Below are 41952 nucleotides of genomic sequence, written 5' to 3'. Positions count from 1 at the left end.
GCGGGTGGTCGCACCTTCGAGAACTTGCAACTGGGTAACGAGGCGTCGGTCAAAGTCACCGACACCATCGACGAAGTAGTCGCGAAACTGACTGCGACCGACTCCGTGGCCGAAGGCGGTCAGATCACCTACACCGTGACCCTGACCAACAAGGACGGCCTGCCAATCGACAAGCACGGCGCGCTGACCTTCACCCTGGACGATGGCAAAACCACCATCACCATCCCGGCCAATGGTACGACCGGCTCGGTCACCGTCATCGCACCTGACAACGTCTACATCGGCGCCAACGACCCGGTCGTCAAGTCGATCGCGGCGGTCAGCGGTCCGGATGTCTGGAAATTCGAGCAGCTGACCTTGGACAAGACCCCGGTCAGCACCGCAGTCACCGACGAGCCAGGCTCGGGTACGCCAGGCAATGACAACCAGGGTGATCTGGTTCTGGTTAACATCGTGGCCAATCAGGTCTCGGTCAACGAGGCCACGCCACCCCTGTTCACCCTGACCCTGAACCGCGTGCTGGACAAGGATCTCACCGTCACCCTGAGCAACAACGCCACTGTTGTGTTCAAGGCCGGCGAGACCAGCAAGTCCTATGTCGCACCTGCCCAGGGTGATGACGTCTTCAAGGACGAAGGCAAGATCCAGATCGGCATCGTCAAGGCCGAAGTGCCGAATGCTACCTTCGAGAACCTGGTGCTAGGCGCACCTGCATCGGTCGATGTCACCGACACCATCAGCAAAGTCACGGCTGTGCTGGCTGTGGATAACACCTCGGTCGTCGAAGGCGGGAAGATCACCTACACCGTGACCTTGATCAGCGAAGACAGCGACCTGCCGGTGACTGGCCACGGCGGCGTGACCGTTACCTTGACCGGTGGCACCCAGGTGTTCATCGCCGCTGGCTCTGCCACGGGTACCGTCACCATCAATGCCCCGGATGACGTTTACGTCGGCGGCCAGCCGGCGGTCACCAAGTCGATTACCGACATCACGGTCGCAGGCGCCAAGCAATTCGAAAACCTGGTGGCGGACAAGTCGCCGGTCACCACCACCGTGCACGACGAACCTGCCGGCCAGGGCGACCTGGTGCAGGTCAATATCGTCGCCAACCAGGTGTCGGTGAACGAAGCCACGGCACCGACCTTCACCCTGAGCCTGAACCGTGCACTGGACAAGGACCTGACCGTCACCCTGAGCAACAACGCTACCGTTGTGTTCAAGGCTGGCGAGATGACCAAGACCTACACCGCCGCTGCGCAGGGCGATGACGTGTTCAAGGACGAAGGCAAGATCGAGGTCGGCATCGTCAAGGCAGAGGTGCCGAACGCCACCTTCGAGAACCTGGTGCTGGGCGCCCCTGCCTCGGTCAACATCACCGACACCATCAGCAAGGTCACCGCTGTGCTGGCTGTGGATAACACCACTGTGGCTGAAGGCGGCAAGATCACCTACACCGTGACCTTGGTCAGCGAAGACAACAACCTGCCGGTCACCGGCCATGGTGGCGTGACCGTCACCCTGACCGGCGGCACGCAGGTGTTCATCGCCGCCGGGTCTGCCAGCGGTACCGTCAGCATCAACGCACCGGATGACGTATACGTCGGCGGCCAGCCTGCAATCACCAAGGCCATCACGGATATCAGTGTGGCCGGTGACAAGCAGTTCGAGAACCTGGTGGCCAGCAAGGCGGCAGTCACGACCACCGTCACCGACGAGCCGGCTGGGCAGGGCGACCTGGTGCAGGTGAACATCGCTGCAGACCAAGTGTCGGTCAACGAAGCCACTGCGCCGACCTTCACCCTGAGCCTGAACCGTGCGTTGGACAAGGACCTGACCGTCACCCTGAGCAACAACGCTACCGTTGTGTTCAAGGCTGGCGAGATGACCAAGACCTACACCGCCGCTGCGCAGGGCGATGACGTGTTCAAGGACGAAGGCAAGCTGGAGATCGGCATCGCCAAGGCCGAGGTGCCGAACGCCAAGTTCGAGAACCTGGTGCTGGGCTCCCCTGCCTCGGTCAACATCACCGACACCATCAGCAAGGTCACCGCTGTGCTGGCTGTGGATAACACCACTGTGGCTGAAGGCGGCAAGATCACCTACACCGTGACCTTGGTCAGTGAAGACACCAACCTGCCGGTGACTGGCCATGGTGGCGTGACCGTCACCCTGACCGGCGGCACCCAGGTGTTCATCGCCGCCGGCTCTGCCAGCGGCACCGTCACCATCAATGCGCCGGATGATGTGTATGTCGGTGGCCAGCCTGCAATCACCAAGGCCATCACTGACCTCACCGTCGCCGGTGACAAGCAGTTCGAGAACCTGGTGGCGAGCAAGAACACGGTCACCACGGCGGTGACCGATGAGCCGGCCGGCCAGGGTGACCTGGTACTGGTCAACATCGTGGCCAACCAGGCCTCGGTCAATGAAGCCACGCCGCCTCTGTTCACCCTGACCTTGAACCGCGTGCTGGACAAAGACCTCACCGTGACCCTGAGCAACAACGCCACCGTTGTGTTCAAGGCCGGGGAGACCAGCAAGTCCTACGTCGCGCCAGCTCAGGGTGATGACGTGTTCAAGGACGAGGGCAAGCTGGAGATCGGCATCACCAAGGCCGAAGTACCAAACGCCAAGTTCGAGAACCTGGTGCTGGGCGCGCCTGCCTCGGTCAACATCACTGACACCATCAGCAAGGTCACTGCTGTGCTGGCTGTGGATAACACCACCGTCGTCGAGGGTGGCAAGATCACCTACACCGTGACGCTGGTCAGTGAAGACACCAGCCTGCCTGTGACAGGCCACGGCGGCGTGACCGTGACCCTGACCGGTGGCACGCAAGTGTTCATTGCCGCGGGTTCCGCAAGCGGTACGGTCAGCATCAATGCGCCGGATGACGTGTACGTCGGTGGCCAGCCTGCCATCACCAAGGCCATCACCGACATCAGCGTTGCCGGTGACAAGCAGTTCGAGAGCCTGGTGGGCAGCAAGACTGCCGTGACCACGACCGTGACCGACGAGCCGAGCGGCCAGGGCGACGTGACCACCGTCGGTATCAGTGGCACCACCTCGCTCACCGAAGGCGAGACGGCGCACTACACCCTGACGTTGAGCAACCCGTCCCAGTCCGAAGTCACTGTGACCCTCAGCTACTCGGGCACGGCCAAGAACGGCGAAGACTTCACGGGTGTCACCACCGTGAAAATCCCGGCCAACAGCTCCGGCGTGACCTTCGATGTGCCGACGATCGACGACAAGCTGGTCGAAGGCACCGAGAACTTCACGGTCAAGATCGAAAGCGCCACCGGTGGCAACTTCGAAAACCTGCAGGTAAACGGCAGCAAAGGCAGCGTCACCACCGCCATCCTCGACAACGACAACCTGCCGGTATCACCAGGCGGTGCCGTGTATGGCGTGGAAGACACCGACTACGTATTCGCCTGGGGTGACTTCAAGGTCACCGACCCGGATGGCAATACCGGTCTGGCCGTGACCATCACCTCGCTGCCGGCTGCAGGCAGCCTCAAGTACTTCAACGGCAGCAGCTGGACCAACGTTACTGTCGGCCAAGTGATCAGCCAGGCCGATATCGCCGCCAGCAAACTGAAGTTCGTGCCGCTGCTCAACCAGTCCGGCGCTGATGGCTACGGTGGCACCGGCGTGGGCAACCAGCAGGCTGACTACGCGCAGTTCAAGTACAAGCCCAACGACGGGACCAACCTGGGTACCGAAACGACCATGAAGGTCGACATCAGCCCTGTGGCAGACATGCCGACGCTGGCCATCGGCAGCGCCGATGTAGTGTCCAAAGGCTTGACCAAGGAAGTGTGGACCACCCTGAAGGACTTGGGTACCAACGGCAATGGCATCACCGGTGATGCACTGAAGACGGTCTTTGCTAACTCCGGCAGCGCCACCTCCAGTGCTACCACCACCAACGTCCAGTCCGACGGCAGCGTGAATGGAGGCAGCGGTTCGAAGACCTCCGGCCTGATCTACCTGGAAGCTGGCAAGACCTACACCTTCAGTGGTACTGCCGACGACAGCTTCCTGGTCAATATCGGTGGCAAGACCGTGGTCACGGCCACGTGGGGCGGCGGCGGCCAGGTGACGGGGTCGTTCACGCCTACGGCGACCGGCTACTACCCGATCGAGGTCTACCATGCCAACCAGTCCGGCCCGGGCAGCTATGACCTGAACATTCAGGTCGGCTCTGGCGGCGTGACCGACCTGAGCAGCGCAAACATCCGCATGTACCAGAACGTGACCGAGATGGCCAACGCTGGTCTGAGCGTGTCAGACGCGCACACGGTCAACGGCCAAACCTACTACGATGGCTACAAGCTCAACGAAGGCCCAGAGAACGGTACGGTGAAACTGGTCGGTATCTCGACTGCCCTGACCGATACCGACGGTTCCGAGACGCTGAGTGTCAAGCTATCCGGCATCCCGGCGGGGGCGGTGGTCAGCGATGGTGCTGGCCATACCGCTACCGTTGGCGCCAGCGGCGTCGATGTGACCGGTTGGAAGTTGGGCAGCCTCACCATCAAGCCACCGGCCTACTACCAAGGCCAGTTCGACGTGAAGGTCACCTCTACCTCCACGGAGAGCGTGGGCGGCAGCAAGGCGGTCAACGAAGGCACGATCAAGGTCACGGTGTACCCTGATACCTACTCGGCGACCAACCTCACGGCCGAGAGCGATACGTTCACCGGAACGGGCGCCAACGAGATCATCGTCGCCGACATCAGCGGCCTGCATGTGGTCCCAGGTCAGAACTACAACCTGGCCTTCATCGTGGATACCTCGGGCAGCATGAAGGACTCCGTGGACCCTGCGCAGAAAGCACTGCAGTCGGTCTTCACCACGCTGTCCAACAGCGTCAAAGGGGCAACGTCCGGCACGGTCAACGTGTTGCTGGTGGACTTCGCCACTCAGGTGAAATCCACCGTTGCGGTCAACCTGTCCGACAGCAATGCCCTGCAGACGCTGAAAAATGCCCTGACGGCCATGACGGCCAAAGGTGGCACCAACTACGAGGACGCCTTCAAGACGACGGCCAACTGGTTCCAGAACCTCAAGGATTCTGGCGTTACCGGCAACAATCAGACGTTCTTCATCACCGACGGCGAGCCAACTTACTACCAGACCGGTGAGCGTGGTAACCCGGCGCTGCTCAGCAGCAAGGGCATCATGATGGATGCTTACCTGTCGTCCATTAACTACAAGCTCGGCCAGACCGTGAACGTCAACCTGGACAGCAGCAACGTCCTGAACATTGACAGCTCGGGGTACCTTACGGTTACCAGATACGGCTTCTGGAGCTCGACCCAGACGTTGTCAGGCACATTGCACGCGCAGGGCGACGGCACTTATGAGCTGTCCAGCCTGGCAGGCCAGGGCAGCTACGCCGATGCTGACACGATTACCAACTCCCAGAACGCGTATGCGTTACTCAAAGGGTTGTCGCCCACCATCGAGGCGATCGGCATCGGCAGCGGCGTCAACACCGATGACCTCAAGCCGTACGACTCCGATGGCAAACCGCAGAGCAACATCGATGCCTCCAACCTGGCCAACGCCATTCTGGGCCACACCGAGGCCATCCAGCCTGGTAGTGACACCGTCAATGGTGGCGATGGCAACGACATCCTGTTCGGCGACGTGATCACCATGCCGTCGGTGGCGGGTAACGGTATCGAAGCGCTGCAGAACTATGTGGCGATGAAGACCGGCGTCGATGCCAGCGCGGTGGACAGCAAGGCGATGCACCAGTACATCTCCGAGCACTACACCGAGTTCGATATCTCCGGGCCCAATGGCGGCAACGACATCCTGTCGGGCGGTAACGGTAACGACATCCTGTTCGGTCAGGGCGGCAATGACATCCTCGATGGCGGCAAAGGCAATGACATCCTGTTGGGTGGCTCAGGCAACGACACCCTCATCGGCGGCCCGGGTGACGACATCCTGATCGGCGGCAACGGTGCCGATACCTTCGTCTGGAAGGCCGGCGATTATGGCAATGACGTCATCAAAGACTTCAACCGCTCCGAAGGTGACCGCATCGACCTCAAGGACCTGTTGCAAGGCGAGAAAGGCAGCACCATCGACAACTACCTCAAGCTGTCGACCGTGGAGGGCACCACGACGCTGCAGGTCAGCAGCGAAGGCAAGCTCAACACCGATGGCGGGCTGGCCAACGCTGACGTCACCATCAAGCTCGAAGGTGTGAACTGGTCCAACCAGACGATCAACTCGTTGATCAGCGGTGCCGACCCGACCATCATCATCCACAACAAAGACAGCTGATGGCCCATCACCGGGGCAACCGTAAAAGGTTGCCCCGGTATGTCTTCACCTGGCGCAACTGCCTGGGCAGGCCTTCCCGCCACGCACTCACACAGCGCATACTTTCGCGCCGCATCCACGCGTACGGCGCTTTTTGCCTATGCTGCTGTCTACCCTGAAGGAATCCATGTGACGAGGGACATCGCCATGTTCTACGTGCAACGCGACGCCGCTGGCCAGTTGCAGCGAGTGGAAGCTGCTGCGTTCGACGAATTTACCGAAATGCTTCCGGCCGACCATGCCGACATCCAGGAATGGTTTGCCGATGACGTCGTGGAAAACAGCCTCAATCAGCTCAAGCAAAGCGACCTGGACATGATCCGGGTGCTTGAAGACCTGATCGATGTCCTGACCGCCAAAGGCGTGTTCAAGATCACCGATCTGCCACCTGGCGCCCGGGCCAAACTGCTCAACCGTTCGACGGCGCGCAAGGCGCTGAGCAGCCTCAACAACCTGATAGATGAAGAAGAAGAGAGTGGCCTGATCTGACACCCAGCCCATGCACCGGCCGGACTATGGTTATGCTTTAAAGGTATTTAAAATATATTTCTTATGACCTTATAGTTCACTCACTGCGTACCCGTCGACCAATCGATGCGCCGCACGACTCGAACCCACACGGGAGTCCCCCGTGCGTTTCCGATCGTCGCGCGTCATGAAGTCGCGCACTGCGTGGGAGTGAAACATGCCAGCCGCCTTGAACGCCCTGTCGCTCATCGATAGCGCGCCGTCACAACTTTTTGAAGTCCACCCGTTCGCCGGCGCCGTCGGCGCCGAAGTCATCGGCCTCGACCTATCCAGGCCGCTCAATGCCCAGGACTTCGCGCGTATTCATCGCGCTCACCTCGATCATCATGTTCTGGTTTTTCGCGATCAGTGCATCACGCCTGAACAGCAAATCGCGTTCAGCCGCCGCTTTGGCGAACTGCAGATTCATGTGCTCAAGCAGTTCCTGCTCGAAGGGCACCCTGAAATCCTGATTGTTTCCAACATCATCGAGAACGGCCAGAACATCGGCCTGGGCGATGCGGGCAAGTTCTGGCACTCGGACCTCTCCTACAAGGCACTGCCCAGCTTGGGCTCGATGCTGCATGCCCAAGAGCTCCCCGACGAGGGCGGGGATACGTTGTTCGCCGACATGCACAAGGCCTGGGACGCAGTACCCGCTGCGCTACGCACGCTGGTAGCCGGGCGCAGTGCCGCTCATTCCTACACCGCCCGCTATGCCGAAACCCGATTCGAAGGCAATTGGCGCCCTGCATTGACAGCCGAGCAACTGGCTCAGGTGCAGGAAGTCATCCACCCCGTCGTGCGTACCCACCCCGAAACCGCTCGCCAGGCATTGTTCGTCAGTGAAGGGTTCACCACCCGCATCGTCGGGCTGCCGGAGGACGAAAGCCGGGATGTCCTGCAGCAGCTGTATGCCTTGAGCGTGCTGGAGCACAACGTCTACCGCCATCAATGGCAGCCCCACGACTTGGTGTTCTGGGATAACCGCTCCCTGATCCACCTGGCTGCCGGTTGCCCTGCACACCTGCGGCGCAAGCTCTACCGCACCACCATCCAGGGCGATGCCCCGTTCTGACGACAAGGATTCCATCATGCGCAAATCCATCAGCCGCCTGGCGGCAAGCATCGGGCTGGGCGCAAGCCTCGTCATTGGCAGTCTCGCGGCCCCCGCCGTCGCCCAGGCAGAAGGCAAGATTCGTATCGCCGAACAGTTCGGCATCGTCTACCTGCTGCTCAATGTGGTGCGTGACCAGCACCTGATCGAAAAGCACGGCAAGGCGCAAGGCATCGACATCGACGTCGAGTGGGCACAGCTTTCCGGTGGCTCGGCCATCAACGACGCATTGCTGTCCGGCTCGGTGGATATCGCAGGTGCTGGCGTAGGCCCGCTGCTCACCGTCTGGGATCGAACCCGAGGGCGACAGAACGTCAAGGCCGTGGCTTCGCTGGGCAATTTCCCGTATTACCTGGTCAGCAGCAATCCGGCTGTGAAGACCATTGCGGATCTTTCCGACAAGGACCGCATCGCCGTGCCGGCGGTGGGGGTGTCCGTGCAGTCGCGCTTGCTGCAATACGCCGCGGCGCAGCAATGGGGAGACGAGCAATACAACCGCCTGGACAAGTACACCCTGGCGGTTCCTCATCCTGATGCGACGGCCGCCTTGCTGGCAGGCGGTACCGAACTCAACGGGCACTTCTCAAACCCGCCGTTCCAGGATCAGGCGCTGGCCAACAAGAACGTGCACATCGTGCTCGACAGCTACGACTTGCTTGGGCCGAATTCGCCCACGCTGCTGTTTGCCACCGAAAAATTCCGCAAGGACAACCCCAAGACGTACAGAGCCTTCGTCGATGCCATCGCCGAAGCGGCCACGTTTGCCCAGAACGACAAGGCGGCAGCCGCCGATACCTACATCCGGGTGACCAACGCTAAGATCGACCGCGCAAGCCTCATCAAGCTGATCGACAACCCTCGGTACGAATTTACCGTCACGCCAAAGAACACCTACAAGCTCGCCGAATTTCTCTACAGGGTCGGCGCGATCAAGCACAAGCCAGCGTCGTGGAAGGATTATTTCTTCCAGGATGAACACCCGCTGCAGGGGAGCTGAGCCATGACTGCGCCATTGCCAGGCCACACGGTCAGCACCTTGAGCCATCCCATAGCACCGCCGTTGTTGAACGTGCAGGGCCTTACCCTTGAATACCGGACCCGGCAACGGGTAGTACGCGCTACCCATCAGGTCAGTTTCGAGGTGGATCAGGCTGATCGCTTCGTCCTGCTGGGGCCATCCGGTTGTGGCAAGTCAACCTTGCTCAAAGCCGTGGCCGGCTTCATCGAACCCCGTGAAGGACAGATCCTGCTTCAGGGGCAACCCGTCAGCGGCCCGGGACCGGACCGCATCGTGGTGTTCCAGGAATTCGACCAGTTGCCGCCTTGGAAGACAGTGAAGCACAACGTCATGTTTCCACTGTTGGTATCGGGCCAATTGAAGCGGGCCGATGCTGAAGAGCGGGCGCTTCACTACCTGGAGAAAGTCGGTCTTGCAGCCTTTGCCGATGCCTACCCGCATACGCTATCAGGCGGCATGAAAGCGCGCGTGGCGATTGCCAGGGCCTTGGCCACGCAGCCGAAGATATTGCTGATGGACGAACCGTTCGCCGCACTCGATGCACTTACCCGGCGCAAGATGCAGGAAGAGTTGCTGCTGCTGTGGGAGGAAGTACGCTTCACCTTGCTGTTCGTCACCCACTCCATCGAAGAGGCCTTGGTGGTGGGCAACCGCATCTTGCTGCTCACGCCTCACCCCGGCCGGGTACGCGCCGAGGTGCACAGCCACCAATATCACCTGGGCAGCCTGGGGGGCAGCGATTTCCAGGCCAGTGCCCGGCGCATACACCGTTTGCTGTTCGATGAAGCGGCCGACCCCGCTCAAGTCGATGACATTGGTTTCAACGACATCCGCATTGCCTACTGATCAGGAGCTTGAGCCATGACCACAACCCCTGTGCGCCAGGAATACGAGGTGCAGCTGGAGCCATTGCTCAGCGTGCCTGTGGAACGCGACCTGTCGTTGAGTCAGCGCCTCTGGCAGCACGGTTGGCTGCGCAAGGCCGTCATCCTGATAGTTATCGCATTGCTGTGGGAAGCCGTCGCCCGTTATCAGGACAACGACCTGCTGCTACCGACCTTCCTGCAGACAGCTGCCGCGCTGTGGGAAGGCCTGGTCAGTGGAGAGCTGCCGGCCAAGGTCGGCGTGTCGCTGGTGATCTTGCTCAAGGGCTACCTGCTAGGGATTATCCTGGCCTTTGGTCTCACCAGCCTGGCCGTCTCCACCCAGCTTGGGCGCGACCTGCTGAGTACCTTGACCTCGATGCTCAACCCCCTGCCTGCCATCGCCCTGTTGCCATTGGCCTTGCTGTGGTTCGGGCTAGGCGACAACAGCCTGATCTTCGTCCTGGTGCATTCGGTGCTCTGGGCCCTGGCGCTCAATACCTATGCAGGGTTCCAGGGTGTTTCCGACACCCTGCGCATGGCCGGGCGCAACTATGGCCTCAAAGGGCTACGGCTGGTGATGCACATCCTGGTGCCGGCGGCGTTGCCCTCGATTCTGTCCGGGCTCAAGATCGGCTGGGCGTTCGCCTGGCGCACGCTGATTGCCGCAGAACTGGTCTTTGGTGCCAGCAGCGGCAAAGGTGGCCTGGGTTGGTACATCTTTCAGAACCGCAACGAACTCTATACCGACAAGGTGTTCGCAGGCCTTGCGGTGGTCATCCTGATCGGGCTGCTGGTTGAGGGGCTAGTCTTCAACACCCTGGAGCGCCTGACGGTCAAGCGCTGGGGCATGCAGCGCTGAGCTTGCAAGCGCCGGCGTTGGCCGCTCGCATTGGCCAAGGCCAATGCGAGCGTCCCTGGTCATGGTGTTAGATACTGGGCTGCGGCGTTGCTGAGAATCTTGCCGATCTCTTCGCGCAACTGCGCAGGCTGCTCGACCACCAGTTCGTCCCCACGGCTCAAAAGCCACCAGCGCAACGAGCTCCCGTCGCTCACCGTGGCCCGCAGCCGATGCCCCTGGTCATGGGCGATCAACTGCATGTCGCTGCTCAGTGGAGCCTCTCGGAGCTGGCGCGCCAGTGGGTCACTGATGCGCGCCACCAATTCAATGCCTTCGCCCGGTGGCGCTTGCAGCGCTTCTCCTTTGAGATGCGCCAGCAGATCGGTGGTGCCGCGCAGCTCGCTGACAACGCCCGCGGCCCAGTGCCACCCGTAGGGAATGCTCTTGTCGTTGCGCTCCAGCGGGAAGATCAACGACAGGTCATTGAGGTCGCGCTCTACGGTTCGCTTGCTGACGGTAAAGCCCAGGTCTCGTAGCCGACAAGCCAGCTCGGAACTGGTGAGGCCTGGAGAACGGCCCGGTAGCTGGCGCAGCAGCGCCCACTGACGGCTGAGGGTGGCGCGAGTGGTGGCGAACGGCAAAAGGTAACGTCCTTGTCTAGGCTTGCCGCTCTAGGATGGCGGCACGCGAGGGGCATGGCAATTGGCCACGGACCGCTCAGATCAAGTAAGTGACGTTTGGTTGCCTGCATCCGAATCGTTCGCGACAGGTTTTGACGTCCTGTTGCGCAGAATCACGCCTCATCACAGCCGAAGGTTGAGGTTGTGCGTCGTTCAATGAGGATGAACATGTCTGCTGTCGGCAATATCCATTCGCTGCTCGCCCGCCTGCTTCCGGCACAGGTGATCGTTTCGCCCGCTGTCGCCCGACGCCAGCGGCTGTTTGCAGGTGTCGGCATGCCCAGTCAACGGACGATGCTGGTCAGCCGTCTGGACGAAGCCAGTGACCTGCAAGCGGTCTACCAGGATCTGCGCCTGCAAGCCCTGCAGGGGAATGTGGCAGCGCTGAACGACCTGGGTTGGATCTGGCTCAATGGCAAGTACTGGCGTGCTGATACGGTGTTGGCCGGGCACCTTCTGCGCATGGCGGCATTGCAGGGCAGTGCCGTGGCCTGGTTCAACCTGGGGCAGCAGCACTACTTCGGCAAAGGTGTGGATCGTTCCTACACGCAGGCCGCCGAATGCTACCGCCAGGCGTTCGAGCGAGGCATGTCGCATGCGGCCGCTGCGCTGGGAGACTTGTACGAAGAAGAAGTGTGCGATGGCCCTATGCAATGGCAGGTCGATCCGCAGCTGGCCTACCGATGGTTCCTGCAGGGTGCCGAACAGGGTGAGGCACGCTGTCGTTTCGAGGTTGGCTACCGGCTGATTCACGGCCTGCATGTGCAACCGGAGCTCAAGCCGGCATTGTACTGGCTCGAACTGGCGGCCGCTGCGGGTGTGGTGCAGGCGGCAGAAGAACTGGCCGTGCACTTCAGTCGACGCGATCAGGAGCGCTATCAGCAATGGCGCGATCGCGCCGTGCAGATGGGCAGTACCTTGGCCCTGACCATGAAGCTGGAAGACCAAGTTCAGCCTTGAGGCGCTGGCGTGGGTAGCGGTTGGCCTGGCCGTGTGAACAAGATTTCATGCAGGCGCTTCGTCGCCCCCGGTTGACGGAAGGGGGAGCATCAGGCGTATATTGATAGTTAGCAAACTATGAATATATGTGATTCCCATGTCCCTTGATCTTCTGCGTCTTCAGGTCAGCAGTGGCCTGGTCGTTGCCGCTCGGCACTGGCGCCGCATCTGCCACATGGCACTGACCGGCTACGGCATTTCCGAAGCCTGTGCCGCGCCACTGCTGATGATCGTGCGCCTGGGCGATGGCGTGCACCAGGTGGCGGTCGCCCAGGCGGCCGGGCTGGAAAGCCCGTCCCTGGTGCGCTTGCTCGACCAGCTGTGCAGGGCCGGGTTGGTGTTGCGTAGCGAAGATCCGATGGACAGGCGCGCCAAGGCCCTGAGCCTTACGGCTGAAGGGCGCGTGCTGGCCGAGGCCATCGAGGCGGAGTTGGTGAGGGTGCGCGGTGATGTGCTGAGCCGGCTCGATCCAGAGGACCTGCAGGCCACGCTGCGTGTACTGCGCGCATTCGAAGCAGCCGGGCTGGGCAGCACGGGCGGGGTCGCATGAACGGCTTCTTCAGCTCGGTGCCACCGGCGCGCGATTGGTTCTACGGCGTGCGCACATTCGCCGCCTCCATGATCGCGCTATATATCGCCCTGCTCATGCAGTTGCCGCGCCCGTACTGGGCCATGGCGACCGTCTACATCGTTTCCAGCCCCTTCCTGGGGCCTACCAGCTCCAAGGCGTTGTACCGCGCCCTGGGCACCTTGCTGGGCGCCGCTGGGGCAGTGCTGCTGGTACCGCCCCTGGTGCAGTCGCCGCTGCTGCTGAGCATCGCAGTGGCCCTGTGGACGGGGACGTTGCTGTTCCTCTCGCTGAATGTGCGCACGGCCAACAACTACGTGTTCATGCTGGCCGGGTATACCTTGCCGATGATCGCCCTGGCAGTGGTCGATAACCCATTGGCCGTGTTCGACGTGGCTTCCTCGCGGGCCCAGGAAATCTGCCTGGGGATCGTCTGCGCAGCCGTGGTCGGGGCCATTTTCTGGCCACGACGGCTGGCGCCCGTGGTGGTAGGGGCGACAGGCAACTGGTTCAACGATGCCATTCGCTACAGCGACAGCTATCTTGCCCGGCAGCAGAGCACGGTCGATGTCGGTGGCATGCGCGGGGCGATGGTGGCGACCTTCAACTCACTGGAGTTGATGATCGGCCAGCTCGGCCATGAAGGTACCGGCCCCCATACCTTGAAAAACGCCCGTGAGCTACGTGGGCGCATGATCCACCTGCTGCCGGTCATCGACGCGCTGGACGATGCATTGGCGGCCTTGCAAGGGCGCGCTGCGCAGCAATTTGAACACATCCTGCCTGTGCTCGATGCTGCACGTGAATGGCTCAAGGGCACCGCAGACAGCCCCTCTGTCCAGCGGTGGGCAGCTCTGCATCAAAGGATCGACGATCTGCGCCCGGATGCGGCTGCACTGGACCAACGGGCCGAGCTGTTGCTGTCCAATGCGCTCTATCGGCTCACCGAATGGGTAGACCTGTGGCAGGACTGCTGTACCTTGCAGCATGCCCTGCGTACCGACGACGCCACACCCTGGCGCGCCGTTTACCGGCACTGGCGCCTGGCGCGCTTGCGGCCATTCTTCGACCGGGGCCTGATGCTCTACTCGGTCACCTCCACCGTCCTGGCCATCATCGTTGCCTGCGGCCTGTGGATCGGCCTGGGCTGGAATGATGGCGCCAGTGCGGTGATCCTGGCTGCCGTCTCATGCAGCTTCTTCGCGGCGATGGACGACCCGGCCCCACAGATCTACCGTTTTTTCTTCTGGACCCTGTTGTCGGTCATTTTCTCGAGCCTGTATTTGTTCCTTGTGCTGCCCAACCTGCATGACTTCCCGATGCTGGTACTGGCCTTCGCCGTGCCTTTCATCTGCATCGGCACGTTGACGGTACAGCCACGCTTTTACTTAGGGACATTGCTGACCATCGTCAACACCTCGACCTTCATCAGCATCCAGGGTGCCTACGACGCCGATTTCTTCACCTTCCTCAATTCCAACCTCGCCGGCCCGGTTGGCCTGCTCTTCGCGTTCATCTGGACCCTGGTCATGCGCCCCTTCGGTGTGGAGCTGGCTGCCAAGCGCATGACCCGTTTCGCCTGGCGCGACATCGTCGAGGTGACCGAGCACGCAACCTTGGCCGAGCATCGCAAGGTGGGTGTAAAAATGCTCGATCGCCTGATGCAGCATTTACCTCGCCTGTCGCAAACCGGCCAGGACAGCAGCGTGGCGCTACGGGACTTGCGTGTTGGGCTGAACCTGCTCGACTTGCTGGCGTACATGCCGCGTGCCGGTCAGGTCGCCCGTGAACGACTGGCCTTGGTGGTCGCTGAAGTGGGTGCCCATTACGCGGCCTGCCTGCGCGCCGGTGAGCGGCTGCACGCGCCACCTGCACTCTTGCGCAACATGGAAAGGGCCCGGCTGGCGCTCAGTCTCGATGAGCCCTGCGAACGCCTCGACGCCCGCCCGCATTTGTTGCATGCGCTGGCTGGCCTGCGCCTGGCGCTGCTGCCAGGCGTCGAGGTCATGCTCGAGCCTGCGGAGCAACTGCAACTACCGTCTGGCCTGGATGGAGCACCCCTGTGATCGGTGAACTGGATATCAGTGGGGTATTCCTGCCCACGCTGCTGGTGATGATGATTGGAACCTACCTGCTGTTTCTGGGTGTCCACGCCGTACTGGTGCGTGTGCACTTCTATCGCCTGGTCTGGCACCGGGCATTGTTCAACGTTGCCCTCTACGCCGTGCTGCTCGGTGCGGTGGACCACTTCTGTCGAAGCCTGATGCTGCCATGAAAAAACCTTTGCTGACCCTGGGCCGTGTGGTCCTTACTCTGTTGGTCGTGACATTTGCCGCCGTACTCGTCTGGCAGATGGTTGTGTACTACCTGTTCGCACCCTGGACGCGCGATGGCCACATTCGCGCCGATGTGATCCAGATCGCCCCGGACGTATCCGGGTTGATCCAGAAGGTCGAGGTGCGCGACAACCAGACCGTCAAGCGTGGCGATGTGCTGTTCACCATCGACCAGGACCGTTTCACCCTGGCGCTGCGTCAGGCCAAGGCCACGCTCGGCGAGCGTCAGGAAACTTTGGCCCAGGCCTCGCGGGAGGTGAACCGTAATCGTAAGTTGGGCAACCTGGTCGCGGCCGAACAGCTCGAAGAAAGCCAGTCGCGCCAAGCGCGCGCCCGCTCGGCGGTCAGTGAGGCGCAGGTGGCTGTCGACAGTGCCCAGTTGAACCTGGATCGCTCGGTGGTGCGCAGCCCCGTGGACGGTTATCTCAACGATCGCGCGCCGCGCAACCATGAGTTCGTAACCGCCGGGCGACCGGTGCTGTCGGTGGTCGACAGTGCCTCTTATCACGTCGATGGCTACTTCGAGGAAACCAAGCTGGGGGGCATTCACATCGGGGACGTGGTGGATATTCGTGTGATGGGCGACAACACCCGCCTGCGCGGGCATGTGGAAAGCTTTGCAGCCGGCATCGAGGACCGCGACCGCAGCAGCGGCACCAACCTGCTGCCCAACGTCAACCCTGCCTTCAGCTGGGTGAGGCTGGCCCAGCGGATTCCGGTGCGGATCGCCTTTGACGAAGTCCCGCAGGATTTCCGCATGATTGCCGGGCGAACCGCCACCGTCTCGATCGTCGAGGACATGCACCCATGAAACGGCTGATGCTCGCAGGGCTATGCCTGTCGCTCGGCGCCTGCATGACGGTCGGGCCAGACTACGAGCTGCCCAAAGAAGCGGCAATCCAGCGCACTGACCTCAACGGCCCCCTGCGCCAAGATGCCGACAGCGTGGTGTCGGCACCGGTGCCGGAAGATTGGTGGCAGTTGTATCACGACCCGCGGTTGAACGCGCTGGTACGCCAGGCCCTGAGTGCCAATACCGAGTTGCGCGTGGCTGCGGCGAACATCGCCAAGGCCCGTGCGCAGGTCGACATCGCTGAATCTCAAGGAGGCTTCGACGGTGGGGTGAAGCTAGGTGCCCAGCGCCTGCAAGAGTCTGGGGAAGCTTTCTTGCAGCCCGAGAAGGTGCCTGTGGCGAACATCGGCGAGGCGATCATAAGCGCGTCCTACCAGTTCGACCTGTGGGGCACCTTCAAACGCGGTACGGAAGCTGCCAGGGCCAGTGCCGATGCGGTACAGGCCGCAGCGGACACGGCGCGGATCACGCTGGTGGCGGATGTGGTCAAGGCCTACACCCAGGTGTGCTCGGCCAACGAGGAATACCACATTGCCCGTGAGTCGCTCGATTTACAGGCGCAAAGCGTCAAGCTCAGCCAGCGCCTGCGCGATGCGGGGCGTGGTGATGAAACTCAGGTGACGCGGTCGCAAACCCAGTTTAAGTCTTTGGGCGCCGAGCTGCCGCGATTCAAGGCCGAACGTGAGACAGGCCTGTATACCCTGGCCGCATTGCTGGCGGTCCCCATGCAGAAGCTGCCAGCAGGAACTGCCGATTGCTCTGAACTGCCGCAGCTGACTCAGTTAGTGCCGGTGGGCGATGGCGCCGCGTTGCTCAAACGTCGCCCCGACGTACGCCAGGCAGAGCGCCAATTGGCGGCTGCCACCGCCAATATCGGTGTAGCGACCGGCGCGCTTTATCCACAGATCAGCATCGGCGCGCAGGTCGGGACCATCGGCATCCTGGACAACCTGGGCGAGCCTGCGACCAACCGCTGGGGCTTCGGCCCGCAGATCAGCTGGAGCATCCCCACCAACGGCACGCGGGCCCGCATTCGCATGGCTGAAGCGTCCACCCAGGCGGCCTTGGCGAATTTCGATGGTGTGGTACTCAATGCCATACGCGAAACCCAGACAAGGCTGGCTCAATACAGCGCACTGCTGGACCGGCGCGATGCACTGGCCGAGGCAGAGAAGTCTGCTCGGGAAGCGGCCGACCAGACGCACCGGTACTACCAGGCCGGGCGTGAGTCATTTCTGGCGGACTTGCAGGCGACGCGGACCTATACCGACATGCGTGCGCAGTTGGCGGCTGCGAACAGCCAGGTTGCAATGGGGCAGGTTGGCGTGTTTCTGGCGCTTGGAGGCGGTTGGAAGCGTCCCATGGAGCACTGAGGGGTAAATAGAGTCTGTGTAAAAGTATCGAGACAAGGGTCAGGCAAGGCACGCGCAGCCGAGAAAACAGAGTTTACGGTTTGTGAATGAGTGTTCCGCGGCCAATGTACAGCAGGGGCTGCAGCGCAGCCCCAGTCAATCACAAGGTCAGGCCGGCTGGGGCGCTCTCAGAATGTTCTGCAGCAACTGAACACTTTCGACCGCGTCGTGACCCAGGCTGGTCAGGTAGCCCCCGTCGGGTTGATCGGTCAGGCCTTTTTCGTGCAGCCGCTGCGCGGCGGCGATGAGCGTCGGGGATGCGGTGTTGTGAATCTTGATGCCTTCCTGGCTGCTGTCGAGATTGAACAGTGCAAGCACTTCCAGTTCAGCGATCAGTTCGGGTGAAAAGGACATGGCGACTCCTGACTTCCAGACGAGGATAGCGGCACCGCGGGGGTGCCTGAATCTGGAGTGTAGCCGGGTTATTCGTCGTCGCCTTGATCCATCTCAGGAGGCAGTTCGGGTAGCGCGCGCAAGGCGTTTTCATACCACTGGCTGTCGAAGGCTCGGTCCTGCGCCAGCATGTTGTCGATCTCGAAGGCCAGCACGTGGGCCATCAGGTTGAGGATATCCTCGCGCTCATACCCGACCAGTGTCAGCTTGTTGAACGTAGCCTTCGCCGCAGCCGGCTCGCCGCTTTCAATTTGGTTTTCAATGGCCTGGGTCAGCGTGGCTTCGGCGAACGCTTCATCGTCATTGTCGATATCGGTGGGCTCGCTCATGGGATTACTCCTGTCGTGGGCGCTACAGTTTGCCACGTCCGTGGTGGCAATGCCTGGTCATTGACCGGGTGCATGACGCTGGTCAGCCGATGGCCAAAAGGGCTATAAAAGCCCTGCCATTCCCATACGGCCCGGAGGCTGTCGAACCATGCTCAAGCTCCACGGATTCCCTGTCAGCAACTACTACAACATGGTCAAATTGGCCTTGTTGGAAAAGGGCGCGCCTTTCGAAGAAGTCCTGTTCTTCAGCGGTCAGACGCCTCAGGTGCTGGAAGTCAGCCCACGGGGCAAGGTGCCGGTACTGCAGACCGAGCACGGCTTTCTCAGCGAAACCACGGTGATCCTCGACTACATCGAGCAGACCCAGGGCGGCAAGGCGCTGCTTCCCGCTGATCCGTACGCAAAGGCGAAGGTGCATGAGTTGGTCAAGGAGATCGAGCTGTACATCGAGCTCCCTGCGCGTACATGCTACGCCGAAGCATTCTTTGGCATGCCCGTGGAACCCTTGGTCAAGGAAAAGGCGCGCACCGAGCTTCTGGCAGGTTTTGCCACGCTCAAGCGCAACGGGCGTTTTGCACCTTACGTGGCAGGCGGGCAATTGACCCTGGCCGACCTGATGTTCTGCTTCTCGGTCGACCTGGCATGCGCCGTAGGCAAGAAAGTGCTCAACATCGACTTCCTTGAAGATTTCCCTCAGGCCAAGGCATTGCTCGAACTAATGGGGCAGAACCCCCACATGGCGAAAATCGTCGCAGACAAGGAAGCGGCAATGCCGTCCTTCCTGGAAATGATGCGCAACAGGCGCTGAGGCGGCGGGCTAGTCCGACCAGATGGGGGCTTGTGTTACAGCCCCCAACAATCTGAATATTTTTGGCAAAGCGACGGGGCAGGGTAGCCCCCGCCCCGTCACTCAGCGCCGTTAGCGTGCGGCCAGCAACGCCTTGCCGCGCGCCACCGCTGCACGTACCTGCGCCGGTGCCGTACCACCGATGTGATCACGGGCATTTACCGAGCCTTCCAGCGTAAGGACGGCGAATACGTCCTGTTCGATCTGGTCACTGAATTGACGGAGCTCTTCCAGGCTCATCTCTGCCAGGTCCTTGCCGCTATCGACCCCGTACTTCACCGCGTGGCCCACGATTTCGTGACAGTCACGGAACGGCAGGCCACGGCGCACCAGGTAGTCGGCTAGGTCCGTTGCGGTCGAGAACCCGCGCAAGGCGGCCTCGCGCATGATGGCATGCTTGGGTTTGATGGCCGGGATCATGTCGGCGAAGGCACGCAGCGAATCGCGCAGCGTGTCTGCGGCATCGAACAGCGGTTCCTTGTCTTCCTGGTTGTCCTTGTTGTAGGCCAGCGGCTGGCCTTTCATCAGGGTCAGCAAACCAGTCAGTGCACCGAAGACGCGCCCGCTCTTGCCACGCACCAGCTCGGGCACGTCCGGGTTCTTTTTCTGCGGCATGATCGAGCTGCCGGTGCAGAATCGGTCGGGCAGGTCAATGAACTGGAACTGGGCACTGGTCCACAGCACCAGTTCTTCGGAGAAGCGCGAGAGGTGCATCATCGCCACACTGGCGGCGGCGCAGAATTCAATGGCGAAGTCACGGTCCGACACGCCGTCCAGTGAGTTGCCTGCCACGGCTTCGAAGCCCAGCAGCTTGCAGGTCAGCTCACGGTCGATGGGGTAGGTCGTGCCGGCCAGCGCAGCACTGCCCAATGGCATCCGGTTGGTACGCTTGCGGCAGTCGACCAGGCGTTCATGGTCGCGGCTGAGCATTTCGAACCAGGCCAGCAAGTGGTGGCCGAAGGTCACCGGCTGTGCCGTCTGCAGGTGCGTGAAGCCGGGCATGATGGTTTCGGCTTCGCGTTCGGCCTGTTCCAGCAGCCCTTCTTGTAGGCGGGTGATTTCGGCCAGAATCAGGTCAATTTCGTCACGCAGCCATAGGCGAATGTCGGTCGCGACCTGGTCATTGCGGCTACGGCCGGTGTGCAGTTTCTTGCCGGTGATACCAATGCGGTCGGTCAGGCGCGCTTCGATGTTCATGTGCACGTCTTCCAGGTCGACACGCCAGTCGAAGGTGCCAGCCTCGATTTCGCCCTGGATGGTCTTGAGCCCATCGATGATGGTGTCGCGCTCGGCATCGCTGAGCACACCGACTTGCGCCAGCATGGTGGCATGAGCGATGGAGCCCATGATGTCGTGGCGGTACAGGCGCTTGTCGAAATCGACCGAGGCCGTGAAACGGGCGACGAAGGCGTCTACGGGTTCACTGAAGCGGCCGCCCCAGGACTGATTGGTCTTGTCAGTGCTCATGGTTTCACTCATTACAGGCGTGAACGAAAAATTGCCGCGATGATAACAGGGTTAGGCCCAGTGCCGCAGGGCGCCTGCAGGGTGGGCGCGAGGAAAAGGCATAGCGCGCTGTAGGCAACGGAGATTTTACGGATTGAACGGCAGTGTTCCATGGACCGTCTACAGTTTGACAGAGGCGGGCAGCTAATCTGCCAGCCACAGTGAATCTTTGGCTATCGCACCGGTCTAGAGCGTGACACGCAGCGTCGCTTCAAACACAGCTGTCTACGCTTTTAACCGTGCGAGACTCACTCAGGAATCCAGCGCAATTATGAATGTCCTGATCGTTGATGACGAACCCCAAGACCTCAAGCGCCTAAGCCTAATGTTCGGTGAACTCGAGGGTTATACCGTGCTGGAGCCAAGTGCCACCAATGGTGAAGAGGCCCTTGCGCTGATCGAAAGCCTGAAACCCGACATTGTCCTGTTGGATATCGGAATGCCTGGCCTCGATGGTCTGCAGGTCGCCGCCCGACTGTGCGAGCGTGAGGCGCCGCCTGCGCTCGTGTTCTGTACCGGTGATGACGAGTATGGGGAAGATGCCTTCAAGCAAGCCTCCCTTATCTACGTGACCAAGCCTGTTGACGGGCCGGCGCTTCGGGAGGCACTGCGCAAGGCCGAGCGACCAAACCGCGGCCAGCTGGCCGCGCTCACGCGTCCAGGCCACGAGGGCAGTGGCCCTCGCAGCCACATCAGCGCCAGAACCCGCAAGGGCATCGAGTTGATCCCTATCGCTCAGGTCATCTACTTTATCGCCGATCACAAGTACGTGACCCTGCGTCATGAAACGGGCGAAGTGTTGCTCGACGAGCCGCTCAAGGCGCTTGAGGATGAATTTGGCGACCGTTTTGTGCGTATCCACCGCAATGCACTGGTTGCGCGGGAGCGGATCGAACGCCTGCAACGTACACCGCTGGGGCATTTCCAACTGTACCTTCAAGGGCTCGACGGTGATGCCCTGACCGTGAGCCGGCGCCATGTAGCAGGCATGCGCAAGATGATGCAGACCCTCTGAACGCCTGAGCCAGTGACGCGCCAGCACTCATGACAGCCGCACGGGGCGTCCCGCTGGGCCTGTCATTGGCAGCTTCGGCCATGCTGTTGATCCGTATCTGCTAGTGCCGCCGGTGATGCTGTTATCATCGGCGGCATTTCTCTGGTTCGGGGCGTTACATGTCCACTCGCGAAATCCGTATTGCCACCCGTAAAAGTGCCCTGGCCCTGTGGCAGGCCGAATACGTCAAGGCGCGCCTGGAACAGGCCCACCCTGGCCTGAAAGTCTCCCTGGTGCCCATGGTCAGTCGGGGTGACAAGCTGCTTGATGCACCCTTGGCCAAGATCGGCGGCAAAGGGCTGTTCGTCAAGGAACTGGAAACCGCTCTGCTCGAGCACGAAGCCGACATTGCCGTGCACTCGATGAAAGACGTCCCCATGGACTTTCCCGAGGGCCTTGGCCTGTATTGCATCTGCGAGCGTGAAGATCCGCGCGATGCCTTCGTTTCTAACCGATTCGACAGCCTCCAGTCGTTGCCCGCCGGCAGCATCGTCGGAACCTCGAGCCTGCGTCGACAGACCCAACTGCTGGCCCGTCGTCCCGACTTGCAAATCCGCTTTCTGCGCGGCAACGTCAATACACGCCTGGCCAAGCTCGACGCGGGTGACTACGACGCCATCATCCTGGCGGCAGCCGGGCTCATCCGCCTGGGCTTCGAAGCGCGAATCACCGACAGCATCAGCGTCGACGATAGCCTTCCTGCCGGGGGGCAAGGCGCCGTCGGCATCGAGTGCCGCAGCGCCGACGCAGAGATCCACGCGCTCCTTGCGCCTTTGCATCATCTCGATACGGCCGATCGTGTGGTAGCCGAGCGCGCCTTGAACAAGCGCCTCAACGGCGGTTGCCAAGTGCCGATCGCCTGTTATGCCGTGCTCGAACAAGACCAGCTGTGGCTTCGCGGCCTGGTAGGGCATCCAGACGGCGGTACCCTGTTGGTCGCCCAGGCCAGGGCGCCTCGTCTGCAAGCCGAAGCACTCGGTATGCAGGTGGCCGAAGACCTGCTCAACCAGGGCGCTGAGGCCATCCTCAAGGAAGTCTACGGCGAGGCAGGGCATTCGTGAGCCCTTGGCGCCTGCTGTTGACCCGACCCGCCGAGGAGTGTGCAGCGCTTGCCCACACACTGGGCGAAGCCGGCATAGCCAGCAGCTGCATGCCTTTGCTTGCAATCGAACCTGTCATGCTGCAGCGGCCGCAGTTGGAATTGCTCAAGGAACTGTCCACTTACCAGGGGTTCATCGTGGTCAGTAAACCGGCCGCCAGGCTGCTGCTGGCGGCAGCGGAGCAGCGGCAGCTATCCCTACCGCCCCAGGGTTGGTTCACGGTAGGCGCGGCTACAGCTGCGGTGCTGCAGGATGCACAGCTTGATGTCAGCTTCCCCGCAGGCGGGGACGACAGTGAAGCCCTGCTCGAATTGCCTGCGCTGCAACAGGTACTGGCGAACCCAGCGCCGCGCATCTTGATCGTGCGGGGTGTCGGAGGTCGCGAACTGCTGGCAGAGCGTCTTGCTCAGCTAGGTGCTACCGTCGATTATCTGGAACTGTATCGCCGCAACCTGCCGCCCTACCCTGCAGGCTACCTGTTGCATCGCATCGAAGCGGAACGCCTTAATGGCCTGGTGGTCAGCAGTGGACAGGGTTTCGAACACTTGCAGCAACTGGCTGGTAGCCAATGGCCGCAGCTGGCACGCTTGCCGGTGTTCGTACCGAGCCCGCGGGTCGCCGAACAGGCCCGGGCCGCAGGTGCCCAACACGTTGTGGATTGCCGTGGCGCCAGCGCCACGGCCTTGCTGGCAGCCGTGCAGCGCAGCGCTGCACCTGCCGACCCAGGCGCCAAGCTCTAAGGCGGCGCGCCCCCATGCAAAGGATGGATACGTGAGCGAGACTGTCTTGTCCAACAAGGATCAAACATCGGCACAGGCGCCGACGGAGCCTGTCACCCCAGTGCCCGCCAAGCGCTCCGGCAATGGCTTGGCCGCGCTGGCCCTGTTGTTGGGCGCTGCCGGCATCGCTGTCGGTGGTTGGGGCGCTTGGCAAGTGCACCAACTGCAAGGCAGCGAGTTCGATCAGGGCCAGCACCTGGAGGCGCTGAACCAGCGTGCCGAGGCACTTCAGCAGCGCGAACAGAAAATCAGCGCGCAGTTGGCAGGTCTGCCGGCAGCCAGTGAGCTTGAAGACCGCCGTCGCCTGGTGGCGCAGCTCCAAGGCGATCAACAGCGTCTGAGTCAGCGGCTTGAGACCGTACTTGGTGAAAGCCGCAAGGAATGGCGCCTGGCCGAAGCCGAACACCTGTTGCGTCTGGCGACCCTGAGGCTGTCGGCCTTGCAGGACATCACCAGCGCCAAGGCACTGGTCGAAGGCGCGGACGAGATTTTGCGCGAGCAAAGCGACCCTGGCGCCTTCGCCGCGCGCGAGCAACTGGCCCGCAGCCTCGCCACCCTCAACAATACCCAGCAACCTGACCGCACCGGCCTGTTCCTGAAATTGGCGGCTCAGCGTGAGCTCGTCCAGCAACTGAGCGCCCAGTCGCCCGAATTCGACAATGACGCCAATGCCATGGGTGCGCTGACCAGTGACGGCGATAGCGCCAGTCGCCTGGCCAAATGGTGGTCGGAAATATCCAAGTATTTCCAGATTGAATTCAATGCCGACGAGAATGTGAAACCGTTGCTCGCCGGTCAGCAGCTCAACCAGCTGCGCCTGGCGCTGAGCCTTACGCTGGAGCAGGCGCAATGGGCAGCGCTCAACGGTGATGCGAAGGTCTATGCCCAGGCATTGGATGATGCACGCAGCGTGCTGCTGGCCAACTTCAACGCCGACAACCCGCAAAGCAAAGCCATGCTCGACAGCCTCAACGCACTGGCCAAGCAACCCGTTTCGGTCGTGACCCCTGATCTCAGTGAAAGTCTTGCCTCCGTTCAGGCCTATATCCAGCGCCGGCATCTGCCTGCCGAGGACAAGGGAGACAAGCCATGAAGCGTGTCTACCTGTTGGCGGTATTGGCCATTGTGGTGGCGGCGGCCCTCGGCGTAGCCGTTGCCAAGCACAGCGGCTACGTGATGATTTCCTATGGCAGCTTCCGTTACCAGTCCGGGCTTTGGGCCGCGCTGTTGGGGCTGCTGGCCGTCATCCTGGCGCTGCTGGTGTTGCGTTTTCTGGTCGGCCTGGTCCTGGCCTCTGGCGGGGCGGTCAACCCCTGGTCCCGGCGCAACCGCAGCCGGCGTAACCGCGTTGCCATCGAACAGGGCCAGCTGGACTTGGCAGAAGGGCGCTGGGCCAGCGCCCAGCGTCATCTGCACAGGGCCGCAGAGGCTGAACGCCAACCGCTGATGTATTACCTTGGCGCCGCCAAGGCCGCCAACGAGCAGGGCCGTGTCGAGGAAAGCGACGGTCTGCTGGAGCGTGCGCTGGAGCGGCAACCTCAGGCGGAGCTTGCCGTAGCCCTGACCCATGCCCAACTGCAAATGGACCGTGGCGACAACGACGGGGCGCTTCAGACGTTGCTGGCCATGCAGGAGCGTCATCCGCACAACACTCAGGTACTGCGTTTGTTGCAACGCTTGCAGCTCGAGCGCGGCGACTGGCCTGCGCTCATTCGCCTGATGCCGGACCTGCGCAAGAACAAGGTGCTGCCCGCTACCGAGCTTGCCACGCTCGAACGTCGTGCCTGGGGGCAAAACCTGAGCCTGGCACAGAACCGGGGCGAAGATGCGCAAACGGCTCGCCAAGCCTTGGAGCGTGCCTGGCAGCAATTGACCTCCGCCCAGCGTCAGGAGCCGCAACTGGTCCTGGCCTATGCCGAACAACTGCGCCAGCTCGGCGCCCAGGACGAGGCCGAGCAGGTGTTGCGTACGGCGCTCAAGCGCAGCTACGAAAGCCATCTTGCCCGGCTGTACGGTCTGGTGCGCGGTGAGGATCCCGCGCGCCAGCTGCAGACCGCCGAAGCTTGGCTCAAGGACCATCCCCAGGATGCCAGTCTGCTGCTGACGCTGGGTCGACTCAGCTTGCAGAATCGGTTGTGGGGCAAGGCCCGTGACTACCTGGAAAGCAGCTTGCGCATGGAGCGCAACCCCGAAGCCTGCGCCGAGCTGGCGCGTCTGCTCGCTGGCCTTGGCGAAACCGAACGCAGCAACCAGCTTTTCCAGGAAGGGCTTGGTTTGCTCGATGAGCGTTTGCTGGCGCTGCCTTTGCCGGAGACGGTTCGCGCTTGACCTGACCCTGGCCCGCGGGAAGCCGCGGGCTTCATGGGCAGGTAATCTTTCGGTTTGGGGTGGAGAAATCCTGACGTATTTTCTTACGGTGCGTCTTACACGGCAGTTGGATATTTCCTAGGCAACGCTGGGAATTGTCTCGACTGTTGTGCCTTGAAACAAAGGATGTGTTTCCTCTACCGTTTCAAGCCACGACCACCGATACCGGGATCCCCACTGCCCATGCTGCCGGCCCGCCTGCGTACTTTCTTCTTCCCTGCCTGCCTGGTGGCGCTCACTGCCCTGGTCACTGCATTCGAGCTGCAGGATGCGCTTGGGCTTTTACCGTGCCTACTGTGCCTGACGCAACGGGTGCTGCTGGCAGGGTATGTCCTGGTGTGTCTAAGCGCGGTGCTGCATGGGCCGACACTTGAAGGCCAACGCCGCTATGCCCAGCTAGCGCTTGGCTTTGCTCTGGGTGGCGCTGCAGTAGCCGCAAGGCAAGTCTGGTTGCAGGGGGTGGTTGTCGATGATCTGGTGTGCCCCGTCGCCATCGACCGCAACGCCGGGCAGTACTGGAACGAGCTTGCCCGGCAACTGTTTTCCGGGGCCCCTGATTGCAATGCCCTTACCTGGAGCTTCATGGACTTGACGCTACCCGAATGGAGCCTGATGGCCTTTGTGCTCCTGGCTGCGTTGGCGCTTGGCCATCTACTTGCAAGTCGCCTGCATGCCTTGATCATCCATGACCTCGAGCAACGCTGAACTGCCGTAGACCGGTGGTCTTAAAGCGGTTTATTAAACACTTGTACGAAGTTATTACCCTGCATACCTTGAAGGGCAGCTTGCGTGGGAATAATCTCCGAGCACGCATACCGAAAATCCAAGGTTTGATGCTGTCCTGCTGATTCAAACTCGTGCCATAGCAGCGCTACGCGAGGAGCAGCGGCATCTGCCCACAGGGGAAGAGATCGCCATGCTCGATAGTTGTCAGAATGCACAGGAACGCTGGGGCGGGGTCAACGCGCTGATCGACCGTTGGCTGAGCGAGCGCGAGCAACTGGTTCATGCCTATCGTGCTTTACGCGATGCCAAGCTTGCTTTTGCAGACAAGGACACCAACGGCGACTTCTGTGCGCTGCTTGTGGACTACGTCTCGACGTGGCACTTCGGAATCTGTGAACAACTGGTCATTGAGGCCGAGGCATTTGGGGACACCCGAGCCCTTGACCTTGCAGGCGAGATCAACCCACGCATCGATGACATTACCCAGATTGCACTGGCCTTCAACGATCACTGCGTCAAGGCTGAATGCAGGGACACCGAGCGCTTCGCCGAGAAGCTCGGCAAGCTTGGCAGCTTGTTGCATGAGCGTTTCGAGCTTGAAGACTGTCTGATTGAAGTGCTGCACAACGCGCACAAGGGAGAAGGGCTGACGCCCGTCTGAGGGCCATTCAGTCCTTGGTTTGCAGCAATTGGATTTCAAAAACCAGCGGCGTGTAGGGTGCGATCAAATCACCCGCGCCGTCGGCGCCATAGGCCAGTGCAGACGGAATCACCAGTCGCCATTTTGCCCCCACCCGCATCTGCGGCAGCGCCACCTGCCAGCCCTCGATAACCGAGTCGAGGCTGAACCACTGCGGTTCACGGCTTTGGTCGAACACGTCCCCGCTGGGCAACTGCCCCACATAATTCACTAGTACTTTGGCGCCTGCCTTGGGCTGCGGGCCATTGCCTGCTTGTAGCTCGCTGTACAGCACGCCTTGCATCAACTCACGCACACCAGCACGCGCCCGCTCATTGGCCATGAAACGTACCTCTGCGGCTTCAGGCGCCTGGAGCACAGCGTCTTGCTGCTGCGGTTGGTGCTGTTCGAGCAGCGACTGCATGCGGGCCTGGCTCAACTTCAAGGGCTGTTGCTGGTACGACTGGCGCAAGCCCTCAATGAGCGCATCGAGCTGTAGCCCTGGCATTTCGTGTCGCAGCCGTTCACCCAGGCTGGCGCCCAGGCTGTAGGCGAGGTCCTGATCATCGGTGTTGGCCACGGCCAACATCGGCAGTAGGCAAAAACCTAGAACAATGGATCGAAGCATGACCAATTCCTACGGCGGTGGGTGGCGAAGTATGCCAGTGTCCAGGGCGGTGCGGGCTCGCCCGGTGCCGGGCACATGATGCATTCAGCAACGGCAGTTAGCGTCGGCGATGAGTTGTTGATTGCAGTGTTTGCGATGCGCAATGTACTCAGACGTTGATATGCAACAGTGTATGGATATTGCGGTCAAGATGCCCTAGCGGCCTGCGCAGCGGAAGCATAGTATGAGTCGCACTCTCATCAGTCAGGAGGTAAGTCATGTCGGCCAAGAAAAAGCCAGTCAGCACGCCGTTACACCTGCTTCAGCAACTTTCGGGTAGCTTGCTTGAACATTTGGAAGAGGCCTGCTCGCAAGCGCTGGCTGATGCAGAGAAGCTGTTGGCCAAGTTGGAAAAGCAGCGCGGCAAGGCCCAGGAAAAACTGCATAACGGTCGCTTGAAGTTGCAGGACGCAGCAACGGCGGGCAAAGCCAAGTCGCAAAACAAGGCCAAGAAGGCAGTTGCCGAGCTCGAAGCGCTGCTCGACTCGCTCAAGGACCGTCAGACCCAGACTCGCGGCTACATCCAGCAGCTAAAGCGCGATGCTCAGGACAGCCTGAAACTGGCCCAGGGCGTTGGCAAGGTTCGTGAAGCTGCCACCAAGGCCCTCGACCAACGTGCAGCCCAGGCTGCCGCCCCAGCCGCTACCAAGCCTGCTGCCAAGACCACAGCCGCCAAATCGTCCACCCACGCTACCGGCAAGGCCAAACCAGCCGCGCGAACCGCAGCGACCAAGCCTGCGGCCAAGGCCGCCGACGCCAAATCCGTGGCAGCCAAACCCGCTGCAAGCTCGACCTCGAAGCCTACCGCGGCCAAGGCTGCCGCGAAGCCGGCCGCGGCCAAGTCCCCTGCCAAAGCAACGGCGGCCAAGTCTTCCGCGACCGAACCTAACGCAGCCCGTCCCCAGGCGGCTAAGTCTGCATCCAAGTCTGCATCAGGCGCTGCGGGTGCAAAAGCCACAAGCAAGCCCGCACCTGCCAAACCCTCGACCCGTGGCACCGCTACCAGAACGGCGACTCGCACTGCCAGCAGCCGCTCCGCGAGTGCCAAGCCGGCAACAGCTGCGGAAGAAAGAGCCCCATCGTCCGGCAACTCGGTGAGCCCTGCCACACCAGTATCCGATGTAAGTGCTGCTCAGTCGTCGTCCACCGACGCCTGATGCGCCAGTGCCGCCGCGCGCAATTGTTCAAGCGCGCGGTGATCTTGCAGCTGGCTCGGCACAAGCCCAGCCAGCCAGTCGCCCGTTTGTCCAGGTCTGCCAGCGGGCCACTGTGATGCACAGGCTTGCAAGCGCTCCAACAGCGCTCTTTCGGCCGAAAGCTCCAGCTTTTTGAGTTGCTCTCGAAGTTCAGCCAACGGTTGATCCTCTTTGGCTGATTCTCGCCATTGTTCGCGCAGGCTTCGTAAGGGCGATACCACATCCCGTTGCCAGGGCCCTGCACAGCCCTGCAATGCCTCGATGCGCAGTTGCTGCACCTCGATTGACCTGGCCTGCAGCCAGGTGGCGCACAGTAGCAGGCATACATCGCCTCCTTGCCGTTGCAGGTCGAGGCAAGCCGCTTCCACACCGGGCCTGGCGTACAGGCTCAGGGCGTGATCCCACAAGTCGCTTTGCATGGTTCCACTCGCGCTATGGGCCGAGGAAGCTGGTAGACTCCGCGACCATCATGATCAGACTATCCAACCTCACTTTACAGCGTGGTCCTCAGCGCTTGCTAGATGGCGCCGAGATGACCCTGCACACCGGTCACAAGGCCGGCCTCATCGGTGCCAACGGTGCCGGCAAATCCAGCTTGTTCGCCTTGCTGCGCGGTGAGTTGTCGCCCGATGGCGGTGATTGCCACCTGCCGGCAGACTGGCGGATCGCACACATGCGCCAGGAGGTCGATACCCTTGACCGGGTGGCCGTGGACTATGTGCTCGACGGCGATGTGCGATTGCGCAGGGTGCAGGCTGCGTTGGCAGAGGCCGAACAGGCCCATGACGGTACGGCACTGGCCCGGCTGCATAGTGAGTTGGACAGTGCTGACGGTTATACCGCCGATGCGCGAGCGCGCAAGCTGCTGGCGGGGCTGGGCTTTACCAACGAGCAGATGGACCGCCGCGTCGGCGACTTCTCCGGTGGGTGGCGGATGCGCCTGAACTTGGCCCAGGCATTGATGTGCCCCTCCGACCTGTTATTGCTCGACGAGCCGACCAACCACTTGGATCTGGACGCCATCCTCTGGCTGGAAGACTGGCTCAAGGGCTACCCGGGCACGCTGTTGTTGATCTCCCATGACAGGGATTTCCTTGATGCCGTGGTCGATCACGTGCTGCATGTCGAACAACGCAAGCTTAACCTTTACAAGGGCGGCTACAGTGCCTTCGAGCGCACCCGTGCCGAACGCCTGGCCCAACAGCAGCAGGCCTACGAGAAGCAGCAGGCGCAGCGCGCGCACATGGAAAAATACATTGCGCGCTTCAAGGCCCAGGCCACCAAGGCGCGTCAGGCACAGAGCCGCATAAAGGCCCTGGAGCGCATGGAGGAGCTGTCAGCTGCTCACGTGGATTCGCCGTTCGATTTCGTGTTCCGCGAGTCGCAGAAAATCTCCAGCCCCCTGTTGAGCTTGTCCGAAGGGCGACTGGGTTACGGCGACAAGGCCATCCTCGAGAAGGTGAAGCTGCAGCTGGTGCCAGGTGCACGCATTGGCCTGCTAGGCCCCAACGGCGCAGGCAAGTCCACCTTGATCAAGAATCTTGCCGGTGAGCTTGAGCCGCTGTCCGGGCGCCTGGTGCGAGGTGAAAACCTCGCCGTCGGCTATTTTGCCCAGCATCAGCTCGACTCGTTGGACGACAAGGCCAGCCCCTTGCTGCACCTGCAGCGCATTGCCCCAACCGAGCGCGAGCAAACGCTGCGCGATTTCCTCGGTGGTTTCGATTTTCATGGCGACCGCGTAGACGAGCCGGTCGTGAATTTCTCAGGTGGCGAAAAGGCACGGCTTGCGCTGTCGCTTATCGCCTGGGAGCGGCCGAACCTGCTGCTGCTTGACGAACCCACCAACCACCTGGACCTGGAAATGCGGCTGGCCCTGACCATGGCCTTGCAGGAGTTTGCAGGGGCAGTGGTAGTGGTGTCCCACGACCGGCACCTGCTCAAAAGCACCACTGATGACTTCTTGCTGGTCGCCGATGGCAAGGTCGAACCCTTCGACGGGGACCTCGATGACTATAGCCGCTGGCTCGTGGACTATCGTCAGCGCAACGCGCCGGTCAGTAGCGCGGTAACCAACCCCGACAAGACCGACAAGAAGGCCATGCGCCAAGCTGCGGCAGCATTGCGCCAACAATTGGCGCCACACAAGAAGACCGCTGACAAGCTTGAAGCTGAACTCAACCAGGTGCATGCACAGTTGGCCGAGATCGAGGCTGCGTTGGGTGATGGTGGTCTCTACGAAGCGGCGCGCAAGGAAGAGCTGCGTGAATTGCTGGCCCGGCAAACTGCGCTGAAGCAACGTGAAGGTGACCTCGAAGACGCTTGGATGCAGGCATTGGAAACGCTTGAAGCCATGCAGGCCGAACTCGAAGCGCTCAGCTGACGCGCGCTCTGCGAGCTTTGCTACCGGCCTCCCGGAAGCAGAGCTGCAGAATCGTTCAAATTGCGCTGGTCATTTTTTCATCGGCACCTTAGCTTAATGTTTTGAAACATGTGCATGAGCGAGGTGTGGGATGTCGATGGAAGTGTGGTTGGGCTTTTTTGCCGCCTGCTGGGTAATCAGTCTGTCTCCCGGCGCGGGCGCTATCGCCTCGATGTCCAGCGGGCTGCAGTACGGGTTCTGGCGCGGTTACTGGAATGCGCTGGGCTTGCAGATTGGCCTGGTGATGCAGATCGCAATCATTGCTGCAGGCGTCGGGGCCATCCTGGCTGCCTCGGCCACCGCCTTCCATGTAATCAAATGGTTCGGCGTCGCCTACTTGGTATACCTGGCCTATAAGCAATGGCGCGCCTTGCCCATGGACATGAGCGATGAATCCGGTATACGACCCATCGGCAAACCGCTGAGCCTGGTGTTCCGAGGTTTTCTGGTGAACGTCAGCAACCCCAAGGCCCTGGTTTTCATGCTGGCGGTGCTGCCGCAGTTCATCAATCCCCATGCGCCTTTGCTGCCACAGTACATCGCCATCGCCGCGACCATGGTTGCCGTCGACATGCTGGTGATGGCGGGCTATACCGGGCTTGCAGCCCGCGTGCTGCGGGTGCTGCGCACACCCAGGCAGCAAAAGCGCCTCAACCGTACCTTTGCCGGGCTGTTCATCGGTGCGGCCACGTTCCTGGCCACCTTGCGCCGCGCGCCGCTGTAGATCCAGGGCAGGGGGGCTGCGCCTTTTGGCTCACAGCCATCTGCTCAGGGCATTAGTGGGATTTATCGAGTCTTCTGCTTTGGCGCGCTGTCTATTCCCCAGGCACGATGATTGCAGTCATCCTGCCTGGGGCGCTGATGCCCACCCTTGAGCGCAAGCTCTTAAACAGGACTGGCGCTTACACCGAAGCGCATGCCGGCACTGCGGAGGAATCATGGACAAACCGACTCACCACTTTTCCGAATTGTTCAAGCAGCTTGGACTGGACGACGATCCGGTCGAGATCGAGCGCTTCATCACCACCCATTCGCCGCTCGACGATGATGTGAAGTTGGTCGATGCACCGTTCTGGAGTGAAGGCCAGCGTGCTTTTCTCAAGGAAAGCTACACTGCCGATGCCGACTGGATTCCCATGATCGACCAGTTGAACGAAGCACTTCATCCGGCCAAGAAATAAGTTACCCGCAGCGAAAGAGTAAGTGGCCGTGAGTCGCCCCAGTCAATGCGCCGTTACCGCCATTCAAGCGGGATAGGGTGTGGACCGTTCTGGACTCGGCTGACGGCCAGCCTTACCTGTGGCGCGTGCGGGCAAACGCGTTTCCAAGCGTTTCACTCACCGCGGATGTACTGCTCGAGCTGCAAGATCAGCCCTGCCTGCTCCGCAATGGTCTCCTTGACCAGGTCGCCAATCGACAACAGCCCCAACAGCTCACCGTTGCTCACCACCGGTAGATGGCGCAAATGCCGGTTGGTCATCAGGTTCATGCAGTATTCAAGGTTGTGCTTCGGCTCCACGGTGACCACCGGTGCGCTCATGATATCGCGCACCGGCGTGGCGGCCGACGAGCGTCCCTTGAGCACCAGCTTGCGCGCATAATCGCGTTCACTGACGATACCTACCACCTCGTTGCCTTCAACGACAGGCAATGCGCCGATGTTCATCTCGGCCAACAGTCTGAGGGCGTCGAGCACTGAGTCGTCCGGGCCGATGGTATACACGGTCTGGTGTTCGGACTTGCTCTTGAGGATTTGTTCGACGTTTTTCATGGCGGCCTCTGCGGGTGGAGGAAAACACTGGCGACGGTCATGCAAGCATCGACCACCCGGCGCCGTCCGGCAATGCAAGAAACGGCATCGAGGTGATTGAAAAACGTCATGAGCATGCAGAGGGCGTCTGCCTCAACCCTCTCGGGTGATCAGTCGTCGGTGGCAGTCCTCGGGGCTCAACTGCCGGCCTGCACGGGATCGAACGATGATCGTCTCGATGGGCTCGTCCGTCACTTTATCCAGCATGATCGAATGGCACTCGCCTGAACCGTACATGAAACGCTCTCCCCACTGGCGCATGCTGATGACAATGGGGAAGGCGGCCCGCCCCATCTCGGTCAGCACATACTCCTTGTAAGCGCTCCCATCCGAAGCAGGCCGTACCTCGAACACGCCCAATTCGACCATTGCCTTGAGCTTTACGGTGAGGATGTTCTTGGCGACACCCAGTCGCTTCTGAAAATCACTGAACCGCCGTACGTCGTCAAACGCTTCGCGGATGATCATCAATACCCATCGGTCCCCAATTGCTTCAAGGGTGCGCGCCACTGGGCATTCACTGCGCGCTAGCTGTTCCTGTTTGGCCATGTTTGTCCATGAGCAGATGTTGAAAAGCGCTAACCATATGAGAAAACGTTCATGGCCAGTAGTTGCATTTAAAAACCTGTTTTGTTAAAAATCGCTGCAAGTGGTTTTCTTTTAAAACCGATTCCAAGGATGGAAGTGCATGCCGTACAGGCCAGACAGCCCGGTCAAGCGCGCGGCGACAGCCGAAGCATCTGCCAATGGCTACGACACACCGCGTAGTACCACACTCAGCTCCTCTCAGACCTTCCTCTTTGCCATTACCTGCGCAATGGCCGTGGCGAATGTCTACTTCGCCCAGCCGCTGCTCGAGTCCATGGCCAGCAGCTTGGCGGTGCCTGCCAGCACCATCGGCATCGTCGTCACGGCCACCCAGGCAGGTTATGCGGTCGGTTTGCTGTTCATCGTGCCGCTGGGCGACTTGGTCAACCGGAAAAAACTCATCCTTTGCCAAATGCTCCTCAGCGCCTTGGCCCTCTGTGCCGTAGGGCTGGCGCAGGCCTGGGCCGTGCTGCTGGGTGCGATGGTCCTGGTGGGATTGATGGCCGTGCTGGTGCAAGTGGTGGTGGCCTACGCTGCGGCACTGGCAAGCCCCGAGCAACGTGGCCAGGCCGTGGGGACGGTGACCAGTGGCGTGGTCCTGGGGATTCTGCTTGCACGTTTCGTGTCTGGCGCAATGGCCGATCTGGCCGGGTGGCGCAGCGTGTATTTCGTGTCGGCCGTGCTGATGGCGGGGATGGCCTTGGTGTTGTGGCGCACGCTGCCCGCACCTCCACGGGCTTCGGTCAGCGGCGGCTACTTTGCCCTGCTGCGTTCGGTGCTGCAGCTGTTTCTAAGCGAACGTACCCTGCGCGTGCGTGGGGTCTTCGCGTTGCTCATCTTCGCAGCCTTCAGCGTGCTCTGGACTTCCATGGTCCTGCCGCTCAGTGAGCCAGACCTTGCGCTTTCGCATACCCAAATCGGGCTGTTTGGCCTTGCCGGCGTAGCAGGGGCCCTCGCCGCAGCGAGGGCCGGGCGACTGGCAGACCGTGGCCTGGGCAATCGCACCACAGGCATTGCGCTGGCCGTGTTGACCCTGTCCTGGCTCCCGACGGCGTTTGTCCACAGCTCGCTGCTGGCAATGGTCCTGGGCGTGGTGATGCTCGACTTCGCCGTGCAGGCCGTGCACGTCACCAACCAGAGCCTGATCTTTGCTGCACGGCCGGATGCGCAAAGCAGGCTCGTTGGCGCCTACATGTGCTTCTACTCGCTGGGCAGCGGGCTCGGTGCCATCGCGGCGACCTACACCTACGCCCAGGCGGGTTGGGTCGCCGTGTGCCTGCTGGGCGCATCGATCAGTGCCGTCGCCTTGATCTACTGGCTGTGGTTGAACTTCAACGACCGATAAGTACTTGCGCTTCAACAGGTGTGCTCATTGTTTCGACACAGCCACCTGATGCCGTGCGCGCGACACCGCAACTTCAACTGACCCGAGGCACGTATGGCGCTGCACAAACTGACCGTTTCCTCCCACGGCGTCGACTTTGAACTGCCTTCCAATTCACCCCTTACGGACATCGAATGGGAGGCCGGTGGCAAGAATGTCATCCCGCTGGGTTGCCGTATCGGGGCCTGCGGGGCGTGCCTGATCAAAGTCAAGAAAGGGCTGGACGCGTTGAATCCACGCAACGATGAGGAAACAGCATTCATAGAACTGTTGGGCTATAGCGGGGCGGACTACCGTCTGGCCTGCCAGTGCCTGATCAGAGGTGAATTGGCCATTGATGTCATTGGCTAGGCAGTGCGTTGTTCACGTCGACTCATGATGAGTGGCGTCTTGTATCAGAACCCAAAAAGAGGCTCGAATATGCTGAACCGTGTAAAGAATGTGGGCTATGGCGATCGCACACCGTTCCTCAATGCTGCTGCATCGGTCAACCTGCGTGGGGAAATCGACAGCATCATCGATGAACAGGTCGAGCAGTGGTACAAGACGGTGCCGCAAGCCGCGCACCTGGAAGGCAAGGATGTCAACAGCGCCTACTACAAGCGTCACCTGATCGAAACGGCGTGGCGTATCCGCCTGCTGCGCGTTGCCGAGGCCAAGGCATTGGTCGAGGTGGCGAAAGTCAGCCCGGAAGCTGCGCAGATCTGGGCCCACTACGAGCAGGAAGAAATGCTGCATGACGACCTGTTCATCCAGGATCTTCAGCGTGTAGGCGTCAGCCGCGAAGAATTCCTTGCCACTGAGCCCTACTTGTCCACCAAGCTGTTGGCAGGCTTCTTCTCCTACCTGCTCGACCATGAAGGTCCCCTGGGCGTCATCGCCTACTCGTACCTGGTCGAGTACGTCAACGTCAAGCTTGAGCCGCGCAAGCTCGAAGCGCTCAAGGGCTCGGTCGGCGAATCCAAGATCGCAGGTCAGATTTCCCACTCCCACACCGACATCAACGATGACCACCCAGGCGAGGTATGGGCGGCGTTGCGCTTCTTGATCAAGGGTGAGCAGGACATCGCTGCGCTCAAACGCTACCTGGCCGAGCATCAGAAAGTGCTGGCCATGTACTTCAACGAGTTGTACCTGGACACGCTGGCCAGCCCGCAAGCCAAGGTAGCCTAAGCCATGGTGCAGGCAATGAAGACGACGCGACCTGGTGTGCTGATCCTGAGCCATTGCGGCTTTTCCTTTCTGGAAGACTTGAAGTTAGAGCTGCATCGTCGTCAGCTTCGCTGCTTCGTGCTTTCTTCATTGCCGCTTCCTGAACATGTACCCGCTCGTTTGCAGCAAATCGAGTCCTGGGCAGACCGGCTCTATGTCGGCGACGCTCACCAATTGCGCAGCGACGAGGTTACCCAAACCCTCCAGCGGCTGCATGAAGCAGGCGAACAGGTCACCTGTTGCATCAGCGTGTGGGAGGGGTATCGGCACCTGATGGCGCAGGCCAACCTGTCGCTTGGCACCTACGACATTGCCCCTGAGCAAGCGCTTGCCCTGCGCAACAAGCTCGCGGTGCGTAACCAACTGGCGGCGGCCGGGCTTTCACACGTCCAGGCGCATGCACTGTCGGCACCGGTCCTGCAGGCCTTGCAGCTGGACGGCCGCCACTACTTCATCAAGCCGATCCACGGCATTGCTTCCTATGCCGCCTTCCCAATGCATCCGGACACCCGTTGGGACACGTTGGAAGCCCTGAGAGAGGCTTCGGCAAGCGACACCGTGTATGCCTCTGCCTTCAACGAAGGGCTTGAGTTCATGGCCGAGGATTACATACCCGGTAAAGAATTCAGCTTCGAGACCCTATTGCTCGATGGTCAGGTCCACGTCGTGGCCATCCATGAAAAATACGAAGTCACAGAGACCGCCGAAACGGTATTGGAAGACAGCTGCACCACACCGCCGGCCAGCCTCGATCAGGCACAGATTGCAGCCGGCCTGGCATGGCTGAATCAAGTGCTTGGCTGTCTGGCGTTGAAATGGGGCTGCTACCATATCGAAGCCAGGTTCACGGACGAGCATTGGGACCTGATCGAAGTCAATCCACGGGTTGGCGGCAGTCTGATTTCTCATAGCGTAGAAGCGGTCGCTGACGGGCACAGCATGCTGTCGCTGTGGCTGGACCTGCTATTCGCAAGCCAGGACGATGGGCCTCTGCGCGAGGCCTTCGCACATCGTCTGGACAGGCTCGGCTGGCACGCTGATGGCACCACCGCACAGACGACGGCCACGTTCTTTCGCGTCTATTTCGCCAAACCCGGCACCTTGCGTTGCGTCGAGCTGGCTACGGCCGCACCGGCGCCTAGCGTCACACACATCCTGCTCAAGGCAGGCGATGTGATTCCTGCCCATGCCCGTGAAGTGTTCCTCGGTCAGTTGCTGTGGACATTCCCGCGCACAGAGCACCCCGCTGAACTCAAGCGCTTGTCTCGTATCAGCGCAGATGCGCTCGATATCCAGTACGAAACCGAAGGCTTCTGACGCCCGCCACGCACCGGAGACAACTGACATGTCCTTGCAAAGACCCGTTTTGCTGGTTGTGGATTACAACTTGAGCCGTATTGGCGACGTTCAACACATGCGCAACCATGCCCGTGAGCGCTGGAATGCCGAAACCTGGTTGGTTCGCAGTGCTCCCCAGGCGCACGATCTGCGCATCAGCGATCGGCTGATCGACGCAGACCCGTTGGCACCGGACTTCATCCAGCGCGTGCTTGAGCAGCTAGGCGACGATGCCACGCGTGTGAGTGCTGGGATCGTGTTTTCCGACAATGCCGTAGCCAGTGGCGCTGCGCTGCTCGAACGCCTGGGTTTGCCTGTTGACGACGCCCGCCTTGCCTTGGGTGCGTTTGATAAGCTGGCTTATCGGATCAGCGAGCAGCGCATCGGGCCGATGCTCACCCAACTCGGCGTGATGGTGCCGGATTTCGAGCGCATCAGGTGCCTTGAAGACGTCCAGAACTTCGCCCAGCGTCAGACACGCGGCTTCGTCATCAAGCCCACGACCGAGGGCAATAACCGCGGCGTGGTCCTGGTCGCCCCGGGCGCAGACTGCGACCAGGCGTTTGCCGAGGTGGAGCCGTACCTGGCGAACGGCGTGCTGGCCGAAGCCTTGATACCCTTTGACCGTGAATTCTCGTACGACGGATTGGGCGAGTTGTGGTTCATCACCGAGAAAGTCAGCGCCACCGGGCGCTACCCTGTGGAAGTGGCGCAGATCCTGCCGGCCCGGCTCGACCATCAGGAGCGCATGGCCATCCGTGTGGTGGGCGAGCAGGTCAACCGATTGGTTGGCCAGCGCATCGGGCCGTTCCACAATGAGATCAAGCTCAGCGAAAAAGACTGCAACACGGCGGTGGTCGAGCCCAATCGGCGTCCTGCAGGCATGAAGATCTGGACGCTGGCTCAGGCCGTCCACGGGCTTGACTTGTATGCAGCCTGGATCGACTCGGTATTTTCGGCAGCCATACCCAAGGAGCTGCCAGAACCGACCTGTAGCGCAGCCACCCTCATGTTCGGCGTGCCCCAGGACATGACCGTCGAGGTGGCCCAACTGGGCGATGTTCATGCCCTGGTGGTGGAAACGATCGCCTGCGCAGCCCAGCAGCTGGGCATCGCGCAGGACGCCGTCGTCTTGCTCGAATGCGCTTGGGTGACCCGTGCGCGCCGTCTCGTCCATGCAACGCCCCGCGACAATAGCGACTTCGTGGCGCAGGCCTGCGTCGCGCTGCACGATACCCAGGCCGATATCCGTGATCTGGTGAGTGCGCTGCGCGAACGATGGCTGCAAGTCATGGCGCGCAGCCTGGCTGCCGAACCCCTGCTCAAGGCCGCTTGCTGAGCGACGCCCTCCACGCTTCGAGAACAATAATATGAAGATTCTGATCCTCCACCGTGTGCCTTACCCCCGAATCGAATACCACCGTGGCATTGATCATGTGCTGCACGAAGTCACCTATTTCGGTAAGCAAGCTGCAATCGACACGCTGCCTGCCGATTTGCAGTGCGAGCGGGTGGTACGAGCAGGTACCGCCAGTGCCAGCGAGGAAGCATTGGCATGGTTGTCTGATAGCCCCCAGCACTTTGATCGCATCATTTCGATGTCCGAATACGAGTTGCTCGATGCTGCGCGCTTGAGAGAAGCACTGGGCGTTGAAGGGGCGTCAGTGCAGACCGTGACCCTGGCGCGCAACAAGCTACTGATGAAGGAGGCGGTGTAGGCTCATGGCTTGCGCATACCGCGGTTCATGTCGCTGGCCTGTTATCTGGAGGCGCAGGGCCAGGTGCCTTGGGCGGGCAAAACGGTCTTCAAACCCCATAGCGGTGCTTCGAGCGCGGACGTCAGCGTACATGTGTCATCTCAGGCCCACCCCGAAATCCGGCGCAAGATCCATGAACAGTCGTTGCACATCGATGATTTTCAGGTCGAGGAGTACATTGCAGGCCCGATTCGCCATTTCGACGGCTTGGTGCTCGACGGTCGAATCGTCACGATGCAGGCCAGTGAATATGTAGGCACCTGCCTGGCCTACATGGAGCAGGGCGCGCCGCTGGGCTCCTGGCATGTGGACAGCTGTGCATCCACACGGGAGTGGGTGGGGCAGGCGCTGAACGCGGTGCAGATCACCCAGGGCGCTTTTCACCTGGAAGCCATCATGGACGCCAACGGGCCGGTGTTCCTCGAAGTGGGTAATCGGGTCGGCGGGGCTGACGTGGTGGCGACCTATGAGATGGCCACAGGGATCCATTTGCCTTCGCTGGAACTGCGTATCTATGTCGAGGGCGAACTAGACTTTTCGACACTGAGCGGCCGGCAGGCGGACTTGGGCTACGGATGGTTCGTGTTCCCTGGGCACACTCACCCGCAGCGCACGTTCCATGGGCTCGAGGGCGCAGGTGAACTGCGCAGCAGCCCTTGTATCGTGCAGTGGAACGAACTCGAACCGGGTGCACCATTGCCTGGGCACGTGACCTACTCGGCATTCGAAGCGCCGCTGGCGGGCATCGTCAAGACTGCCGACCCCGAGCGTACCCGCGACTGGATAGGCGATTTGTTCTCCCGGGTATCACTGGCCCGGCACCTGACCTCCGTTGCTTAACTTCTTCTTCAAGGCAGCCTGCCAATGAAACCACAGCATGTAGTGCTGGCCGTTCTGATCACGGCCATCTGGGGCATCAATTTCTCTGTCATCAAACTGGGGCTGGCCACTGTCGATCCCCTGATCCTCGCCGGGATTCGTTTCAGCCTGTGCGCGCTGCCGGCGATTTTCTTCATCCGCAAACCTGATGTGGCCTGGCGCTACATCATTGGTTATGGCCTGGTGTTCGGCATCGGCTTATGGGGTGTGGTCAACCTCGGGATCAAGGCTGGGCTGTCTGCCGGCATTGCCTCGCTGGTGCTGCAGTTCAGTGCATTCTTCACCATCCTGCTGGGCGGGGTGGTCTTCAAGGAAGCACTGACGCGCTTTCAGGTGCTGGGCATGCTGGTCGCCTTTGCGGGGCTGCTGTGCATCATTACGATCAGCGACGGCTCGGTGACGTTGCCTGGTGTACTGCTGGTACTCCTTGGCGCTGGCGCATGGAGTGTCGCCAACGTCATCAACAAGAAGGCCAGGACCAAGGACGTGTTCGCGTTCCTGGTGTGGTCCAGCGCTTTTGCACCGATCCCGTTGTTCGTGCTCGACTACGCGGTCAACGGCAGTGCCGGCTACACCGCGCTGGTCCATCAGGTGGACAGCACGGCCATTCTGTCGATTCTCTTCCAGGTCTACCCCAACACCTTGTTTGCCTACTGGATCTGGAATTCGCTGCTCAAGACGTACCCGGTATCAACCGTCGCACCGCTTTCGCTGCTGGTGCCGATTTTCGGCATGCTCGGCTCGGTACTGGTGTTCAACGAGAGCGTGCCCACCAGCAAGGTGCTGGCCGTTATCCTGATCGTGCTGGGCCTGGCTGTGGGCCTGTATGGCCAGCGCCTCTTCAATGCTTTGTCCGCGCGCACCGCGCGAACTTCACTGTGAATCGATAGGAAGTCGAAATGAGTTTGGGAAGACGTGGATTCATGGGGGGCGCTGTGGGCGCCACCCTGGTTGGCGGCAGCATGATCGCCAGCTTGTCCAACGCAGGCGCCGCTCCGGTGCCTGAACCGGAAGCCCCGGCATTCGATCCCGCCGACTGGGCATCGGTACGGTCGCAGTTTCAGCTGTCGCCCCGGTATGTGCATATCTCCAACTTCTTCCTGGCATCCAACCCCAAGCCGGTGCGCGATGCCATGGCGCGGCACCGGGAGGCCTTCGACCAGAACCCCTATACCTACCTTGAAGACCACATGTTCGCCAAACCCGAAGACATGGTCTGGCGCAAGGTCTGCGAAACGGCAGCCGCCTATACGGGGGGCGCGCAGAGGACATTGCCCTGACCACCAGCACGACCCAGGGCCTGGCAATGATCTACAACGGCATCAAGCTCAATCCCGATCAGGAAATCCTCACCACCCACCATGAGTGGTACACCCA

Annotated in this window: 42 protein-coding genes (1 of these 42 only partly in view); 34 read left to right on the top strand and 8 right to left on the bottom strand. The window is 61.1% G+C overall.

Annotated features, from left to right (window positions below):
- From FS777_RS02725 to FS777_RS02700, 6 genes are all read left to right on the top strand, one after another.
- Positions 1-6312 (top strand): immunoglobulin-like domain-containing protein (locus FS777_RS02725; protein WP_145253879.1); only part of this gene is annotated, 6312 nt, incomplete at its 5' end.
- A gap of 186 nt (positions 6313-6498) precedes the next feature.
- A complete protein-coding gene (locus FS777_RS02720; protein WP_058637028.1) occupies positions 6499-6840 on the top strand; it encodes a hypothetical protein in 342 nt (113 codons plus the stop codon).
- Positions 6841-7036: 196 nt separating this feature from the next.
- Positions 7037-7936, top strand: coding sequence for a TauD/TfdA family dioxygenase (locus FS777_RS02715; RefSeq protein ID WP_145253876.1), 900 nt, complete (start codon positions 7037-7039; stop codon positions 7934-7936).
- Between the two features lie 16 nt (positions 7937-7952).
- The gene (locus FS777_RS02710; protein ID WP_145253873.1) at positions 7953-8972 is read left to right on the top strand and encodes an ABC transporter substrate-binding protein; all 1020 of its coding nucleotides are present in this window, start codon (positions 7953-7955) and stop codon (positions 8970-8972) included.
- 3 nt (positions 8973-8975) lie between these two features.
- Positions 8976-9839, top strand: coding sequence for an ABC transporter ATP-binding protein (locus FS777_RS02705; protein ID WP_145253870.1), 864 nt, complete (start codon positions 8976-8978; stop codon positions 9837-9839).
- A gap of 15 nt (positions 9840-9854) precedes the next feature.
- Positions 9855-10718, top strand: a complete 864-nt coding sequence (locus FS777_RS02700) for an ABC transporter permease (protein WP_145253867.1) — start codon at positions 9855-9857, stop codon at positions 10716-10718.
- A 59-nt stretch (positions 10719-10777) separates the two neighbouring features.
- Here FS777_RS02700 and FS777_RS02695 read toward each other — a convergent pair whose 3' ends face one another.
- A complete protein-coding gene (locus FS777_RS02695) occupies positions 10778-11338 on the bottom strand; it encodes a WYL domain-containing protein (RefSeq protein WP_058637032.1) in 561 nt (186 codons plus the stop codon).
- A 207-nt stretch (positions 11339-11545) separates the two neighbouring features.
- Here FS777_RS02695 and FS777_RS02690 point away from each other — a divergent pair, with 207 nt between their 5' ends.
- The 6 genes from FS777_RS02690 (at position 11546) to FS777_RS02665 (ending at position 17506) form a co-directional block, all read left to right on the top strand.
- Positions 11546-12337: a tetratricopeptide repeat protein gene (locus FS777_RS02690; protein ID WP_078477804.1), complete on the top strand. Its 792-nt coding sequence runs from the start codon at positions 11546-11548 to the stop codon at positions 12335-12337.
- 136 nt (positions 12338-12473) lie between these two features.
- A complete protein-coding gene (locus FS777_RS02685; protein ID WP_058604673.1) occupies positions 12474-12926 on the top strand; it encodes a MarR family winged helix-turn-helix transcriptional regulator in 453 nt (150 codons plus the stop codon).
- Positions 12923-15010, top strand: a complete 2088-nt coding sequence (locus tag FS777_RS02680) for an FUSC family protein (protein ID WP_058637033.1) — start codon at positions 12923-12925, stop codon at positions 15008-15010. The genes FS777_RS02685 and FS777_RS02680 overlap by 4 nt, the downstream gene beginning before the upstream one ends.
- Positions 15007-15219 carry a DUF1656 domain-containing protein gene (locus FS777_RS02675; RefSeq protein WP_023535833.1) on the top strand — a complete coding sequence of 71 codons (213 nt, stop codon included), beginning with the start codon at positions 15007-15009 and terminating at the stop codon, positions 15217-15219. Before FS777_RS02680 ends, FS777_RS02675 begins: the two co-directional genes overlap by 4 nt.
- On the top strand, positions 15216-16091 hold the full coding sequence (locus FS777_RS02670; protein WP_058604675.1) for an HlyD family secretion protein: 876 nt from the start codon (positions 15216-15218) through the stop codon (positions 16089-16091). The genes FS777_RS02675 and FS777_RS02670 overlap by 4 nt, the downstream gene beginning before the upstream one ends.
- On the top strand, positions 16088-17506 hold the full coding sequence (locus FS777_RS02665; protein WP_078477806.1) for an efflux transporter outer membrane subunit: 1419 nt from the start codon (positions 16088-16090) through the stop codon (positions 17504-17506). Before FS777_RS02670 ends, FS777_RS02665 begins: the two co-directional genes overlap by 4 nt.
- Before the next feature lie 147 nt (positions 17507-17653).
- On the opposite strand, the gene FS777_RS02660 is transcribed toward FS777_RS02665, so the two are convergent.
- Positions 17654-17899 (bottom strand): TIGR02647 family protein, encoded by a 246-nt coding sequence (locus FS777_RS02660; RefSeq protein ID WP_023535777.1) that lies wholly within the window; start codon positions 17897-17899, stop codon positions 17654-17656.
- Between the two features lie 68 nt (positions 17900-17967).
- Complete coding sequence (locus FS777_RS02655) at positions 17968-18267, bottom strand: hypothetical protein (RefSeq protein ID WP_058637035.1); 300 nt, start codon at positions 18265-18267, stop codon at positions 17968-17970.
- Positions 18268-18415: 148 nt separating this feature from the next.
- On the opposite strand from FS777_RS02655, the gene FS777_RS02650 reads away from it, so the two are divergent.
- Positions 18416-19075 (top strand): glutathione S-transferase, encoded by a 660-nt coding sequence (locus tag FS777_RS02650; RefSeq protein ID WP_058637036.1) that lies wholly within the window; start codon positions 18416-18418, stop codon positions 19073-19075.
- A 111-nt stretch (positions 19076-19186) separates the two neighbouring features.
- Here the strand turns inward: FS777_RS02650 and argH are convergent, their stop codons facing one another.
- On the bottom strand, positions 19187-20581 hold the full coding sequence (gene argH, locus FS777_RS02645) for an argininosuccinate lyase (RefSeq protein ID WP_058604679.1): 1395 nt from the start codon (positions 20579-20581) through the stop codon (positions 19187-19189).
- A gap of 310 nt (positions 20582-20891) precedes the next feature.
- Here argH and FS777_RS02640 point away from each other — a divergent pair, with 310 nt between their 5' ends.
- The 7 genes from FS777_RS02640 to FS777_RS02610 all read left to right on the top strand — a co-directional run bounded on the left by FS777_RS02640 (position 20892) and on the right by FS777_RS02610 (position 27307).
- Complete coding sequence (locus FS777_RS02640) at positions 20892-21635, top strand: LytTR family DNA-binding domain-containing protein (RefSeq protein ID WP_058637037.1); 744 nt, start codon at positions 20892-20894, stop codon at positions 21633-21635.
- Between the two features lie 158 nt (positions 21636-21793).
- Entirely contained in the window at positions 21794-22735 is a 942-nt protein-coding gene (hemC, locus tag FS777_RS02635; RefSeq protein WP_023535732.1) for a hydroxymethylbilane synthase, read from the top strand.
- On the top strand, positions 22732-23514 hold the full coding sequence (locus tag FS777_RS02630; RefSeq protein ID WP_058637038.1) for a uroporphyrinogen-III synthase: 783 nt from the start codon (positions 22732-22734) through the stop codon (positions 23512-23514). Before hemC ends, FS777_RS02630 begins: the two co-directional genes overlap by 4 nt.
- Before the next feature lie 31 nt (positions 23515-23545).
- Positions 23546-24646, top strand: coding sequence for a uroporphyrinogen-III C-methyltransferase (locus FS777_RS02625; RefSeq protein WP_145253863.1), 1101 nt, complete (start codon positions 23546-23548; stop codon positions 24644-24646).
- Positions 24643-25881, top strand: a complete 1239-nt coding sequence (locus tag FS777_RS02620; RefSeq protein WP_058637040.1) for a heme biosynthesis HemY N-terminal domain-containing protein — start codon at positions 24643-24645, stop codon at positions 25879-25881. Before FS777_RS02625 ends, FS777_RS02620 begins: the two co-directional genes overlap by 4 nt.
- Before the next feature lie 222 nt (positions 25882-26103).
- Complete coding sequence (locus tag FS777_RS02615; protein WP_058637041.1) at positions 26104-26625, top strand: disulfide bond formation protein B; 522 nt, start codon at positions 26104-26106, stop codon at positions 26623-26625.
- Positions 26626-26836: 211 nt separating this feature from the next.
- Positions 26837-27307, top strand: coding sequence for an Rsd/AlgQ family anti-sigma factor (locus tag FS777_RS02610; RefSeq protein ID WP_058637042.1), 471 nt, complete (start codon positions 26837-26839; stop codon positions 27305-27307).
- Between the two features lie 7 nt (positions 27308-27314).
- On the opposite strand, the gene FS777_RS02605 is transcribed toward FS777_RS02610, so the two are convergent.
- Positions 27315-27953, bottom strand: a complete 639-nt coding sequence (locus FS777_RS02605; protein ID WP_058637043.1) for an FKBP-type peptidyl-prolyl cis-trans isomerase — start codon at positions 27951-27953, stop codon at positions 27315-27317.
- Positions 27954-28210: 257 nt separating this feature from the next.
- Here FS777_RS02605 and FS777_RS02600 point away from each other — a divergent pair, with 257 nt between their 5' ends.
- Complete coding sequence (locus tag FS777_RS02600; protein WP_058637044.1) at positions 28211-29149, top strand: AlgP family protein; 939 nt, start codon at positions 28211-28213, stop codon at positions 29147-29149.
- Here the strand turns inward: FS777_RS02600 and FS777_RS02595 are convergent.
- Positions 29125-29607 carry a TIGR02444 family protein gene (locus FS777_RS02595; protein WP_058637045.1) on the bottom strand — a complete coding sequence of 161 codons (483 nt, stop codon included), beginning with the start codon at positions 29605-29607 and terminating at the stop codon, positions 29125-29127. The genes FS777_RS02600 and FS777_RS02595 overlap by 25 nt on opposite strands.
- A gap of 50 nt (positions 29608-29657) precedes the next feature.
- On the opposite strand from FS777_RS02595, the gene FS777_RS02590 reads away from it, so the two are divergent.
- From FS777_RS02590 to FS777_RS02580, 3 genes are all read left to right on the top strand, one after another.
- Positions 29658-31568 carry an ATP-binding cassette domain-containing protein gene (locus FS777_RS02590; protein ID WP_058637046.1) on the top strand — a complete coding sequence of 637 codons (1911 nt, stop codon included), beginning with the start codon at positions 29658-29660 and terminating at the stop codon, positions 31566-31568.
- Between the two features lie 130 nt (positions 31569-31698).
- Positions 31699-32331, top strand: coding sequence for a LysE family transporter (locus FS777_RS02585; RefSeq protein WP_058604691.1), 633 nt, complete (start codon positions 31699-31701; stop codon positions 32329-32331).
- A gap of 214 nt (positions 32332-32545) precedes the next feature.
- On the top strand, positions 32546-32788 hold the full coding sequence (locus FS777_RS02580; protein ID WP_058637047.1) for a DUF2789 domain-containing protein: 243 nt from the start codon (positions 32546-32548) through the stop codon (positions 32786-32788).
- Positions 32789-32940: 152 nt separating this feature from the next.
- On the opposite strand, the gene FS777_RS02575 is transcribed toward FS777_RS02580, so the two are convergent.
- Positions 32941-33378 (bottom strand): CBS domain-containing protein, encoded by a 438-nt coding sequence (locus tag FS777_RS02575; RefSeq protein ID WP_023535729.1) that lies wholly within the window; start codon positions 33376-33378, stop codon positions 32941-32943.
- A gap of 132 nt (positions 33379-33510) precedes the next feature.
- Complete coding sequence (locus tag FS777_RS02570; protein WP_145253860.1) at positions 33511-33966, bottom strand: helix-turn-helix domain-containing protein; 456 nt, start codon at positions 33964-33966, stop codon at positions 33511-33513.
- A gap of 139 nt (positions 33967-34105) precedes the next feature.
- Between FS777_RS02570 and FS777_RS02565 the strand changes: the two genes are divergently transcribed.
- The 10 genes from FS777_RS02565 to FS777_RS02530 form a co-directional block, all read left to right on the top strand.
- Complete coding sequence (locus FS777_RS02565; RefSeq protein ID WP_058637049.1) at positions 34106-35350, top strand: MFS transporter; 1245 nt, start codon at positions 34106-34108, stop codon at positions 35348-35350.
- Between the two features lie 93 nt (positions 35351-35443).
- The gene (locus tag FS777_RS02560; protein ID WP_145253857.1) at positions 35444-35740 is read left to right on the top strand and encodes a 2Fe-2S iron-sulfur cluster-binding protein; all 297 of its coding nucleotides are present in this window, start codon (positions 35444-35446) and stop codon (positions 35738-35740) included.
- A 69-nt stretch (positions 35741-35809) separates the two neighbouring features.
- Positions 35810-36562, top strand: coding sequence for a hypothetical protein (locus FS777_RS02555; protein ID WP_058637051.1), 753 nt, complete (start codon positions 35810-35812; stop codon positions 36560-36562).
- A gap of 15 nt (positions 36563-36577) precedes the next feature.
- Positions 36578-37918: an acetyl-CoA carboxylase biotin carboxylase subunit family protein gene (locus FS777_RS02550; protein ID WP_058637089.1), complete on the top strand. Its 1341-nt coding sequence runs from the start codon at positions 36578-36580 to the stop codon at positions 37916-37918.
- A gap of 28 nt (positions 37919-37946) precedes the next feature.
- Positions 37947-39278, top strand: coding sequence for an acetyl-CoA carboxylase biotin carboxylase subunit family protein (locus FS777_RS02545; protein WP_078477809.1), 1332 nt, complete (start codon positions 37947-37949; stop codon positions 39276-39278).
- Positions 39279-39309: 31 nt separating this feature from the next.
- Positions 39310-39657 carry a hypothetical protein gene (locus tag FS777_RS21600; protein ID WP_256675148.1) on the top strand — a complete coding sequence of 116 codons (348 nt, stop codon included), beginning with the start codon at positions 39310-39312 and terminating at the stop codon, positions 39655-39657.
- Positions 39658-39666: 9 nt separating this feature from the next.
- Positions 39667-40536 carry an acetyl-CoA carboxylase biotin carboxylase subunit family protein gene (locus FS777_RS02540; RefSeq protein ID WP_256675147.1) on the top strand — a complete coding sequence of 290 codons (870 nt, stop codon included), beginning with the start codon at positions 39667-39669 and terminating at the stop codon, positions 40534-40536.
- A 24-nt stretch (positions 40537-40560) separates the two neighbouring features.
- A complete protein-coding gene (locus FS777_RS02535; RefSeq protein WP_058637053.1) occupies positions 40561-41457 on the top strand; it encodes an EamA family transporter in 897 nt (298 codons plus the stop codon).
- A gap of 17 nt (positions 41458-41474) precedes the next feature.
- Positions 41475-41855: a hypothetical protein gene (locus tag FS777_RS21595; RefSeq protein ID WP_256675146.1), complete on the top strand. Its 381-nt coding sequence runs from the start codon at positions 41475-41477 to the stop codon at positions 41853-41855.
- 26 nt (positions 41856-41881) lie between these two features.
- On the top strand, positions 41882-41952 hold the beginning of the coding sequence (locus FS777_RS02530; RefSeq protein ID WP_256675145.1) for an aminotransferase class V-fold PLP-dependent enzyme. The gene runs 865 nt beyond the window's last position; the window shows 71 of its 936 coding nt (coding positions 1-71); the start codon lies at positions 41882-41884; its stop codon lies beyond the right edge, outside the window.

The organism is Pseudomonas sp. DE0157 (assembly GCF_007678615.1).
GTDB classification, from domain to species: Bacteria; Pseudomonadota; Gammaproteobacteria; order Pseudomonadales; family Pseudomonadaceae; genus Aquipseudomonas; species Aquipseudomonas parafulva_B.
Note: the sequence above shows the minus strand (reverse complement) of the source record. Positions and strands in the feature narration are given on the sequence as shown.

Coding starts and splice junctions, on each gene's coding strand:
- FS777_RS21600 (WP_256675148.1), top strand. CDS start 39,310: ATGAAGATTCTGATCCTCCACCGTGTGCCTTACCCCCGAATCGAATAC.
- FS777_RS02720 (WP_058637028.1), top strand. CDS start 6,499: ATGTTCTACGTGCAACGCGACGCCGCTGGCCAGTTGCAGCGAGTGGAA.
- FS777_RS02660 (WP_023535777.1), bottom strand. CDS start 17,899: ATGTCCTTTTCACCCGAACTGATCGCTGAACTGGAAGTGCTTGCACTG.
- FS777_RS02680 (WP_058637033.1), top strand. CDS start 12,923: ATGAACGGCTTCTTCAGCTCGGTGCCACCGGCGCGCGATTGGTTCTAC.
- FS777_RS02655 (WP_058637035.1), bottom strand. CDS start 18,267: ATGAGCGAGCCCACCGATATCGACAATGACGATGAAGCGTTCGCCGAA.
- FS777_RS02715 (WP_145253876.1), top strand. CDS start 7,037: ATGCCAGCCGCCTTGAACGCCCTGTCGCTCATCGATAGCGCGCCGTCA.
- FS777_RS02545 (WP_078477809.1), top strand. CDS start 37,947: ATGTCCTTGCAAAGACCCGTTTTGCTGGTTGTGGATTACAACTTGAGC.
- FS777_RS02580 (WP_058637047.1), top strand. CDS start 32,546: ATGGACAAACCGACTCACCACTTTTCCGAATTGTTCAAGCAGCTTGGA.
- FS777_RS02590 (WP_058637046.1), top strand. CDS start 29,658: ATGATCAGACTATCCAACCTCACTTTACAGCGTGGTCCTCAGCGCTTG.
- FS777_RS02620 (WP_058637040.1), top strand. CDS start 24,643: ATGAAGCGTGTCTACCTGTTGGCGGTATTGGCCATTGTGGTGGCGGCG.
- FS777_RS02685 (WP_058604673.1), top strand. CDS start 12,474: ATGTCCCTTGATCTTCTGCGTCTTCAGGTCAGCAGTGGCCTGGTCGTT.
- FS777_RS02555 (WP_058637051.1), top strand. CDS start 35,810: ATGCTGAACCGTGTAAAGAATGTGGGCTATGGCGATCGCACACCGTTC.
- FS777_RS02710 (WP_145253873.1), top strand. CDS start 7,953: ATGCGCAAATCCATCAGCCGCCTGGCGGCAAGCATCGGGCTGGGCGCA.
- FS777_RS02705 (WP_145253870.1), top strand. CDS start 8,976: ATGACTGCGCCATTGCCAGGCCACACGGTCAGCACCTTGAGCCATCCC.
- FS777_RS02615 (WP_058637041.1), top strand. CDS start 26,104: ATGCTGCCGGCCCGCCTGCGTACTTTCTTCTTCCCTGCCTGCCTGGTG.
- FS777_RS02610 (WP_058637042.1), top strand. CDS start 26,837: ATGCTCGATAGTTGTCAGAATGCACAGGAACGCTGGGGCGGGGTCAAC.
- FS777_RS02575 (WP_023535729.1), bottom strand. CDS start 33,378: ATGAAAAACGTCGAACAAATCCTCAAGAGCAAGTCCGAACACCAGACC.
- FS777_RS02595 (WP_058637045.1), bottom strand. CDS start 29,607: ATGCAAAGCGACTTGTGGGATCACGCCCTGAGCCTGTACGCCAGGCCC.
- FS777_RS02665 (WP_078477806.1), top strand. CDS start 16,088: ATGAAACGGCTGATGCTCGCAGGGCTATGCCTGTCGCTCGGCGCCTGC.
- FS777_RS02600 (WP_058637044.1), top strand. CDS start 28,211: ATGTCGGCCAAGAAAAAGCCAGTCAGCACGCCGTTACACCTGCTTCAG.
- FS777_RS02670 (WP_058604675.1), top strand. CDS start 15,216: ATGAAAAAACCTTTGCTGACCCTGGGCCGTGTGGTCCTTACTCTGTTG.
- FS777_RS02585 (WP_058604691.1), top strand. CDS start 31,699: ATGTCGATGGAAGTGTGGTTGGGCTTTTTTGCCGCCTGCTGGGTAATC.
- FS777_RS02565 (WP_058637049.1), top strand. CDS start 34,106: ATGCCGTACAGGCCAGACAGCCCGGTCAAGCGCGCGGCGACAGCCGAA.
- FS777_RS02535 (WP_058637053.1), top strand. CDS start 40,561: ATGAAACCACAGCATGTAGTGCTGGCCGTTCTGATCACGGCCATCTGG.
- FS777_RS02700 (WP_145253867.1), top strand. CDS start 9,855: ATGACCACAACCCCTGTGCGCCAGGAATACGAGGTGCAGCTGGAGCCA.
- FS777_RS02605 (WP_058637043.1), bottom strand. CDS start 27,953: ATGCTTCGATCCATTGTTCTAGGTTTTTGCCTACTGCCGATGTTGGCC.
- FS777_RS02560 (WP_145253857.1), top strand. CDS start 35,444: ATGGCGCTGCACAAACTGACCGTTTCCTCCCACGGCGTCGACTTTGAA.
- FS777_RS02640 (WP_058637037.1), top strand. CDS start 20,892: ATGAATGTCCTGATCGTTGATGACGAACCCCAAGACCTCAAGCGCCTA.
- FS777_RS21595 (WP_256675146.1), top strand. CDS start 41,475: ATGAGTTTGGGAAGACGTGGATTCATGGGGGGCGCTGTGGGCGCCACC.
- hemC (WP_023535732.1), top strand. CDS start 21,794: ATGTCCACTCGCGAAATCCGTATTGCCACCCGTAAAAGTGCCCTGGCC.
- argH (WP_058604679.1), bottom strand. CDS start 20,581: ATGAGCACTGACAAGACCAATCAGTCCTGGGGCGGCCGCTTCAGTGAA.
- FS777_RS02550 (WP_058637089.1), top strand. CDS start 36,578: ATGAAGACGACGCGACCTGGTGTGCTGATCCTGAGCCATTGCGGCTTT.
- FS777_RS02650 (WP_058637036.1), top strand. CDS start 18,416: ATGCTCAAGCTCCACGGATTCCCTGTCAGCAACTACTACAACATGGTC.
- FS777_RS02690 (WP_078477804.1), top strand. CDS start 11,546: ATGTCTGCTGTCGGCAATATCCATTCGCTGCTCGCCCGCCTGCTTCCG.
- FS777_RS02570 (WP_145253860.1), bottom strand. CDS start 33,966: ATGGCCAAACAGGAACAGCTAGCGCGCAGTGAATGCCCAGTGGCGCGC.